The sequence below is a fragment of the Streptomyces sp. Y309 genome, assembly GCF_056712025.1.
In genome coordinates, this window is record NZ_CM160048.1 from 748,592 (window position 1) to 805,408 (window position 56,817).

A 56,817-nucleotide genomic window follows, 5' to 3' on the forward strand; every position below is an offset into this window, starting at 1 on the left:
CATCGCGGACGGCAAGGTGCTGCGGCTCGACGACTTCGCCCGTGCCTCGGTGTACGGGCACAAGCGGTGGGTCAGTTCGCGGCTGCCCAAGGCCCGGGACAAGGGCCAGAACGCCGAGCTGGCCGCGTTCATCAAGGCCGTGCGGACCGGCGGGCCGATGCCGGTCCCGCTGTCGTCCCTTGTCGCCACCACGGCGGCCACCCTCGCCGTGCAGGCAGGCCTGGCCGGCGGCGCGCCGGTGACGTTGGCGAGGGCGCGATGACCATGAGCGCGAGCTGGTACCTGCGGCGGCTTTCCCGGATGAGACCGCGGGAGATCGGCGGCCGGGCGGGCGACGCGGTGCGCAGGCGGCGGTGGCGGTCGGCGCGCCCCGACTGCCCGAGCGTGACCGGCGCCCGCTTCACCGCGGTACTGCCCGCCGGGACGATCGCCACGGTGCCGCCGGACGCCGCGAAGCGTCTCATCGCGGAGGCGGACCGGCTGCTGGCCGGGCACGTCGAGTATTTCGGGGTGGTCCGCGACGACCTGGTCGACCCGGACTGGTGGTGCGACCCGAAGACCGGGCGCCGGGCTCCGTGGGGCTATGCCTTCGACGTGCCGTACCGGAACGAGGACGCGGTCGGGGACATCAAGCAGATCTGGGAGCTGTCCCGGCATCAGTACCTCACCGTGCTCGCCGCCGCCTACGCGATCACCGGGAACGAGCGGTACGCCGAGCGGGTCGCCGAGCACCTGCGGTCGTGGTGGGCGGCCAACGCGCCGCTGCGCGGAGTGCACTGGATCAGCGGCATCGAGCTGGGCATCCGGCTGCTTTCCTGGGTGTGGATCCGCCGGCTGCTCGACGGCTGGCCGGGCGCGGCCGGTCTCTTCGAGAGCAACCCGGTGGCGCTGAACCAGATCTGGCACCACCAGCGCTGGCTGGCCGCCTTCCCCAGCCGAGGATCTTCGGCGAACAACCACGTCATCGCCGAGGCCGCCGGGCAGTTCGCCGCGGCCTGCGCGTTCGGGTGGTTCCCCGCCTCGGCGCGCTGGCGGGACGCCGCGCTGCGGTCGCTGGAGCGGCAGCTGCGCGGCAACACCTTCGACTCCGGCCTCAACCGCGAACTGGCCACCGAGTATCACGGACTTGTCCTCGAGCTCGGCCTGGCCGCGGTGGCCGAGGCGGATGCCGCCGGCGTGCCGGTCCCCGCGTCGATCCGCCTTGTGCTGCTGCGGATGACCGACGCGCTCGCGGCCGTCGTGGACAGCCGGTTACGGCCGCCGCGCCAGGGGGACGCGGACGACGGGCACGGCCTGGTCCTGGACGGCGGCGGCACCGACCGCTGGGCCTCGCTCCTCGCCACCGGGGACGCCCTGTTCGGCCGGCTCGCCTGGTGGCCGACGGTGACCGGCACCGACGTACGCACCCCGCTCCTCGCCGCACTCATCCGGCCGTACGCGGAAGAGGAAACCGCACCGGCCGTGACCCGCCCGGCAAGCCGACCGGCCCACTTCGCGGACGCGGGCATGACCATCCTGCGCGGTCCGGGAGAGAGGGGGGAGATCTGGTGCCGCTGCGACGGTGGCCCGCACGGGTTCCTGTCCATCGCCGCGCATGCCCACGCGGACGCGCTGTCCGTGGAGGTCCGGCACGACGGGGTCGACGTGCTCGCCGACCCGGGGACGTACTGCTACCACGGGCAGCCCGAGTGGCGGCAGTACTTCCGGTCGACCCTCGGCCACAACACCCTGCAGCTGGACGGCGGTGACCAGTCCGTCTCCGGCGGCCCGTTCCTGTGGACCCGGCATGCCAAGAGCCGCGTCCTGGTCACGGACACAGCGGACACAGCGGACCCATCCGGCGCGGGTGTGGCCCGCTGGTGCGCCGAGCACGACGGCTACCGGCGCTCCGTACACCGCCGCAGGGTGGAACTGAGCGGCGCGAGCCAGGAGTTGAGGGTGGTCGACGAGGTCCACGGCCAACACGGCGCGCGCCGGGCCGCGCGCCTGGCGTTCCACCTCGGCCCCGCGATCGCCGCGTACTTGGTGGGGAACCGGGCCGTGCTCACCTGGACCCGGGACGGCGAGGACCGCTCCGCGGTGCTCGACCTGCCCGGGCAGCTGTCCTGGCGGGCGCATCGCGGCGAGACCGACCCGCCGCTGGGCTGGTACTCCCCCGGCTTCGGGCGCAAGGAACCCACCACCATGCTGGTCGGCACCGGCTTCGCCGACGGCGACCAGGGGTTCATCACCGTACTCAGGTTCCGCGGCTAGGGGGGCGCGTGGGGATCAAGAGGGGGCACTGGGCGTGGGCGGTGGCACCGCTGGCGCTGGCGCTGCTGGCGGCGACCGGCTGTGAGAGCAGCACGCCGGGCAACGACCGGGCGGAGCCGACCACCGCCCCGTCCACGCCCGTCGCCCGGGTGTGCGCCAAGCCCGCGGCCGGTCCCGCGAAGGCACCGGCGGGCGCGGTGACGGTCGACCCCGCGGTGACCGGTGACCTGACCGCGAAGACCAAGAGCAGCCCCCCGAACACCACGTTCTGGCTTCGGCCGGGCAAGCACAGGCTCGACCCGGACCGCTACGCCCAGGTCATCCCCAAGAAGGGGAACCGCTACCTCGGCGCGCCGGGCGCGGTGCTCGACGGCCGGAAGACCAACCAGTACGCGTTCGGCGGCACCGCCCGCGACGTCACCATCCGCCACCTGACCGTGCGGCGCTTCGTCGCGCCCCCGGACGAGGGCGTGGTCAACCATGACTCGGCCGACGGGTGGGTGATCGAGCACGCGACGATCAAGGACAACTCCGGTGCCGGGCTGATGGCCGGTGCCCGCCAGCGGGTCCGCGCCAACTGCCTGCGCGGCAACGGCCAGTACGGCATGAACGCGTACAAGGCCTCCGGGCGCCTCACCGGCCTGGTGGTCGAGGGCAACGAGATCGTGGGCAACAACACCGACGACTGGGAGCGGAAGCGGAAGGGCTGCGGCTGCACCGGAGGCATCAAGTTCTGGGCCGTCGACGGCGCCGACGTACGCGGCAATTGGGTGCACGACAACCGCGGAACGGGGTTGTGGGCGGACACCAACAACAACGACTTCCGCATCGAGAACAACGTGCTCGAAGCCAACGACGGCGCCGCGCTGATCTACGAGACCAGCTACAACGCGGTCATCCGGAAGAACACGATCCGGCGGAACAACTGGGTCGAGGGCCGCAAGGCGGCCGACCGCGGCGACAGCTTCCCGTTCGCGACCGTCTACCTGTCCGAGTCCGGCGGCGAACCACGCATCCGAGCCCGCACGGACAAGATCGAGATCTACCGGAACGTCCTTGAGAACAACTGGTCCGGGATCACCCTCTGGGAAAACGCCGACCGGTTCTGCAACAGCCCGGCCAACACCTCCTCCGGCGACTGCACGTTACTGGTGAAGAAGACCGACCGCTGCGCGCGGCCTGCGATCACCAAAGCACCGCTCTACGCCGACTGCCGGTGGAAGACCCAGCGGGTGGACATCCACGACAACCGCTTCGTCCTTGACACGTCCGTCGTCGAGTGCACGACGAAGTGCGACCGCATGGCGGTGCTCGCCAACTACGGCACCTACCCCGACTGGTCGCCCTACCAGGGCGAGCGGGTGGCCGAGGCCATCACCCACAAACAGCACAACCGCTGGCACGACAACGTCTACCTCGGGCCATGGAAGTTCGTGGCCCACGACCCGAGCCGGGTGCTCGACTCCGGGCAGTGGCAGGGCAGCCCGTACGAGCAGGACGCGGGCAGCACCTTCGGCCCACAGGCCGGTGGTTGAGATGGGCGGGGACACACCGAAGACCGTCGGGGTCGTCTGGGGATTGCTGGTCCTCAACACGCTCGGCTCCACCGGAGCGAAGACCATCGTCCCGCTGCCCCGCTCCCTCATCCAGATCGTCACCATGGGCGCGCTGGTCGCCGCGTTCGCGCTGGCGCTCGCGCTCAATCTCCGGCTGCGCATCCGAGCCGGCGCCTTCGTGTTCCTGCTCACCCTGCTGCTTGTGCCGAGCGTGATCTCCAGCCTGCAACTGGAGTCCGGGTTCGGCGCGCTGTTCCGCTGCGCCCGCCTGGCTCTCTTCGTCGGCACGCTGTGGCTGCTCAGCCGCTGGTGGGACGGCGGCGTGACGTTCGTCCGGCACCACATCCGAATGTACTTCGCGGTCCTCGGGTCGGTGGCCGCCGGACTGGTCGTCTCACCGGGCGCGGCCATGCCCGAGCTCTACGGCGGGCGCCTGGTCGGCGCGTTGTGGCCGCTCACCCCGCCGCAGATCGGACAGTACGCCGCGGTGATCATCGGGCTCACCGTGCTGCTCGTACTGGGCCGCCGGACCGACAGTGTCAGCGCGGCGGTCGTCATCGTGCCGTCACTCGTGCTGCTGGTGCTGACCCATACGCGGACGGCCACGCTCGGCCTGCTCATCGGGTTGGTGCTGGCGATCGGCTCGCTCGTCCTGACCAGCGCGGCCGCGCGCCGGTTCTTCGCCTGGGCGGTGCTGTGCGCCGCGGTGGCCGCGGTGGGGTTCGCCTCCGCGCTGCGGGCGTGGTTCCTGCGCGGCCAGAGCCAGGAGTACTTGACCAGCCTCACCGGTCGGGAAAAGGTCTGGGACGCCCTCCTTGCCGCGCCCCGGACGACCATGGAGAAGGTGTTCGGCGTGGGCCTGGGCGACAAGTCGTTCGGCGGCCTTCCGATCGACAACAGCTGGCTGGCCGTCTACCACGAACAGGGCCTGACCGGCGTCGCCATCGTCGCGACGGTCATCATCGTCCTCGCCGGCGTCGCGTTGCTGCGGCCACCGTCGCTGTCGAGGGCCTGCGCGATCTTCCTGATCAGCTACTGCGCGATCGCGTCGTACACCGAAGCCGGTCTTGGCGACGCCTCGCCGTATCTGCTGCATCTGGCCGTGGCCGCCTCGCTCCTCGCGGCACCTGCCGCGGCCACGCCCCTCTCGACGCCCGCAGTCCGTCAACGACATGTCCCGCGCTGGGCCCGGGATCGGGAGGTGACCTGAGCATGCACGGCTTGCACGTTCTCGTGGCGCACAACCGCTACTCCTCGGCGCAGCCGAGCGGGGAGAACATGGTCGTCGACCAAGAGGTGGAGCTGCTGCGCGCGGCCGGCCACCGGGTCGAGGTGTTCGAGCGGCGCAGCGACGACATCGGCGCCCGGTCCCTGCTCGGCAAGGCCGCGGTGCCGCTGCTCGTGCCGTGGAACCGGGCGGTCCGTACGGAGCTCGCCGCCCGGCTTCGCACCTCACGCCCTGACGTGGTGCACGTCCACAACGTCTTCCCGCTCCTGTCGCCGGCGGTCCTTGCCGCCTGCGCCGACGCCGGCGTGCCCGCCGTCGCCACACTGCACAACTACAGCCAGGTCTGCCCGCCCGGCACCCTGCAACGGGACGGTCGGCCGTGCACCGAGTGCGTCGGCTCTGCGGTGCCGCTGCCCGCCGTCCGGCACGGCTGCTACCGGAACTCCCGCCTTGCGACCGTGCCCCTCGCGGTCAGCCTGTCGGTCAACCGGCGGCGGTGGTGGTCCGGCGTGGAACGGTTCTTCTGCATCTCCGCGGCGCAGCGCGACGTCCTGGTGCGGGCCGGTATGCCGGCCGAACGCCTTGCGGTGAAGCACAACTTCGTTCCGGAGCCCGGCACTTGCCGTTCGGGCGCCGGTGAGCAGCTGCTCTATCTCGGCCGGCTCGCGGAGGCCAAGGGCGTACGGCTGCTCATGGCCGCGTGGGACGAGCTCGCGGCGGACGGCGGTGTGGGCGTGCCGCTCGTGGTCGCGGGCGCGGGGCCGCTGGAGCGGGAGGTGACCGCCTGGGCGGCGGGCCGGGACGACGTGCGGTACGTCGGCCTGTACGACCAGGCCCAGTGCCGGGAGGCCGTCGCGCGGTCGGTCGCCGTGGTGACTCCCTCGACGTGGCTGGAGACGTTCGGCCTGGTGGTCGTGGAGGCGATGGCGGCGGGGGTCCCGGCCGTCGCCGCCGGTCACGGAGCCTTCGTCGAACTCGTCGAGGACGGGGTGACCGGGCTGCTTCACCGGCCGGGCGAGGCCGCCTCGCTCGCGTCCTGCCTGCGCCGGATCACGGCCGAGCCGTCCCGCAACCGGGAGATGGGCCAGGCGGCCCGGCGCCGTTACGAGCAGAGATTCAGCCCGGCCGTCGGCCTTGAGCGCCTGGTGGAGGGGTACCGCACCGCGATCGCGGGTCGGACGGAATTATTGGGGGGCAGTAAATGACTGGATGCCGACTCTGCGGCTCGGCGGCGCTGGCAAGCGTCGTCGATCTGGGGGCGACACCACCCTGCGAGAGCTTTCTCGCCGCGGACCAACTGGACGAGCCGGAGCCCGCGTACCCGCTGCACCTGCGGGTCTGCACCGACTGCTGGCTCGCGCAGATTCCTCCGCTGATCACGCCGGAGGAGACGTTCACGCAGTACGCGTACTTCTCCTCGTACTCGACCTCCTGGGTGGAGCACGCGCGCGCCTTCGTGGCCGACGCCGTACAGCGGCTGGATCTCGGCTCCGACGGCGCCGACAGCTCCGACGGCTCCAGCGCCTTCGTGGTCGAGGTCGCGAGCAACGACGGTTATCTGCTGCGGCACGTGGCGGACCGGGGGATCCGCTGCCTCGGCATCGAGCCGTCGGTGAACGTCGGCGCGGCGGCGCGGGACGCGGGTGTGCCCACGCTCACGGAGTTCCTGGACTCGGCCACCGGCTCGGCCGTCCGCGCCGAACACGGCCCGGCGGACCTGGTCGTGGCCAACAACGTGTACGCGCACATCCCCGACGTGGTCGGGTTCACCCGGGGGCTGCGTGCCCTGGTCGCCGACGACGGCTGGGTGTCCATCGAGGTGCAGCACCTGCTGACCCTGATCGAGGAGAACCAGTACGACACGATCTACCACGAGCACTTCCAGTACTACACGGTCGCGTCCGCGAGCCGGGCGCTCGCGAGCGGCGGACTCGCGCTCGTGGACGTCGAGTTGCTGCCCACGCACGGCGGCTCCATCCGGCTGTGGGCCCGGCCGGCCGAGGTGGCGGGCGAGCCGAGCGGCCGGGTGGCCGACGTCCTTGCCCGGGAGAAGGCGGCCGGGCTGCAGGAGCTGTCCGGGTACACCGAGTTCTCCGCCCGGGTGGCGAAGGTGCGCCGGGACCTGCTGCGGTTCCTCGTCGAGGCGGCCGAGCGCGGCGAGACGGTCGTCGGCTACGGCGCCCCGGGCAAGGGCAACACCCTGCTCAACCACTGCGGCATCCGGCCCGACCTGCTCCCGTACACGGTCGACCGCAACCCCTACAAGCACGGCAGGTTCACCCCGGGCACCCGCATCCCGGTCCTGCCGCCCGAGCAGATAGCCGCCGACCGGCCGGACTACGTCCTCGTCCTCCCGTGGAACCTGCGGGCCGAGCTGGTCGAGCAGCTGGCCTTCGTACACGACTGGGGCGGCCGGCTCGTCTTTCCCATCCCGGAATTGAGCATTGTCGAGGTCGCGTCTTGAAAGGGCACAGTATGAAGGTCGTGCTGTTCTGCGGCGGTTACGGGCTGCGCATGCGCAGCGGAACCTCCGACGACATACCGAAGCCGATGGCGATGGTCGGCCCGCGGCCGCTGATCTGGCATGTCATGCGCTACTACGCGCACTTCGGGCACACGGAGTTCATCCTGTGCCTCGGGTACGGGGCCCACCACATCAAGGACTTCTTCCTCAACTACGAGGAGACGGTGTCCAACGACTTCGTGCTGCGGGGCGGGCGGACCGAGCTCCTCTCCACCGACATCGCCGACTGGACGATCACGTTCGCGCAGACCGGCATCGAGTCACCGATCGGGGAGCGGCTGCGCCGGGTGCGGCACCACCTGGACGGCGACGAGATGTTCCTCGCCAACTACGCCGACGTCCTCACCGACGCGCCGCTGCCGGAGATGATCGACCGGTTCGCCGTGCGCGACGCCGGTGCGTCGATGATGGTGGTGCCCCCGCAGTCCTCGTTCCACTGCGTGGACCTGGGCGAGGACGGCCTGGTGGGCGGCATCACCGCGGTGAGCGAACTGCCGCTGTGGGAGAACGGCGGCTATTTCGTGCTCCGCCAGGAGGTCTTCGACCACATCCCGGAGAACGGGGACCTGGTCGCCGACGGATGCGCCCAACTGGCCAAGCGCGGCCGGTTGTTGGCCCACCAGCACCGCGGCTTCTGGAAGCCGACCGACACCGTGAAAGAGCGGGCCGCGCTCGACGCCGCCTACGCGCGGGGCGAGCGTCCGTGGGCCGTGTGGGAACGGGACGGCGCCAAAGCGAGGACCGCGTGATCAAGCTCAAGTCCGGGCGGCTGGACCGGATCGTCGCGGTGGGCGCGCACTGCGACGACATCGCCATCGGTGCAGGCGGCACCCTGCTGACGGTGTGTCACGCGCGGCCCGGCATCGGCGTCGACGCGCTGGTGCTCTCCGGCGGTGGCAGCGAGCGGGAGCAGGAGGAGCAGGCCGCGCTCGCCGCCTTCTGCCCGGGCGCCGAACTGCGGCTCACCGTACTCAAGTTGGCGGACGGCCGACTGCCTGCGCAGTGGGAGGAGGCCAAGGCCGCAATCGAGGAGCTGCGTGCGCGGACAGAGCCGGATCTGGTCCTTGCACCGCGCGCCGAGGACGCGCACCAGGACCACCGCGGCCTGGCGAAGCTGGTCACCACCGCGTTCCGCGACCACCTCGTACTCGGCTACGAGATCGTCAAGTGGGACGGCGATCTCGGCCGTCCAGCGGCGTACCAGCCGCTGTCGCCGGAGATCGCCGAACAGAAGGTGCGGCTGCTGCAGGAGCACTACCCCTCGCAACGGCACCGGCCCTGGTACGACCGCGAGGCCTTCCTCGGCCTCGCCCGGATCCGCGGCATCGAATGCCACGCGCGCTACGCCGAGGCGTTCGCCGCCACCAAACTCACGCTCAATCTGGGGGGATGAACCTTGCGGGTACTACTGACCGGACACCAGGGCTACCTGGGCACCGTGATGGCCCCGGTCCTCGCGGCCGCCGGGCACGAGGTCGTCGGCCTCGACGCCGGCCTGTTCGCCGACTGCGTCCTTGGCCCGCCGCCCGCGGACCCGCCGGGGCAGCAGGTGGACCTGCGCGACGTCACGGCCGACCACGTGGCGGGGGTGGACGCCGTGATCCACCTGGCCGCCCTGTCCAACGACCCGCTGGGATCGCTGGCGCCGAAGCTCACCTACGACATCAACCACCGCGCGTCCGTACGCCTCGCCCGGCTGGCCCGCGACGCCGGAGCACGGCGCTTCCTGTACGCGTCGACCTGCTCGGTGTACGGCGCCGCCGGCGGCGACGACCTTGTCGGCGAGGAAGCCCCGCTGCGCCCGGTGACGCCGTACGCGGAGTCCAAGGTGCGGGTGGAGGACGACCTGCACGCGCTGGCCGACGGCGACTTCACCCCGGTGTTCATGCGCAACGCCACCGCCTTCGGCTACTCGCCCCGGCTGCGCGCCGACATCGTGCTGAACAACCTGGTGGGCCACGCGCTCCTGTCCGGCGAGGTGCTCGTGCTCTCCGACGGCACCCCCTGGCGCCCGCTGGTGCACGCCGCCGACATCGCACGGGCCTTCACGGCCGCGCTCACCGCCCCGCGCGAAGCGGTGCACGACCGGGCGTTCAACATCGGCAGCGAGACCAACAACGTCACGGTCGCCGAGATCGCCGAGCAGGTCGCCGCGGCGGTGTCCGGCTCGAAAGTGGTGATCACCGGGGAGAACGGTGCCGATCCACGGTCGTACCGGGTGGACTTCTCCCGGTTCCGCGCCGCGATATCCGGCTTCGACTGCGAGTGGACGGTGAAGCAGGGCGCGCTCGAACTCGCCGACGCCTACCGGAAGTTCGGGCTGACCCGGGAGGGCTTCGAGCAGCGCTTCACCCGCCTTGCCGTGCTGCGCGCGGCGTCCGACGCGGGCGCCGTCGACGACACCCTGCGGTGGCGCCGATGAGCGAAGTGGGCGACGCGATGTACGCGCTGGTGGAGCGGCTGTACCCGCTGTGCCGAAGCATCACCGGCGACGGCGTGCGCGCCACCCTGGACATCGTCGGCGAGTACGTCCCCCTACAGGTGCACGAGGTGCCGACCGGGACCCAGGTGCTCGACTGGACGGTGCCGCAGGAGTGGAACATCCGGGACGCGTACATCGCCGACACCGCCGGCAACCGGGTCGTCGACTTCGCCGCGTCCAGCCTGCACGTGCTCGGCTACAGCGTGCCGGTGTCGGCGACCATGCCCCTGTCCGAGCTGCGCGGCCACCTGCACACCCTGCCGGACCACCCGAGCTGGGTGCCGTACCGCACGAGCTACTACAAGCCGGAATGGGGCTTCTGCCTGGCCCAGGAGACCCTGGACGCGCTGCCGGACGGCGACTACGAGGTGCACATCGACTCCACGCTCGCCGACGGCCACCTCACCTACGCCGAGCACGTGATCCCCGGGCAGGTCCCCGATGAGGTGATCGTCTCCTGCCACGTCTGCCATCCCTCGCTGGCCAACGACAACCTGGCCGGCATCGCGGTGGCGACGTACCTGGCTCGCGTGCTGGCGGAGCAGGAGCAAACCCCGTACTACACCCACCGGTTCATCTACGCGCCCGGCACCATCGGGGCGATCACCTGGCTGGCCCGTAACGCGGAGCGGGTGGAACAGGTCAAGCACGGGCTTGTGCTGGCCTGCGCCGGTGACCCGGGCTCGCTGACGTACAAGCAGAGCAGGCGCGGCGACGCGGAGATCGACAAGGTGATGCGGCACGTGCTCGCCGCCTCCGAACGCCCGCACCGCGTAACCGAGTTCACTCCGTACGGCTACGACGAGCGGCAGTTCTGCTCACCCGGATTCGACCTCGGCGTGGGCTCGCTCAGCCGGACCCCGTACGCCGGCTACCCCGAGTACCACACCTCGGCGGACAACCTGGACTTCGTCTCCCCGGAGGCGATGGCGGACACCCTCGCCGTCTGCCGTGAGGCATGCGCCGTCCTCGACCGCAACCGGCGGTACGTCAACCTCAGCCCCTACGGCGAACCACAGCTGGGCCGACGCGGGTTGTACGACGCGCTCGGCGGCCGCAGCGACACCAAGCAGGCCCAGATGGCCATGCTCTGGGTGCTCAATCTCTCCGACGGCGAGCACAGTCTGCTGGACGTCGCCGAGCGGTCCGGACTGCCGTTCGGCGCCGTCGCCGCCGCGGCCGACGCCCTGGGCGCCGCCGGGCTGATCAAGGCGTGACGCCGATGCCCACCGAGCGGGAGAAGCCGAGGACAACGGCGGCACCGGCCGGGCACGCCCCGCGGGCCGCCAAGCGGGCCATGGCCGGCCGGCTGTCCTGGGGCCTTGCCGACCAAGCGGTCTGCAGCCTGAACAACTTCGCGGTGGGGATCTTCGTGGCACGCTCGCTGGGCCTTGCCGCGTTCGGCGTGTTCAGCCTGGCCTGGGTGACCTACGGCGTGGTGCTCAGCGTCTCGCGTGGTCTTGCCACCGACCCGCTCGTGGTGCGCTTCAGCGGGGTGCCGGCCGCGTCCTGGCGCGCGGCGGCGGCCCGGGCGTCGGGTACGGCGCTCGGCGTCGGTGTCGTCGGCGGCGCGGTGTGTCTGGTGGTCGGCCTCGCGCTGGGCGGCCGGGTGGGGCCGGCGTTCGCCGCGCTCGGCGTCGTCCTGCCGGCGCTGCTGCTCCAGGACGCCTGGCGGTTCTCGTTCTTCGCCGCCGGTACGGGGCGGAAGGCGTGCGTCAACGACCTCCTGGGGGGCGTCGCGCTCGTCCCGGCCATGGTGGTGGCGGCCCGCGTGGGCAGCGTGGCCGCGTTCGTGCTCGCCTGGGGGGCGGCCGCCGCCGTGGCCGCGGGCTACGGCTGGTTCCAGTCCGGCATCCGGCCCCAGCTGACCGGAGCGCGCGAATGGATTCGCGAGCACCGCGACCTCGGCTACCGGTATCTGATCGAGAACACCTGCGTCAGCGGCGCGGCCCAACTGCGCGCGTACGGGCTCGGCGCGATCGTCGGGGTCAGCGCGGTGGGTGTGATCCGGGGTGCCGAGCTCCTGCTCGGCCCGTTCCTCGCCGTACTGATGGGGCTGTCTCTGGTCACCGTCGCGGAGGCGGCACGGGTGCTGCGGCAGGCCCCGCACCGGCTGCGCATGTTCTGCCTCCTGCTGGGCGGCGGGCAGGCCGCCGCCGCGCTGCTCTGGGGCGGGGCGCTGCTCCTTGTGCCGGGCCGGGCCGGCGAGCTGGTCCTCGGCGACGTCTGGCACTCCGCATCGGAGCTCATCGTGCCGGCCACGCTCGGCGTCGCGGGAGCCGGCCTCGGCGTCGGCGCGGCGGCAGGGCTGCGCGCGCTCGCCGCGGCCCGGCGCAGCCTGCGCAGCCAGCTGTTCGCCTCCGCCTGTTACGTCGGCGGCGGGCTCGGCGGGGCGGCCGTGGCCGGCACGGTCGGCTCGGCCTGGGGCGTCGCCGCCGCGACCGTCTGCGGCTCGGCCGTGTGGTGGCTGCACCTGCGGACCGCCCTGCGCGAGCACCACCAGAACCCCATTCCCGAAGTGAGGACCTCATGACCGCGCACCCCAGGCTGAGCATCGGCCTGCCCGTGTACAACGGCGAGGAGTACCTCGCCGAGGCGCTCGACGCCCTGCTCGGCCAGACCTACGAGGACTTCGAGCTGGTCGTCTCCGACAACGCCTCGACCGACGGGACCCAGGACATCTGCCGCAAGTACGCCGCGCAGGACTCGCGCATCCGGTACCTCCGGCTGCCCCGCAACATCGGCGCCGCGCCGAACCACAACTACGTGTTCACCAAGTGCCGCGGCGAACTGTTCAAGTGGGCCTCGCACGACGACCTGTACGCCCGCGACCTGCTGCGGCGCTGCGTGGAGGCGCTGGACGAGCGCCCTGACGTGATCCTCGCGCACTCCGGCCAGGCGGTCATCGACGGCGGCGGCCAGGTGAAGGTCCCGTACGCGTACACGCTCGCCACCGACTCGCCGCACGCGCCGGAGCGCTTCCGCAGCCTGCTGTTCGAACCCGGTGGCGACGACTTCTACGGGGTGATGCGGGCCGACGTGCTGCGCCGGGTGAAGCCGCACGACAGCTACCACCACGCGGACCGCACGTTCGTCGCCGAGATCACCCTGCACGGGCCCTTCCACCAGGTGCCGGAGCTGCTGTACTTCCGCCGCGACCACCCCACCCGCGCCGAGCGGGCGAACCCGTCCAAGCGCTCCCGGTGCGTCAACCTGGACCCGCGCCGGGCAGGCCCGCTGCACCCGACGCCCCGGCTGCTCGCCGAGTACGTCTGGGGCTTCGTCGCGGCGATCCGGCGGGCGCCGCTGTCCCCGGCCGACCGGCGCGCGTGCTACCGCCACCTGGTCGCGTGGATGACCAGCCGGGTCCGGCCGGGCGCGGGCGAGCGGGTCGAGGACCGCGCCCCGGTCGACCCGGGCGGGCTCGCCGTTTCTGTCGACGCCCTCGTCGCCGGTCGTGAGGGGCGGCGGCAGGCATGACGGCTGCTCCATACCAAACTCCGGTGCGCGTCGGGGTATTCGGCCTGCTCGGCTCCGGCAACCTCGGCAACGACGGGTCGCTGGAGGCCGTGCTCGGGTATCTCCGCGCCGCGCACCCGGAGGCGGTCGTGGACGCGCTGTGCGGCGGACCCGAGGTCGTCACGGCCCGGTACGGGATCCCCGCGGCGCGGCTGCACTGGTACCGCGGGGAGTACCGGACCGCGTCGCGTGCGGGCGCGATCGCGGCGAAGGGCGTGGGCAAACTCGTCGACGCCGTCCGTACCGCGGCCTGGGTGCGCCGGCACGACGTGGTGATCGTGCCGGGCATGGGCGTCCTGGAGGCCACGCTGCCGCTGCGGCCGTGGGGCTTCCCGTACTCGCTGTTCCTGCTCTGCGCGAGTGGCCGGCTGCTTCGCACCCGGGTCGCGCTGGTCGGCGTCGGCGCCGCCGCGATCGGCAACCGGCCGACCCGGGCTCTGGTGCGCTGGTCGGCGCGGCTCGCCACGTACCGGTCGTACCGGGACGCCCAATCCCGGGACGCGATGCGGGAGATGGGCGTGGACACCGCGCGCGACGAGGTGTACCCGGACCTCGCCTTCGCCCTGCCGACGCCATCTGCGGGTACGCCCTCGGGCACGGTCTGCGTCGGCGTCATGGACTTCCACGGCGGCAACGACGACCGCGCCCGGGCCGAGGAGATCCACCGGCGCTACCTCGCCGGGACAACTCGCTTCGTCCGTACGCTGGTTGAGGACGGCAGGCCGGTCCGGCTGCTCACCGGCGACGCGTGCGATGAGCCGGTGGTCGCCGCGATCCTCGACGCGGTGGACTCGCCGCTGGTCACCGCTGCCGAGGCGGCCTCGCTGGCCGACCTGATGAAGGAGATGGCCGCTGCTGACACCGTGGTGGCGACCCGGTACCACAACCTGATCTGCGCGCTGAAGGTCGGCACGCCGACGCTCGCACTCAGCTACGCGGCGAAGAGCGACGCACTCATGGCCCGGATGGGCCTTGGCGCGTACTGCCACCCGGCTCGCGAGGTCGACGCCGACCAGCTCCTCGAACAGTTCCGGTCCCTGGAGAAGCACTCGGCAGAACTACGGCAGACCCTCACCGAGCGAAACCTCGCCGTCGCACAGCAACTCGCCCACCAATTCGCCGACTTGACCACCGCCCTGGGGGAGGCTGCATGAAAGCCACCGAGATCCCGAAGATCACCGGCGCGTACCTGTTCGAGCCGACGCCGTACGCCGACGAACGCGGCTTCTTCTGCCGCACCTTCGACGCCGACGTTGTCCGCTCGGTGGGCCTCGACCCGGACGCCTTCATCCAGGACAGCCTGTCCCGCTCGGTCCGGGGCGTGCTGCGCGGCCTGCACCTGCGCTCCGGCGCCGGCGAGGCCAAGCTCGTGCGGTGCTCGTACGGGAGGATCTTCGACGTCGTCGTGGACCTGCGGCCGGACTCACCGACGTACCGCAACCGGGCCTTCTTCGAGCTGTCCGGCGAGACGCAGGCGACCCTGTACATCCCGGCGGGGTGCGCGCACGGCTTCCAGGCGCTGACCGAAACCGCCGACACCTCGTACCGGATCGACCGCCCGCACGATCCGGCCGAGGACGTGACGATCGCCTTCGACGACCCGGAGCTCGCCATTCCGTGGCCGCTGCCCGTCGCATCGATGTCCCGGCGGGACCGGGAGGCGCCGAGCCTCGCCGAAGTCCTGCTGCATTTCCCGGGGACCGCATTCATGTGCGGCTGCCGCCGCGTGGCCCCCGGACCCCCAGCCGGACAAGCAGGCGAAGTGAGTGAAGGATGAGGAGAGGTGAAGTTCGCGTGGACACCGAAGAGTTCTTCCTCCCTCGGTCGCAGCTGGCGAACGAGCGGCTGCACGCCCTGATCCCCGGCGGCGCGCACACCTACGCCAAGGGCGACGACCAGTACCCCGAGGACCTGGCCCCGGTCATCAGCCACGGCCGCGGCGCCCATGTGTGGGACGTCGACGGCAACCGCTACATCGAGTACGGCTCCGGCCTGCGGTCGGTCAGCCTCGGCCATGCCCACCCGCGCGTACTCGAGGCGGTGCGGCGGGAGATCGACCGCGGCAGCAACTTCGTCCGGCCGTCCATCGTGGAGGTCGAGGCCGCGGAACGCTTCCTGGCCACGGTGCCGACCGCCGAGATGGTGAAGTTCGCGAAGAACGGCTCCGACGCCACCACCGCGGCGGTGCGCCTCGCCCGCGCCGCCACCGGGCGCCCGCGGGTGGCCCTCTGCGGCGATCAGCCGTTCTTCTCCGTCGACGACTGGTTCATCGGTACGACGCCGATGTCCGCCGGTGTTCCGGCGGCGACCAACGAGCTCACCGTGGCGTTCCCCTACGGGGACCTGGCCGCCACGGAGGAGCTGCTCACCCGGCACCAGGACGAGGTCGCCTGCCTGATCCTCGAACCCGCCACCCACACCGAGCCGCCGCCGGGGTACTTGGCCGGCCTGCGCGAACTGGCCGACCGGCACGGCTGCGTACTCGTCTTCGACGAGATGATCACCGGCTTCCGCTGGTCCGAGGCGGGCGCCCAGGGGTTGTACGGCGTCGTCCCCGACCTCTCCACGTTTGGCAAGGCGCTGGGCAACGGGTTCGCCGTCTCCGCGCTGGCCGGGCGCCGCGAGCTGATGGAGCGAGGCGGACTGCGTCACTCCGGCGACCGGGTGTTCCTGCTGTCCACCACGCACGGCGCGGAAACGCACTCCCTGGCAGCCGCGATGGCCGTGCAGACCACCTACGTCGAGGAGGGCATCACCGCGCAACTGCACGCCCTGGGCGAGCGGTTGGCCGCCGGTGTCCGCGACGTCGCGGCCACCATGGGCGTCGGCGACCACCTCGTCGTCCGGGGCCGGGCCAGCAACCTGGTCTTCGCCACCCTCGACGAGAACCGGCAGCCGTCGCAGCAGTACCGCACCCTGTTCCTGCGACAGCTCCTCGCGGGCGGGGTGCTTGCCCCGTCGTTCGTGGTGAGCAGCGCGCTCGACGAGGACGACATCGATCGCACCGTGGAGGTGGTGGCCCAGGCATGTGCGGTGTACCGGAAGGCACTTGATGCCGTCGATCCCACGCCCTGGCTGGGCGGGCGGCCGGTGAAGCCCGTGTTCCGCCGCTTGGCGTGACGCGACGTCAGCGGCGCTGCCACTGCCTCTTGTCGGCGACCCGGTCGACCACCCACGCGGTCGCCGGTGTCACCGCCAGCGCGGTGCACCAGCCGCCGAGGACGTCGGTCGGGTAGTGCGCGCCCAGGGCGACCTGCGCCCAGCCCATGGCGGCGCCGGCGACCAGCGCCGCGGCGAGCACGAGCAATGTGCCGGCCGTCCTGCCGAGGCCGAGCCGGCCGGTCGCGAGCAGCGCCGCCACGAGGGCGAACTCGGTGAGGAAGGCGGTGTGCCCGCTCGGGTAGGCCAGGTTGGCGTCGCCGTGGATGGTGCGTCCCACCAGGTGCTTGAGCAGCGTCGCCGTCCCCACGGTCATGCCGACGCCGGCGACGACGAGCACCGCCGCGCGAGGACGCCGCAGCAGCAGGCAGCCCGTCACGGCGGCCACGACCAGCACCGCCGCTCCGGCGGGCTCCCCCAGGAAGTCCACGGCCAGCGCGACGCGCCGCCACGGCGGCCCCACACTGTCCGCCGTCGGCTCGACGATCCACCTGTCCACCCTGCCGGGCTCGCTGTGGCCCGCGTACAGGACCCCGATCACGACGACCACCAGCGCGCCGAGGGCCGCGATCAGCCCGAGCCACGCGCGCAGCGACGGGGGCAGCACCGCGGGCGGCGCCGACCGGCAGGTCACACGCCCACCGCGTCCGGTCGGCCTGCGGTGGTGACCTTCTTGTCCGCCGTGCACAGCGTCGGGCGGAGGTCCGCTCCGGCCAGCCGTTCCCACGCGAGCCCCCCGTCGTGTCCGACCCACCCTCCAGAACCATAGCCGCCCCGCGGACACCCGCTCCTGGTGAATTGACGGTGGGTCAGCCTCAATGTCCCTTGAGCCCCCATTGAGCACGCCTTCAATAAACCTGCACATCGAATGTGCACCCCCGTCACGCCATTCAGCCCGCACTCCCCCTCGAATTTCCGTGCATGGGCCACAGGAAGTTCTCTTCGACGGGGGGTGTCCGATTTGTTGGAGAGAGTCGGTCCGCGCCCCCGATTTCCCTCTGTGAATGTTGTGAAGGAGCTGCCGCCACGCGGTGAATCCGCCTGCACGCAGCGGTGATGCGATGCCACGACCGCGACTGACCGCCGCTTCGTCGATTGGATGTACGAGCTGCGAACGTGCTTTGATCCTGGCCCACGCGGAATTCGCATCCCAGGTTCCGCGGAGTTGGAAACACCTTTGCAACATTCATGAGAAGGGCAGCTCACACCATGAACAACACCCCCCAGGTCGAGACCCTCGAGATTTCCGACGCCGACCTCGACAACGTCTCCGGCGGCCTCGTCTCCGGCGTCGCGGGCAACGTCACCGGCACCGTCGACTCCATCGCCCCGGTCTCGGGCGTCGTCGGCGGCGTCGTCGGCACGGTCGAGAACGTCACCGGCGTGAACACCAGCGCCGTCACGGGCCTGGCCTCCGGCCTGACCGCCGGTCTCTGAGCCTTCGCTCACCGAGCACCATGATTCGTGAGCCCCGGAACCTTGGGTTCCGGGGCTCACGGACGCCACAGGCACAGTAAGGGAAGCGGTCCGTGCAGTTCCGTCAACAGGCCCTGTCCAAGCTGCAGTCGCCCGAGGAACTCGACCTGCCGGTGCGCTACGCCCGCCCCCAGGGCCTGCTCGTCCTGGCCGTCACCCTCGTCGTCATGGCCGCCGCGAGCGTCTGGGCCGTGACCGGCTCGGTCTCCTCGACACTGCGGGCACCCGGAATCCTCACACACGGCCAGGGCAGTTACGTCCTGCAGAGCCCGGTCACCGGTCAGGTGACCCGCGTCCTGGCCGAGGAGGGCAAGCGTCTCGCCGCGGGCGCCCCCGTGCTGAAAGTCCGTACGGACCAGGGCGACAAGGTCGTCCGCGCGATCGCCGCCGGCCGCGTGACCGCGCTCGTCGCCGGGATCGGCACCGTCGTGACCACCGGCGCCGACGTCGCGACCCTGGAGCGCGTGGCGGGCGCCGACGACCCGCTCCTCGCGATGCTCTACGTACCCGCCGACCGCGCGGCCACCGTACCCGTCGGCGCGGCCGTGGACCTCACCGTCGAGTCCGTGTCCACCCAGAAGTACGGGACGCTGCGCGGCCGCGTGCAGGCGATCGAGCGGGCCGTGCAGAGCCGGCAGAAGATCACCGGTTTCCTCGGAGACAAGGAACTGGCCGGGCAGTTCAGTAAGGACGGGCCGCCCGTGGCCGTCCTCGTACGGCTCGAGAAGTCGTCCGGCACCAAGTCCGGCTACGCGTGGTCGACTTCCGGCGGTCCGCCCTTCGCGCTCGACTCCATGACCCCGGCCACCGGCGCCTTCCACCTCACCGAGCAGCGCCCGATCGATTGGCTGCTTCCGTGACCGCACCGCACCCCTCCCCCGCGCACCAGCAACCACTGCCGCCCCCCGGCGGCCGGCGCAGGCACCGACCCGAGCCCCAGCGGCGCGGCCGACGCCGTGCGGCGCCACGCCCCGCCTCCAAGGGCAGACGACCGCGGACCGTCCGCACGCCCACCGTCCTGCAGATGGAGGCCGTGGAGTGCGGAGCCGCCGCCCTGGCCATGGTCCTCGCCCACCACGGACGCCACATCCCCCTGGAGGAGCTGCGCATCGCGTGCGGCGTCTCCCGCGACGGCTCGCGGGCCAGCAACGTCCTCAAGGCGGCGCGCAGTTACGGTCTCACGGCCAAGGGCATGCAGATGGAACCCGCCGCGCTCGCCGAGGTCGAGGCGCCCGCGATTCTCTTCTGGGAGTTCAACCACTACGTCGTGTACGACGGCACGGGGCGCCGCTTCGGCCGCCGGGGCGTGTACATCAACGACCCGGACAAGGGCCGCCGTTTCGTGCCCGCGGAGGACTTCGACACCAGCTTCACCGGCGTCGTCCTGGTCCTCGAACCGGGGGCGAACTTCCGTCCCGGGGGCCGCAGGCCCGGCGTCATGAAGGCCCTCCCGGCGCGGCTGCGCGGCACCACGGGCACGATGTTCGCCGCGCTGCTGGCCAGTCTGCTGCTCGTCGCGGTCGGTGCCGCGCTGCCCGCGCTCAGCCGCACGTACATCGATCTGTTCCTGATCGGACATCAGACGTCGCTGCTGGGCGCGCTGTTCGCGTCGATGGGCGCGATGGTGGCGCTCACCGTGGTACTGACCTGGTTGCAACAGGCGAACCTGCTGCGCGGCCGCATCATCTCCTCGACCCTCGGCAGCGCCCGTTTCCTGCGCCATCTGCTGCGCCTGCCCGTCACGTTCTACGCCCAGCGCAGTCCCGCCGACCTCGTACAGCGCCTCGCGTCCAACGACGCGGTCGCCGAGACCCTGGCCCGCGACCTCACGGCCGCGGGTGTGGACGGCATCGTCGTACTCCTCTACGCGGCACTGCTGTGGACGTACGATCCGCAGCTCACCCTCGTCGGTGTCGCCATCGCCTTGCTGAACGTCGTGGCGATGCGCGTCGTCATCCGGCTGCGCGCCACCGGCACCCAGAAGCTGCGCGCCGACAGCGCCAAGCTCACCAACACCTCGTACACCGGCCTGCAGTTGATCGAGACCATGAAGGCCACCGGGGGCGAGCACGGCTACTTCCGGCGCTGGGCGGGCCAGCACGCCACCACGCTGGAGGAACAGCAGCGCCTCGGGGTGCCGAGCGCCTGGCTCGGTGTCGTCGCACCGACTCTCGCGACCCTCAACAGCGCGCTGATCCTGTGGATCGGCGGCCTGCGCGCGGTCGAGGGCCATCTGTCGATCGGGCTGCTCGTCGCCTTCCAGGCCCTTGTGACCCGCTTCACCGCGCCGATCACCCGGCTCAACGGCGTCGCGGGCCGCATCCAGGACTTCGCCGCCGACGTCGCCCGCCTCAAGGACGTCGAGAACTTCCCCGTCGATGCGCTCTACTCCCGCCCCGAACCGGCGGCCGACACCCGCCGTCTCAAGGGCCACGTCACCCTGGACGACATCACCTTCGGCTACAGCCCTCTCGACAAGCCGCTCCTGACCGGCTTCTCGCTGGCGGTGGGGCCGGGCGAACAGGTCGCGCTCGTCGGCGGTTCCGGCAGCGGCAAGTCGACCGTCTCCCGGCTGATATCGGGGCTCTACAGCCCGTGGGAGGGCACGATCCGCATCGACGGGCAGCGTCTGGAGGACATCCCGCGCGGCGCGCTGTCGGCCTCCGTCTCCTTCGTCGACCAGGACGTCTTCCTCTTCGAGGGCACGGTCCGTGACAACGTCGCGCTGTGGGACCCCTCGATCCCGGACGACGCCGTCGTCGACGCCCTCAAGGACGCCTGTCTGTACGAGGTCGTGGCCCGCAGGCCCGGCGGCATCCACGGCCGGGTCGAGCAGGACGGGCGGAACTTCTCCGGCGGGCAGCGCCAGCGCCTGGAGATCGCGCGGGCCCTGGTCCGCCGCCCGAGCGTCCTCGTCCTTGACGAGGTGACCAGTGCCCTGGACGCCGAGACCGAACGGGCCGTCATCGACAATCTGCGCCGTCGCGGCTGTGCCTGCGTCGTCATCGCCCACCGCCTGAGCACCGTGCGCGACAGCGACGAGATCGTCGTACTCGACCACGGCCAGGTCGTGGAGCGCGGGCGCCACGAACACCTGGTCGCCGCGGGCGGTCCCTACGCCGACCTGGTCAAGGAGCACTGAGGTGACCTCCGTGCCGGAACAGCACACCTGCCCCGACGACACGGTCGCCGCGGCGTTCGGCGCCCTCGGCACACCGGCCGACTGCACGGGCCTGCGCAGCGTGCACCTGGAGGGCCCGCAGGTGCTGTGGCTCGTCGTGGCCGGTGCCCTCGACCTGTTCGCGGTCGACGCCGTTCAGCAGGGCCACTGGCACTACCTCGGCCGCCTCGAACCGGGCACGCTGCTCCTCGGTCCGGTCGAGGGCCCCCAGCACACCCTCATCGGCCGCCCCCTTCAGGGGTGCGAGCTGCGCCGCATCCCGCTGCGCGAGCTGTACCGGCCGGACTACGGCGACACCTGGTCCTACGAGCAGCGGTACCCCACTCAGTACGACACCCAGGACGCGGCCCTGAGCCTCCTGGAGCACGCCTTCGCGCTCGGCATCGGGCGCGGCCACCGGGTCCTGTTCGAGGCGCCGCTGGACGGCCGCACCATGGGCGACGCCCCCGACGACGTCGTGGCCGACGACGACATCCTCTGGATGCCGGTCGCGCCGGGCAGTGTGCAGTACGGGGCCGCGTACAGCGCGGAGGCCGCCGGTGACCTGCTCGTCGACGCGGCGACGTGGCAGCGGATGGTCAACCAGCAGTACCGGCTGCTCGCGACACTCGACCGCTGGATCGAACGCCTGGAGCGGGCCCACGAGGACCGTACGGCGGCCGGGATCAAGGCGGGCGAGCACGTCCGCGAGCAGGCCGACCGGACACTGATCGCCTCCATCGGCCGCTCGGGCAGGCGCGGTGCGCGGCGTACGGAATCCGGTGGCGGCCACGACGCCACCTACGCGGCCTGCCGGCTTGTCGCCGAGGCGGCGGGCATCTCGCTGGCCGACGCCGCGGCGGGCGGCACGGTGAGCGACCGGATCGACCCGGTGGAGCAGATCGCGGTGGCCTCACGGATCCGTACCCGTGCCGTACGGCTCGACGGCCGCTGGTGGCGCGAGAACGCGGGCCCGCTGGTGGGACACCGGGCCGCGAGCGGCGCGCCCGTCGCGCTGCTGTGGCGGCGCGGTGGCTACGAGTCGGTGCACCCCACGTCCGGGCGGCGCACCCGCGTCGACAAGACCAACGCCGACGAGTTCGAACCGCAGGCCGTCATGTTCTACCGCCCGCTGCCGGAGCGGGCGTTGACGCCCTGGCGGCTGGCCCGCTTCAGCCTGCGGGGCACCCGCGGCGACGTACGCAACCTCGCGCTCGCCACTCTGGTGACGGTCACGGTCGGCGCCCTGGTGCCGATCGCGACGGGGCAGGTGCTCGGTGTCTTCGTGCCGAACGCCGAGAAGAGCCTCATCGTCCAGGTCTCCCTGGCCGTCATGATCACCAGCATTGTCTCCGCGGCGTTCATGCTGCTCCAGAACCTCACCGTGCTGCGGATGGAGGGCCGCATGGAGAGCGCCCTCCAACCGGCGGTCTGGGACCGGCTGTTGAGACTGCCCACGCGCTTCTTCGCCGCCCGCTCCACGGGGGAGCTGGCGAGCGCCGCGATGGGTGTCAGCGCGATACGCCGCGTCCTCTCGGGCATCGGTCCCGTCGCCCTGCAGGCCGGGTCGATCGGCGCGATGAACATCGTTCTGCTCCTGCTCTACAGCGTCCCCCTCGCCCTGGCCGCACTGGCGATGCTGGCCGTCATCGCGGCCGTGTTCCTCCTCCTCGGCCTGTGGGAACTGCGCTGGCAGCGGCGCCTGGTGGAACTCGGCAACAAGCTGAACAACCAGGCGTTCCAGACCCTGCGCGGCCTGCCCAAACTCCGGGTGGCCGGGGCGGAGAGCTTCGCGTACGCGGCGTGGGCCGGGGAGTTCGCACGCAGCCGCGAACTGCAGCGGCGGGCCGGCCGCATCAAGAACATCACCACGGTCCTGAACGCCGTCTATCTGCCGCTGTGCACGCTCGTCATGTTCTTTCTGCTCGCCGGTCCGGCCCGCGGCAGCCTGACCGCGGGTGAGTTCCTCACCTTCAGCACCGCCGTGACGATGCTCCTGACATCCGTCACCCAGCTCACCGGCGCCCTGATCTCGGCGGCCGCCGTGCTCCCGATGTTCGAACAGATCAAGCCGGTGCTCGACGAGGCACCGGAGGTGCGCGCCGGGAGCACGCAGCCGGGCGAGCTCCGGGGCGAGATCGAGACGCGCGCCCTGTCCTTCCGTTACAGCGACGACGGCCCGCTGGTCCTGGACGACGTGACGCTGGCGATCCGGCCGGGTGAGTTCGTGGCCGTAGTCGGCCCGAGCGGCTGCGGCAAGTCGACGCTGCTGCGCCTCCTGATCGGCTTCGACGAACCGGTCTCGGGCAGCGTGCTCTACGACGGCCAGGACCTCTCGGCCCTGGACCAGTCGGCGGTGCGCCGCCAGTGCGGCGTGGTCCTGCAGAACGCCCAGCCGCTCACCGGCTCGATCCTGGACTGCATCTGCGGCGCCGAGTCGTTCACGCAGGAGGAGGCGTGGGAGGCCGCCGCGATGGCGGGCCTCGCCGAGGACATCAAGCGCATGCCGATGGGCCTGCACACCATGATCTCCGGCGGCGGAGCGGTCTCCGGCGGCCAGCGCCAGCGCCTGATGATCGCCCAGGCCCTGATCCGCCGCCCCCGCGTCCTGTTCTTCGACGAGGCGACGAGCGCGCTGGACAACGAGACGCAGCGCACGGTCATGGACAGCACCCGCACCCTGAACGCCACCCGCGTCGTGATAGCCCACCGCCTCTCCACCGTCATGGGCGCCGACCGCGTCGTCGTCATGTCGGAGGGCCGCGTCGTGCAACAGGGCCCGCCCGCACAGCTGTTGGCGGACACGGGTGGACGGTTGCACGAACTGGTGCGGCGCCAGCTGCAGTGACGCGGACGGCACGCGGTCCGGTACGGCTCGTACACCGAGCCGCACACGGCGCACTGCCGAGTCGCGGTCCTGTGTGCCGCGGTCCTGCGTCGATGAGTGTCGAGTGGGCGTACCGCGGTTGTGCCTGCCCCTGGGACGGCGGATTCTGGAGGGGATGAACGGGGCTGGTGTGGCGTCATGACTGCATGGAACGCGGAACAGAGTGCCGATTTTCGTGGTCCCCTCGACGTCACCAGGGCAGCCACGGTGGTCGTCGACGACCAGGACACGGTCATCGGGTGGAGCCCCGCGGCGGAGCGGCTCCTCGGTTACTCCCCGCGGGAGGGCGTCGGGCGCCCCCTGGACATGTTCCTGTCACCCGGCCCGGCACCCTCTGCCGTCCCCCTCCCCACCCGGTTCCGGGGAAACGAGATCCGCGTCGCCCGGCGCCGGGACGGGCGTGAGCTGATCGTCGCCATCGCGGTGTGCCCCCTGTCGGGTGCCGGGACGGCGGCGCGCGTCCTCGTCGCGACGGAGCTGAAGGATCTCCGGCTGTGGGAGTCCCGGCTCGCCCTGTTGCACGGACTGGCCACCCAGTCGCCCGTCGGCCTGGGCATCTACGACACCGATCTGCGCCTGACCTGGTGCAACGCGGCGTACGAACGGGAGATTGGACAACCGTTCGCCGCGTTCCGCGGTATGCGGGCCGATGAGCTGTACTCCGAGGGAAAATTCGTGTCCAAGGGGCATCCGCCCACCCTCGAAACGGTCATGCGTCACGTACTGGATACCGGCGAACCATTTCTGGACCTGCACTTCAAGGGCCGTCCGCCCAGTGATCCGGAAACGGACCACCTGTGGTCCTGCGCCTACTACCGGCTCCAGGACGCCGACGGACACGTCTTCGGAGTGTGCGAGGACGCGTTCGACATCTCCGACCGCTACAAGGCCCAGCGGCGCCTTGCCCTGCTCGTCGAGGCGGGCCGCGGAATCGGCACCGCCCTCGATGTGCGGGTCACTGCCGAGAAGATCACCGAGGTGGCGGTACCGGAGTTCGCCGCCACGGTGACGGTCGACCTCGCGCGGGGGGGTACTGGAAGGCGAGGTGCCGGCCACCGGCGGCTCGGCGGCGATGTCTCTGGTGCGGGTCGCGCACTGCTCGGCAGGGGAAGCCGACGGGGAGACCCCAGGGAAGCCGGAGAAGCCGGAGAAGCCGGGACAGAGACAGGGACAGGGACAGGGACAGCAGCCTTCTCCCCCTGGCCTCGGGAACGACTCGCCCGTGGAGTACCCGCCCGGTTCGCCGCAGTATCGCAGCCTCTCCTCGGGCGGGCTCGTGCTCGACGACACGACCCTGGTCGTGCCGCTGCGGGCCGGGAACAGCACGCTGGGACTCGTCACCTTCATCCGCGGCACCGGTTCGGCCTTCGACAGCGGCGAAGTGGCACTGGCCGACGAGTTGGTCGCCCGTACGGCCGTGTCCATCGACAACGCCCGCCGCTTCACCCGCGAGCGCACCGCCTCCCTGGCCCTCCAGCGCCAGCTGCTGCCGCAACACGTGCCGGAGCAGTCGGCGGTCGACCTGGCCTACCGCTACCTGCCCACGGACGACGTGACAGGGGTCGGCGGTGACTGGTTCGACGTCATCCCGCTGTCCGGAACCCGGGTCGGACTCGTGGTCGGGGACGTGGTCGGCCACGGCCTGCAGGCAGCGGCCACCATGGGACGGCTGCGTACGACCGTACGCGCGTTCGCCCAGATGGACATGGAGCCCGTCGAGCTGCTTTCGCGGCTCGACGATCTGGTGGCGCAGTCGGCGGAGGAGCAGTGGGGCGAGCGGGGCACGCCCGACGGTGCGTACGCCGATGTGACCACCGGGGCGACCTGTCTCTACGCCGTCTACGACCCGGTCTCGCGGCGCTGCGTCATGGCCAGGGCCGGGCACCTGCCGCCTGCGGTCGTCGACCCAGACGGCCGGCTGTCCTTCCCCGACCTGCCGGCCGGCCCGCCCCTGGGCCTCGGCGGCCTGCCGTTCGAGTCGCTGGAGATCGAGCTGCCGGTGGGCAGCCTGCTGGCTCTCTTCACCGACGGCCTGGTCGAGGCCCGCGACCACGACATCGATCACGGACTCGACACCCTGGGACGTGTACTCAGCGACCGGCACGCGTCGCTGGAAGAACTGTGCGACCGGGCCGTGGCGGAACTCCTGCCGGGCGGCTCGACAGCCGACGACACCGCCCTGCTGCTCGTCCGCACCCGCGAACTCGACACCTCGCAGGTCACCGAATGGGAGCTGCCCGCGGAACCGGTCGCCGCGGGCCACGCCCGGGACCTGGCCACCCAGCAGCTGCGCCACTGGGGCCTCGATGAGCTGTCGTTCGCGACCGAGCTCGTCGTCAGCGAGCTCGTGACCAACGCGGTCCGGTACACCGAAGGGCCGATCCAAGTACGCCTCATCCGTGACCGCACCCTGCTGTGCGAGGTCGCGGATACGGGCCACACCTCACCGCACCTGCGCCACAGCGGCGAGGACGACGAAGGCGGGCGCGGCCTGTTCATCGTCGCTCAACTGGTCCAGAGGTGGGGAACGCGCTACACCCGCTCCGGCAAAACGATCTGGACGGAACAAGCCTTTCCGACGGCTCCGACGGCTCCGACGGCTCCGACGGCTCCGACGGCTCCGACGGCTCCGACGACGAGATGAGACGGTCCGCTCCTACGACGGGATGAGACGGTCCGCCCGAGACAGACCGCCTACACCCGGGTCACCGCCCGGCGACGGTGACCGTCACGCCCTTTTCCTCAGCGGATGTTGACGTCGATGCACGCGTAGAAGGCGTTGGCCGTGTCGCCGATGTTCCACACCGCGAGGACCTTGTGCCTGCCGGTGAAGCTGCCGAGGTTGACCTGGTGGGAGACGGTCGCAGGCGGCTGCTGGTTGCCGCCGTCGATGGTGGCGACCTTTGTGCCGTCGACGAAGTACTCGTAGTTCAAGGTGCGGTGCCGAGCGGTGAACGTCCAGGTGAAGGTCTGCGTCCTGCTGACGTCGCTGACCCGCCAGCCCTTGCTGTCGTCGTTGAGCTCCGCGAACCTTGCGTTGCCGCCGTGGCAACTGCGCAGGCCCTTGGGGCCTTCGACGCTCTGCGGTTCGTACTTGATCTCGCCGCACGCCACCGTGCCCGCGGCGCACTGCGCCTGACGGCTCGCCGGCGCGTTGACGTATCCGTGCGCGCCGGCCGAACCGGTCGGCAGCGTGAGGGCGAGGACCGGTGCCAGACCAGCACCGATCGCGGCGGCTATCTTCCGCTTCTTGTCCATGCGTACTCCTTCACGGCATTGCTCATGGGGGGCACGTGAAGTGCTCGTGGGGGTGCAGGTACGGGTGCGCGTGGAGCGTTGTGGGGGGTGGGGCCGAGCGGTGGGGCCAGATGGTCACGGCTGCCGATTAGTCTGGACCATAGACTTTGACAGACCACGGTCAAGGGCGATTTCGGGCCACGTCTTGGGGGTGCACCTGCGGAGGTCCGCGACGCTATCCGGAGCCGGCCCGCTACCTGATGGCGGTGGCCCTTCAAACGGAGTAGCTGAGGTCCTTCGCGACCAGCGAGTCGGGGCGCACCCGCAGCCAGACAGTTCCTCGCTCGGCCGGATCGTCGAGCAGATAGTGCCGGAAGCGGTCGTCCCACTCGGCGTCGTCCGGACCGAGATAGCGGCTGAGCTTCCGTCGGCCGCGCGGTACGTCGAACGGCAGGATCTCTGCCTGCCCGCGGGCGATCACCTGCCTCACCACACCCGTACCGACATCACACACATCGACGACGAGGGCGATCGCGGGGTCGGTTCGGACATGGCTCAGCAGCCTCGCCCATGGGCCGGTCAGGATCCAGAAGGCTCCGTCCTCCCAGAGAAACCACGTCGGCCGCACGGTCGGCCCGTTGGTTGCCACCCGCGCGGTGAGCGGCTGGGAGAGGAAGGCGTCTACATCGAACTCTCGCTGTGTCATGCCTTGATCATGCCGTCGCACGACGACGGGCCGCTCTCGTACGACGACGGGCCGCTTGGTTGGAGGTGGCAACGTCTCGATCAGCTGGTCCATGAACGGCACCCCGTCCTCGGGGCTCACCAACATCACCTTCCCCATCACGGTGAACCCCGCGACGGCCCACCAGGCCGGGATCTACTTCGCCCAGCAGTACAGCTTCGCCAACGGCATGGGCTACACCGGCCCGCAGCCGAGGGAGAACAGCGGCGGCAGCGAGCGGCTCTCCGCCCGCTTCTCGACCTTCACCGCGGGCGCGACGACCTCCGACCCGAACTGCCACGAGGGAGCCGACGGCGGACCCGGCGTGACCTGCGCGGTGGGCACCTACACACTGCCGTCCGGAAGCGGCAACCTGCAGGGGTCCCAGGGAGGCTTCGTGGAGTACTACGCCGGGATCCCGAGCTGCGCCCGAATGCCCAGGTCCGACGTCGTCTTCGGCGGGCCCACGTCCACCGACGCGGGCGGCCTCAGCGGCACGTCCAGAGCGAATTACGAGTACAGCGACTGCGTCGGCGAGTCCAACTACCGCGCCGAGGACGACGGGGCTGGAACGCACGTCACCCGGGGCTTCGTTTCGTGACCGGGGGTCCGGGTCGGACCGGCCGCTAGAGCGACGCGTACTCCAGCCAGTAGTCGAGCAGGGCGCTCTCGCCCCGCACCACGACCCGCGCGGGCGGCAGTCGGCGGGTGAGCACCAGCAGCACGTCCTGCGCCGTACCGATCACGTCGACGTCCGCCGACTCGCCGCGGCTGCAGCGACCGCCGGTGCCGGTGCCGGGCTGCCACCTGACGCCGTCCGGCGTGCGTGTCACCAGCCAGTCCCGCCCGCCGGCGTCGGTCGTACCGATCCGCAGCGTCTCGCCCCGGCCGCGCAGCTTCGTGACGGCCGGGCGCAGCGCCTCGGCGACCGGCAGCGCGAGGAACTCGAGGAGTTCGGTGATCGCGTCGGCGGCGAGGTCGGGTGACAGTGTGTACGGCACCCCGGCGAGCAGGGCGGCGTCGACGCGGTGCACGGTCGTGTCGTGTGTCGCGCGGCGCAGCCAGAACACCGCCGGCCGCGCTTCGCCGAACGTCGTCACCGGCGTGGCTGCGCCGGTGTCCCGCACGGCTGCCACGAGCTCGTCGGCGCCGTCGCGCAGCCATCGCTCCCAGTCGGCGGGCGGCGTGGCGTCGTACGGGTCGGGGATGGCGGCGGCCTGGCGGTTCCGGACGATGTCGGCCATCCAGCGGTGTTCCTGTCCGATGTGTGCGACGAGCACGCGCAGCGGCCACTCCGGGCAGGTCGGCAGGTGCGCGTCCCAGTCGGCGCCCGCGGCGGCCCGGGCGAACGCCTCGGTCTGCTCGACGAGGGCGGTGGCGAGTCGGTCGGTGTCCGGCTGCTCCATGGTGTGATCCATGCGCCGTACCGTAGGAGTTCCACCCGGGTGGAGGTTCAAGGTGAGGAACAGCACGTTGAGCATCGGCGAGCTCGCGCGGCGTGCCGGGGTGCCGGTGCGTACGGTCCGCTTCTACTGCGACGAGGGCCTGCTCGCGTCGGTGCGCAGCACGGGCGGGCACCGGCGGTTCGACCCGTCGGCGGTGGAACGGCTCACCCTGGTACGGCGGTTGCGGGCGCTCGGCCTCGGCCTGCGGGCGATCGTCGCGGTGCTCGACGGCGAACGGTCCCTCGCCGAGGCCGCTGCCGCCGAACGCGCCGCGCTCGACGTGTCCTTGGCGGCCCTGGCCTGGCGGCGGGCGTCGCTCCGCGCCATCGAGGCCGCGTCGGTCGAGGAACGCGCCGCGCGGCTCGAACTGCTCGCCGCGGTCAGCGACGGACGCGCGGCGCGCGCCGCGCTGGAGGCGTTCTGGAGCCGCGCGTTCGCGTCGGCAGTGCCCGCGGACGCCCTCGCGATGTTCCTGACGGTCGGCGTGCCCGCGCCACCACCCGACCCGACTCCGGAACAGGTCGTGGCGTACGCGGGCATGGTCGGCGTCGTCTCCGAACCCACGTTGCGCCAAAGGGCGTTCGCGCGCCCGCGTGCCGACGGTGTGGCCACCTACCAGAACACGTTGCTGCGCGGCGAGATCGGCGTACTCTGCGAAGCCGTCCGCGCGGGTGCGCGGCCCGGCGACCTGCTCGACGCGTACGTCGCCGTGCACGCCCGCGCGCAGCGCGCGGCCGACACCCCGTCGTTCCGGCGCACCCTGGCCCGGACAGCGGCACTCGACCGAAGCGCGAGCATGCACCGCTACTGGCGTCATGTCAGGGACGTCACCGGTGAACGGATCACCGTCGGGGAGGCACACTTCTCGCTCCTCGACGCCCTGGACGGGTGGGCCCTGGGCTCAGGCCCACCGGCGGCCCGCGTCTGACCTGGTCCTCTGCGCGGCATAACGCCTCAAGTTGCGCCGCGGGCGTCTCCGATTCACCGGTCCACGGGCGCCGACCCGCGCAGAACGGGGCGCTACGGCGCCATCTCGTACGCCCCCGCCAGCGCCTCCACACGTTCCCAGACGTGCGCCGAGCGGGCGTCGTCGACGACCGGGCGCCGGACCGCGCCGAGGGCCCAGCTCTGCTGTGCCTCGGTGGCGGAGTCCTTGCCGTGCAGGTCGACGGCGTGCGCGGAGAAGTCGCGTACGAGGACGGCGAAGAGCTCGTCGAGTACGTCCTCGTCCAGGCCGGTCAGGCGGGCCTGTTCCAGGATGAGCTGGCCGTGCACGACCAGGGCGAACAGCTGGCCGACGGCGAGGAGCAGGTCGAGGTCGCGGCTCTGCTGCTCGTCGGGGGCGGCTGTGGTGACGAACTGGCAGAGGGCGTCGGCCTGTTCGCGGAAGCGGGCGACGTTGGGCACCTCGGCGTACGTGTCGTAGGCGGCGCGCCAGTCGTGGAAGCGGATGGCGCCGAGGCCCCGGGCCGGTCCCTGGCGGAAGAGGAAGGCGTCGTCGGCCGCGTCCAGGCGGGTGGGCACCGGCGCGTACTCGGCCGGGTTCAGGAGGTGGTTGCCCATGAACTTGAGGATCAGCGCAAGGTTGACGTGGACCGTGCCCTCCAGCTTGGGCAGGCCACGGATCTCGGTGGCGGCCTGGGCGAAGTAGGTGTCCTTCTCGAAGCCCTTGGCCGCGATGACGTCCCACATCAGGTCGATGACCTTCTCGCCCTCCGTGGTCACCTTCATCTTCGTCATGGGGTTGAAGAGGAGGTAGCGGCGGTCGTCGGGTCCCGCGGAGCGGAAGTAGTCGACGGCGCGGTCGCTGAACAGCTTCATCCCGACGAGGCGTACGTACGCGTCGGTCAACTCGCGGCGCACGTGCGGGAACGCGGTGACGGGGCGGCCGTAGAGGATGCGGTTCTGGGCGTGGGTGACGGCCTCGTACATCGCGTGCTCGCAGATGCCGATCGAGGCGGTGCAGAGGTTGAACTTGCCGACGTTGACGGTGTTGAGGGCGGCGTCGAAGGCGGCACGGCCGGTGTGCAGGATGTCGTCGGCCGCGACGGGGTAGTTCCCCAGGCGGAACTCACTGACGTACTTCGAGGAGTCGACCACGTTCTTCACCAGGTGGTACGCCTCGTGGCGGCTGTCGGTGGCGAAGAAGACGTAGCCGTCGGGGCCCTCGACGTCGGTGCGGCGGCCGAAGACGGAGACGAGCCCGGCGGCGTTGCCGTTGCCGATGTAGTACTTGGAGCCCGTGGCGCGGAAGCCGCCGTTGCCGTCGGGCTCCAGGAGCATGTCGGTGGAGTAGATGTCGGCGCCGTGGGTCTTCTCGGACAGGCCGAAGGCGAACACCTCGCCCTGGGCGAGGAGTTCGGCCGCGCGGGCGCGGGCGACGGCGTTGTCGCTCTGCCAGACCGGGCCGAGGCCGAGGATGGTGACCTGCCAGGCGTACCAGTAGTCGAGGCCGTAGAAGCCGAAGATCTCGTTGAGGGCGGCGATGCGGGCGGTGTCCCACCGCTTGTCCTCGACGCCGTCAGCCGCGGCGGCCGGGGTGAGGAAGGTTGCGAACAGACCTTCCTTCGCGGAGAAGGCGAGGAAGTCCGCGAGCCAGGCGCGGGAGCGGTAGTCCTCGATGAGCTTGCGCTTGCCGCGGGCCTCGAACCAGTCGACGGTCGCGCGCAGCAGCCTGCGGGTCTCGGGGTCGAAGTGCGCCGGGTCGTAGGTGCGCGGGTTGAACAGCAGCGGGTCGGCCATGGCCATTCGCCTTTCCGGCTCGGGAGTTGGGGAGGGGTGGGCGGGAGAGGGGAACGTCAGCGGCCGAGCCGTTCGAGGGTGGCGATCACGTCGTCGAGCCAGGCGATCGTCATCCGTTCGTACGCGATGCCGCCGCGCAGCACGACGTGCTGGAGCTCCTGCCCGGTGTCGAGGGTTTCGGGGGTCTCGGGCCCGGTGAAGTCGCGGCGCTCCCCCGCGAGATAGCGCGCGAGCCGGTCGGCGTGCGCCTGGCGGTGCCGCTTCACCTCGTCGGTCAGCGCGGCCGGGTCGTCGAAGGCCGCGCCGCGGATCTTCACGGCGAGCTCGTGCCGGACGCTCTCGGGCTCGATCGGCTCGTGCAGCCACGCGGAGAGCGCGGTCCGGCCGGGGGCGGCGACGGAGTACTCCCGCTTGTCCGGCCGGTCCTGCTGTGCCACCTCGCGCGCGTCGATCCAGCCGTCGTGCTCCATGCGCTTGAGGACGCGGTAGATCTGCTGGTGCGTGGCGGCCCAGAAGTAGCCGATGGACCGGTCGAAGCGCCGGGCCAGCTCATAGCCGGAGCCCGGCTGCTCCAGCAGGGAGACGAGAATCGCGTGCTCGAGCGCCATGCCCAGATCCTGCTATGCAACTCGTTGCATAGACAAGCGCCGCCGTGGAGGTGAGACGCGGCTCACCCGGAGCGATCAGTCCTGTCGGCCGGGGTCCGCGAGGGTCTTGAGCCAGTCCTCGACGGTGAGGACGTCCGCCCACTGCGGGAACAGTCTCTCGACGAGGAAGCGGTGCACGTCGGGCTCGAGATCGAGGCAGCCGTCCGCAAGGACGGTGAGCCCGAAGTCCAGATCGTTGGCCTGGGCCAGCGTGTACAGCACGACGGCGCTGGTGGCGATGCCGGCGAGAACGAGGCTGTCGATGCCGCGCGTCCTGAGCACCAGGTCGAGGTCGCTGCCCGAGAAGGCACTCGCCCGCCGCTTGGTGACCACGATGTCGCCCGGCTGCGGTGCGATGTCCGGGTGGATGCCGGTGCCGGGGGCGCCCTCGGTGAACAGCCCGGCCCGCACGGCGGCGGTGACCGCCTTGTTGTGCGTGCTGACTTCCGGGTTACCCGGGCGCAGGCTGATGACGACGTAGATCACGGGGATGCCGGCCGCACGGGCACCGTCGATCGCCTTGGCGATGCGTGGCAGATATCCGGAGCCGTCGTCGGCCATGTCCACGATGTCCCGTTGGACATCCATCACGAGGAGGGCGCTGTTCGTCACGGCCGACCGTCCTTTCCGCACCGGGGAACCAGGGGCGTCCGACGCCAAGACAAGCTGGGGTCCAACGCGACGACAAGCTTAGGGAGGCGTGATCCTTCCTCACGGCCGGGGTGCCGCGACCGTGCCCGCCTCCGGCACCGCAGGATCGGGCGCGGGCCCGCCCTCGCTGAGCCCGAAGCGCCCGTGCACCTTCCGCAGGAAGCCGGGCGCGTACCAGGCAGAGCGGCCGAGCAGGCGCATCGCAGCCGGGACGAGGATGCCGCGTACGGCGATGGCGTCGATGAGGATGGCGAGGCCGCTGCCCAGGCCGAACAGCTGCATGAAGCTGATCTCGGCCGTCCCGAAGGCGAAGAAGCTCACGGCGATCAGGGCGGCCGCCGCGCTGACGATGCGTCCGGTGTGTCCGAGGCCGTTGACCACGGCGGACTCGTTGTCCTCGCCCAGCTCGTGGAGTTCCTTGATCCGGCTGGTGACGAACACCTCGTAGTCCATCGAGAGGCCGAAGGCGACGCAGAACATCAGCACGGTCATCGACGTCTCCATCGGCTGCGCGGTGAAGCCGAGCACGCCGGAGAGATGGCCGTCCTGGAAGATCCAGGTCATGACGCCGACGGTCGCGCCGAGGCTGATCACGTTGAGGACCAGCGCGCGCAGCGGCTGCACGACGCTGCCGGTGAATAGGAAGAGCAGCAGGAAGGTGGTGACGACGACCAGGCCGATGGCGAGCGGGAGCCTGCTGCCGATGGAGTCGTTGGAGTCGACCAGTTCGGCGTCGGATCCGCCCACCAGCGGGTGTGTCCCGGAGGGCGGGGCGGCCTTCCTGACCTCCTCGACCAGGTTCTTGGCCGCGTCCGACTTCGGCGTCAGGGTGCTTACGACGTTGAGCTGCTGCGCGTTGGGGCGGCCGAGCGCCGCGTTGCCGGGGCCTGTCGCCTTGGACTGCCCGTCGGCGTAGACCCCCGTGCCGGTCTCGACGCGGGCGACGCCCTCGAGCCCGGACAGTTCGGCCGCGTACGACTCCAGCGCGGCCTTGTCCACGGGCGCGTCGACGACGACGTGCAGGGCCGCGGCGTCGTTGCCGTTGAAGTTCTCCCGCAGTGACGCCGCGACCTGGCGGCTCTTGGCGTCCTCGGGCAGCACGCGTTCGTCCGGCGTGCCGAAGGTGATGCCGAGGAGCGGGCTCGCCGCCACCAGCAGAACCGCGAGCACGGGCAGCGCGGTGAGCGCGGGCCGCCGCATGACGGTGCGGGCAAGGCGTCCCCATACGGAGGCCCCGGACCCGGGGCGCCCCGGCTTCGCCCACGGCATCCGCCCCTTGTTGACCCGGTGCCCCAGCACGTTGAGCAGGGCCGGCATCACGAACAGGGTGCCGAGGGCCGCGATGACGACGACACCGACGCCGGAATAGCCGAACGAGCGGAGGAAGTACTGCGGGAACACCATGAGCGCCGCGAGCGCGGCCGCCACCGTGGCGGCGGAGAACGCGACCGTACGGCCCGCGGTGCTCATCGTCTTCCGTACGGCGTCCTCCACGCTCGCCCCCGACGCGAGCTGCTCCCGGAACCGGCTGATCATCAACAGGGCATAGTCGACGCCGAGGCCGAGCCCGAGGGCGGTGGTCAGGTTGATCGCGAAGATGGAGACGTCGGTGACACTGCCGACGAGATACAGCTCCGCGAACACACCCACGATGGCGATGAGCGCGATGGCCAGCGGCAGCAGCGCGGAGACCACGGTGCCGAAGACGACCAGGAGCAGCAGGAGGATCAGCGGCACGGCGATGGTCTCGGCCAGGACGAGATCTTCCTCGGTCTGTGGCCCCATCTCGTAGCTCACGCCGGCGCTGCCTCCGGCCTTGACGGTGAGCGTGTCCTCGTACGTCCCGGCGTAGTCGTCGATGACGACCTTGGCGTTCTCCTGCTGCTCCGTGTCCTGGCCCTTCACATGGGCGAGCACGACGGCCTCGCGGCCGTCCTTGGAGCGGAGGTCGGGGCTGTTCGTGTCCCAGTACGAGACCACGTTGCCCAGGTCCTGCTCCTTCTTGAGCTCGGACACCAGGGCCTGGCCGCTGCGCTTGGCGTCCGGGGCGTCGATGCGGCCGTCGGCGGCACGGACAAGGAGGACCAGGTTCGTCTCTCCGCCGAACTTCTCGTCGATGACGTCCCTGGCCCGGGAGGACTGGGAGGCCGGGTCGTCGAAACCGCCCCCCAGCAACTTCCCGAACGCACCGGCGCCCAGGGCGCCCATGAGAACCACGGCAACGGCAGCGACGACGAGTACCAGCCGGGACCGGCGTATCGCCAGCTCGGCTATGCGTTCAAACACGCACTCTCTCCTTTGCGTTCCTGCGGTCGCTCTCTTCGTCGCCGCAGGACGACGTTATGGAGACGGAGGAAGATTTGGCAGTGTTAGATTTTCTTCACAGTCCGCAGATTCCTGGTACGCCGTGAGGGCAGCCGTCGTACGGTCACGGCATGAGCGCAACCGACGAACTCGCACCGGCCCGGCCCTCCTTGCGCCAGCGGCGTCGGGCCGCGGCCACCCGAGAGATCCTGGACGCCGCCGAGTCGCAGATCGCCGAACACGGCCCCGCGGCCCTGTCCCTGCGAGCGGTCGCCCGGGACCTCGGCATGACCGTGCAGGCGCTCTACCACTACTTCCCGAGCCGGGACGCCCTGGTCACGGCGCTCGTCACCAAGGCGTACGACGACTTGGCCGACGCCGTGCGCACCGCCGTCGACACCAACGCGGAGGGCACCGCCGCGGACGACACCGCCGCGGACGACTCGGCCACCGAGGACTCGGCCACGCCGGGCCTGGTGGTCGCGGCCGAGGGCTACCGGCGATGGGCCATCGCCCATCCCGAGCGGTTCCAGCTGCTCTATGGCACGCCCCTGCGGTACTACGCGGCGCCCGTCGACGGCCCGACGACCCAGGCGGTGCGCCGGATGAGCGCGATCTTCCAGCGCGAGTTGTTCACCGGATTCACGACCGAGCAGCTGGCCGCGGCCGACACCCCCGCGCTCTCGCCGTCGTTGCACGCGTTTCTGGAAGCCCTGCCGTCGGACGGTCTGGGCGATCTGCCGCCGCCCGCGACCTCACTCCTGCTGAGCGCGTGGGGGCACATGCACGGCCAGGTCGTCCTGGAGGTGTTCGGGCACACCGCGTTCCTCGGTGACCATCAGGCCGAGGTCTTCCGCCTGTCGATGCTGAACCTGCTCAGGAACGTCCACAGCCGGATACCTGCTGCCGGACCGGCCGCTCCGCCGGAAACCGGTTCGCCATCGGACGGCTGAAGCCCCACGATGGGGCGTCCGAACAGATCGGCACAGGGGGTGGACGGTGTCAGGTGCGCATGGATTCGCGTACGAGGAACGCAGCGACGGATCCGTGGTGGTGTGGCATCACGGACGGCAGGCGGCGCAGCTGCGCGAGGGCCGGGCCAAGCGGTTCCTGCAGGAAGTGGCGTCCGGCGACGCCCAGTTGGTGATGGCCCGGTGGACGGGCAACTACCGGCGGGGCAACGAACGGTCGGCGCGGGAGCATCCGCGGAACGCGGGAGGGGGAGGGCGGCGGTAGGTCGCGGCGGCGCGGAACGCCGGGCAGCACACCGGGATGCGGAACGCTGGGCTCCACATCACTATGCGGCACGCCTGGCAGCACACCGGCAAGCCGCCGCGTCTCAGGTGCGGGTCGGCGGCGAAGCCCCCGCCCGGGCCTCACTCGAGCGCCTTCACCCGAGCCCCTCACCCGAGCGCCGTTCCCGCCACAGCCGCCCCACCCGCCACCAGGCACCCCACCGCCCACCGCATCCAGCGGTACTTGATCGTCAGGATGGTGCCAAGGGCGCAGGACTGTTCCAGGAGCCAGCGTCCGGGATCCCGCCCCGCGGCCAGCACCGCTGCCGCCACGTCGTCCGTCCCGGCCCCGCGGTGAAGCGCGGCCACCGACGGGCCGGGCTCGGCGGCGGCCGCCCGGCGCCCGCCGGCCCCGCCGTCCCGGATGTTCCCGATGTTCCCGCCGTCCGACCTCGTACGCGGTCTCGTACGCGGTCTCGTACGCGGCAGCACCACCATGGCCAGCATCACGATCCCCGCCAGCCACAGCACGGCACCGGTCACGCCCACCGGGCCGGAGCCGAGGCGTTCGTGGGCGGCCGAGGCGGCCAGCGCGGGCAGGGCCACGCTGCCCGACAGCAGGATCGACGCCTTGGTGTCGGCCCGCGTGATCTCCTCCCGTACCGCCGTGAGCAGCCGCTCCGACACGAACCGGCAGCCCGGCTCGGACAGGGGCGACACCGCGGTGCCGGGCACGGCGGTCCTGCGGTGCGGTGGATCTCCCGTGACCGTCATCCGTCGCCCGCCTCGGAGGGGCCGGTGGCGTCGGTGGTGTCCAGGAGCCCGCCCTCGATCAGCCGGGACATCAACTCCATGCCGTCCTGGCGCTCTTCCCGCTGCTCCTTGCGGAACATCTCCCGGATCTCGGCCAGATCCTTGGGGTTGCGCGCCATCATCTGCGCCATCAGGGCGTGGTTGCCGCTCCTCAAGGCCCGTTGGAAGTCGTCGGCCCAGTGGCTGATGAGTTCTCGCTTGTTGTCGTCCCTGAGCTGGCGCAGCTCGTGGTTGAGGCGCTCCAGGTCCGTCTGGTGCAGCACCCGGCCCAGGCTCGTGCCATGGTCCTGGATCAGCTTGTCCCAGGAGATCGTCACGAAGACGTCGAGTTCCAGGCCGAACTGGCTGCCGAGGCGCTGGTCCTTCAGTGCCGCGTGCACCGCGTCGCGGACCTCCTCCGCGCGGTTGATGGAGTAGCCGCGTGACACGTCGCGCAGCCGCTGCTCCAGTTCCGGGACGAGCAGCGCGGCGACATCGGTGACCTGGCTCCGCGCGACCAGGCAGGGGTCGCCCACCTGCCAGCGCACGCGTACGTCGGTGGGGAAGGACCTGCCGTTCTCCGCGGCGGGGAGTTCCATCCTGAACGACACGGTGTGCCAGCCGAGTTGGAGCTCGAACGCGGTGTAGGGGCGGGCGAGCCAGCGCAGCAGGAACCCCTCCTCGCCCTCGGGGCCCACTGCTTTGGGCGGTCGGCTGCGGTAGTGGAGCACCGCCGCGACCTGGGCGCTGCGGTGCCGGTACGGCCAGTCCGGGCGGTATTCGCGCAGGAAGGGACCGGCCAGTTCCTGCGCGGCCACCGGACGTTCGCCCGGAGTCTTCGCTGTGCTCGCGGCGGGCGTCCAGGCCGCCCGCGCGGGCGGATTCCCGGTACGGGGCGACGTGGTGGGCTGTGCCGCGGGGGCGGGCGGGAGGGCGCGCGGCGGGTTTTGGGTGTTCATCTCGCTCCGTCCGTCTGCTGGGTCCGGTGGGCCGGTGTCTCCGGCCGGACGACTACGGTCCGATGTCCGGCGATCGCGTCGTGCAGCCTCTGTGCGGAGGCGGGCGCCAGGGATTCGTCGGGGTCGCGTTCCAGGCGGCGCACCAGGTTCCGCAGCCGGTCGGCGTCGCCCGCACCGCTCACGAGGTGGGGAAGGAAGTCGCACAGGACGTCCAGGAGTTCCGGGTCGTGCTCTCCCCTGCGGATCCAGTCGCCGAGCGAGTCCTGCACGTCCTCCCGCCACCTGCCGGTGTCCAGGCCGCACCACACGAGGTCCGCCAGCATCCCGGTGTACCGGGGAGTGCCCGCGAGGAGGGCGGCGGCGACGGGCCAGTTCATATGGTCCTTGAGGGCGGGCGTCTCCTCCAGGCTCCACAGGTGCGTGGGGCGCTGCCGGATCAGCCGGTTCACGGTGAGCAGCGCCAGGTCGCGGGGCCGGGTGCGCCGGTCGCCCATCCAGGCGCCCACCCGCCGCAGCGCGGTCTCCGGCTCGGCCCCGGCGATCAGCCGTGCCGCGCTGAAGGAGGCGTACACCAACAGGTCCCAGTCCTCCTCCCGCCACTCCTCCCGCCCTTTCCGCTCCTTCCGGCCTGCCATGCGGCCCAGTTCGTCGAGGGAGGCGGACACGGACCGCTCCACGGTGCCGAAGCCGTGCACGAAGGCCGCCGTGCCGATCTGCGCGTCGTCGCCGTGGCGTGCCCAGTCCCGGACCGTGTCCCGCACGATCGGGCGCACCGGCTCGCTGAGCGCCGCCGCCTGGGCGAGCACGGTCGCGGCGGCCAGGCGCTGCTGGCACAGCGGGCCCCGCGCGTTGTGGTGGTCCTCCCAGACGCGGGTGAGGACGGCCCGGGCGAGCGCGCTGCCCTGTAAGCGCACCTTGCGGGTCTCGAGGCGCCGGCTGTCGAACGTGACGTCGCCGGTGAACAGTTCGGCCCGCGCGGCCGCGAGCCGGGCTGGGCGGTGGTCGCTGAACAGCAGCCGCCCCGGCTCCCGTCCGGGGTCCGTGGACTGCGCGAATTCCCAGGCCAGTTGCTCCGCGGCCTCGACGGCCACGCTGTAGGGCGAGCCGTTGTAGACGGCGACCGCCGTGCGGAAGGCCGCCTGCCGCAGCGCGGCCGCGCGCGTCCCGGTTGCGCGGCGCGGCCCGGCCGGTGGTGGCGAACCATCTGCCGGCCTGCGCGTGGGCGAAGGTGCGCAGTTCGGCGAGGAGTTCGTCCTCGGAGTTCTCCTCCTCGAGGTGTCCGACGAGGAGGCGGGCCAACGACTCCACTTCGTGGGGCCGCAGCGGGTCGAGCCCCATCGCCCGGGTCACGTCCGGCCGTCGCGCCAGCGCCAGCGCCTGATCCAGCCGGTCGCGTTCGGTGTGGCCCAGGAGCGCCACGAGGTGCTTGCGCAAGGTGCCGTCGGCCGAGGGCATGCTGAAGAGCTGCCCATAGCGGCCGCGCAGGAGTTCGTCGGCGAAGCCGCCGACGCCGACCACGAGGATCGCGTACGCGCCGCGTCGGTCGAGGAGCGTGCCGAGCCGGTCCAGGTGCAGCTCGGCGGGGCGCTCGGCGGCCCACCTCCGGTCCCACTCCTCGCGGTCCTCCCGGTCCTCCCGGTCCTCCCGGTCCCGCGCGCCGTGCCTCGGGCGCGGCCCCCTGGTGAGCATCTCCTCGCCGGTGATCTTCACCAGGTAGCCGTGGCCCTCCTCCAGGTCCGACTCGTCGATCCGGTCCAGTTCGGTACGCGGGTCCATGCGCTCGACCTGTCCGTGCGTGACCTCGTCGAGCAGGGAAAGCGCCGCGTAGCCGCGCCCGGTGCCCGGGGCGCCGCACAGCGCGATCAGCCGCTGCCGCTTCAGGAGGTCGCGCAGTTCCGCGTAGCCGGGCGGCTCCTCGAAGACCAGCCGCAGCCGCTTGAGTTCGTCGCGGGGCACGCTGCCGGACACCAGGCGGGGCACGCCCGCGCGGGCTCCGTGGTAGTGGTGGTGGTCGCCCAGGTTCACATCGCCCCGGGTGCCGTCGAGGATCGCGTTGCGCCCGTGTACGTCGATGAAGTTGGCGCGCGCCTGTTGCGCCGCGTCGTGTCCGCCGGCCGCCGACTGGCCGTCGAGCGGGCCGGTGTGTGAGGTGTCGTGCCTGTGGCCGTCGTCGGACGCCGCGCCCGGGCCGGTGCCCGCGCCGCCCCCGCGGCCCGGTCCGCCGCCGCTCCCCGCCTTGCCGCCTCCTCCGCCGCCGCCCTGCGGGCCCTTGGCCCCGCCGCCCGGGGCCTTGCCCCCGCTGTCGTCGCTCACCGCGGCCCCGCTCCTTCCGCGCTGTCGTCGTCGGGCGTGCCGCGGACGCCGACGATGTCGCCGTGCACTTCCGCGCCGTCCACAATCTGGTTGATGCCGTTGACGTTGACGGAGTACTTCGTCGTCCACTGACCGCGGGCTTCCCCGCGGGCCTCTCCGTCCGGGTGCTCCGGCTCGCCCACCCCCGTAGGGCGTGCCGGAGGTCCGGGCGGTGCCGGGGGCGGCGGCTGGGTGCGGCGGGGCACGTGGAACGACGCGACCTCGTCGGTCTCCTTGGCCCGTACCGGCATTGCCCTATAGTGCTCCGGCTCCACGAATCTGCCGCCCTCGACGACCACCGAGCGGTAGAGGACGTCGGAGACCACGAAGACCACGTCGATGCCGTCGTCCGCCGCGAGGATCGCCTTCGCCGGTTCGCTGTCGCACAGCCGGCAGGCCAGGTCGACCGCCCGGCCCACCAGGCCCCTGCCGTCGTGGCTGACGGGGCCGCCGTGCATGGCGATCCGCAACCGCAGCCGCTCGCTCAGTCCCGCGTTGTACGCGCGCACTCCCTGGTAGACCTCTTCGAGCCACAGCCCCACCAGGGCCGACGGCGGCACTTCCGGAGCCAGCGCGGCAAGGCGCCGTCGCCCCGGTCCTCCAGGTGCACCTGGTCGCCGCCCGCCGCCACCGCGTCGAAGGCCGACTCGAAGACCTCGTACATTCCGCGGCGCGACCGGAGCTTGGCCTGGTGCCCGAGGCGCCCCGACCCCTTGACGTCCGCGCTCACCACCAGCCGGTGGACGGCCTCGTGACTGCTCACTCCAACCCCCTGAACGACGTTGCGGCACACCCAGGATGGCCGCGCGCGGCCTCAGCGTATGTAGCCGTTTACACAACCGGCCGCGCGGGCGCGGGCCCGTCTCCCGCGAGGAGGCGCAGCGGCTCCGCGTCGGTGACGACGAGGCGTTTGGTGGCGGTGCGCACGATGCCCTGCTCGCGCAGCAGTCGCAGGGCCTTGGCGACGGCCTCGCGGGTCGATCCGACGGAGGCGGCGAGGTCGTGCTGGGGCAGCGGCCGCTCGATGGTGACGCTGCCGTCGGGGTGCGGGCGGCCGGTGCGGTCGGCCAGTTCCACGAGTCGTGCCGCAAGGCGCTGCAGTACGTTCTCCGACGCCAGCGAGCGGCGTTCGCCGTCGGAGCTGCGCAGTCGGGAGCTGAGCTGCCTGAGCACCATCGCGCCGGCCGCGGGACTGGAGCCGAGGAACCCGCGGAACCGGTCACCGGGGATCACCACGGTGTGCACGGGCCCGAGCGCGGTCACCGTGGCGCTGCGCGGCCGCCGGTCCACGGCCGCGAGTTCGCCGACCAGCTCTCCGGCGCCGCGCAGGGCGAGGATGAGGCGCTGGCCGCGCTCGGTGTCCACGGAGACCACCGCCCAGCCGCGGAGGATCGCGACGACGTACGAGGTGGTGGCGCGTTCGGGCAGGAGCACGTCGCCGCCGTCGTAGTCACGCGGGACGCCCAGCGCAAGGAGGGCCGCAGTCGCCGATCCGCCCTCGCCCCTGGGGGGGCGCGTCCAGTCCTCGCCCCGGGCGGCGCGACGAAGTCCGCTGCGGTACGAAGCGCGCCCTGAAGGGGCGCGGGGAACTGCGCGCCCAGCCCCCACCGGGCCCGCAGAATTAACCACGCACATCCAGCGAAGCGCCTAGCGCAGAGTGCTGCCGAACAGCGCCGAAGCGTACGGCGCCGCGAGATCCTTCGGGCCGAAGGCCACGGAGCCCGTGGCGGTCAGGCCACGGGAGCTGCCGCGCAGGGACCACAGCGCACCCGCGTCGGCGTTCTCGTGGACCGAGGAGACGCCGAGGTCGCGGCGACCGTCGCCGGTGACGTCGAGCAGCGCCGCGGCGGCCCCGAACGCGTCGCCCTTCTCGGCGACTCCGGGCACGCCCGCCGTGTTCTGGTGGAAGACCTGCGCGCCGGTGCCGGTCACGCCGGAGGCGCTGCCGCGGACGAGGGTGACGGAGCCCGCGTCGGTGACGTTCTTGACGTCCTCGCCGGGGGCGCCGACCGCGACGTCAGCGAAACCGTCTCGGTCCACGTCGCCCACGGCCACGGAGGCGCCGAAGCTGTCGCCGTCCTCCTCGGCGCCGGGCACGCCGGGCAGGTCCTGGTTGAACTTCTGGACGTCGCCCTCGCCCAGCTTCAGGCCGTCCTTCGAGCCGTAGGAGACCATGACCTTGGACTCGTAGTCGCTGTCGCCGACGACGAGGTCGTCGTAGTGGTCGCCGTTGACGTCGCCGACGGCCAGGGAGCCGTCGGCGCCCGGGGCGTCGCCGCGCTTGAAGCCGGTGGGCGAGCCGTACAGGACCCTGTTGCCCCACTCGCCGTCGCCGTAGTAGTCGTTCATGGCGATGTCGGCGCGGCCGTCGCCGTTGATGTCGCCGACGGCCTGCGGCACGACCGGGCCCTTCACGGAGCGCGGGCCGTCGATGCAACTGTCGGCGCGGCCCGGCAACGGCGAGCAGTCGAGGTCGGGGCGGTCGTCGCTGCTATAGCTCCACCACTGTGACTTCTCCATGAAGTCGAGGGTGGCGGCCGGCTTGCCGGTGCGGGAGATGGGGCCCTTCCACAGGCGTGCCTGCTGGTCGACGGGGTCGTCGCCGTGGGAGCGCACCTTGGCGAACAGGGCGAGGTCGGTGGTGCCGTCGCCGTCGAAGTCCCCGGCCTGCGGCGCGAAGCCGAAGGTGGAGATCTTGGTGCCGCCGGTGAGGCCGTCCTTGGAGCCCCACAGGATCACCGAGCCGCCGGGCTCGACCACACCGTCGGAGCCGATGACGAGGTCGGTGTAGCCGTCCTTGTCCAGATCGCCCTTGGTGAACCAGCGGCCGAACTCCTGCTTGGTGGTGGCCGCGCCGGGCACGCCGCTCGTGGAACGGCTGATGAGCTTCTTCTTGGCGGGGTCGAGGCCGTTCTTGGATCCGTACGTCACCGCCACGTACCCGGCCTTCTTCTTGCCGGAGATCGTGCCGCCGGGGGCGCCGGTGACCAGGTCGGCGTAGCCGTCGCCGTTGAAGTCGTCGGTCGCCTTCGCGGCGGCCTTCTTCGCGGCTGGGGTGGCGGCCTCGGCCTGGCCGTGTCCGAGGGACCAGGCGGTGAACCCGCCCGTCAGCAGGAACGTGGCGATCAGAGGTGCGGTGAGACGGACTCGACGACTTGCGCGCGACATAGGGGTTCCGTGGTTCCTTCGCTCGGAGGGGGGCGGCGGGTGAATGTCCCAGCGGGCGAACGCCCCACAGGACGCCCCGCAGGACGTCCCAAGGGAGGTCCCACAGGACGTCCCACAGGAATTCACCACCGTTTCACGTCACTTGACCCCCAGCGATGCCCAAAGGTTGTACGGCGAACCCAGATTGCGCCACCGCCGTTCCTCTCCCGATTCCTCCTCTCCCCTACGCTGTTCCGCCAGGCGTGTTCGTCCTGTCCTGCCGTGCCCCGCCCCGTTTCCCTCGAACTCCGTCGACCTGCATCGACTTCCCTCGACTCAAGGAGACCAGGCATGACATCTCGGCCGATCGTGCTCGACCCCAGCGGTGTCCGGCGCCATGCCGAGGACCGGCAGTTGCGCGCCCACGGATCGGCGGTGCTGGTGGACATACTCGGTGTGACCGCGTGGGCCGTCACCGATCCCGTCGTGCTCAAGCAGTTGCTCGGCAGTCCCGACGTGTCCAAGGACGCCAGAGCGCACTGGCCCGAGTACGACAAGGTCGTGCCGGTCTGGCCGCTCGCGCTGTGGGTCGCGGTGGAGAACATGTTCACCGCGTACGGCGCCGAGCACCGGCGGCTGCGGCGCATGGTCGCCCCGGCCTTCAGCGCCCGCCGGGTGAACGCCATGACGCCGGTCGTCGAAGACATCGTCACCGGCTTCATGGACGATCTGGCGACCGTGCCCGACGGCGCGGTAGTCGATCTGCGCGAACGCCTGGCCTACCCGCTGCCGATCGCGGTCATCGGCCACCTCATGGGCGTCCCCGCACCCCGGCGGGCCGGCTTCCGCGCCCTGGTCGACGGCGTCTTCGACACCACCCTCACCGGCGAGGAGGCCAACGCGAACACGGCCAGGCTCCATGAGGCGCTGGCCGAGCTCATCGCGGAGAAGCGGGCGGAGCCCGGCGACGACATGACCTCGCTGCTGATCGCCGCCCGCGACGAGGAGGGCGACGGCAGCCGCCTGTCCGCCACCGAACTCCGCGACACCCTGCTGCTGATGCTCGGCGCGGGCTACGAGACCACGGTCAACGTCATCGACCAGGCCGTCACCGCCCTGCTCACCCAGCCCGGCCAGCTCGACCACCTCCGCGCGGGTCGCGCCGACTGGACCGACCTCGTTGAAGAAACGCTTCGGCACGAACCGGCGGTCGCGCATCTCCCCCTGCGCTATGCCCTCACCGACCTCACGCTGCCTGGCGGCATCACCATCGCGGCCGGGGAAGCGATCCTCGCCTCCTACGCCGCCGCCAACCGCCACCCCGACTGGCACGGCCCGACCGCGGACACCTTCGACGTCACCCGCACGCTCAAGGACCACCTGGCCTTCGGCCACGGCGCGCATTTCTGCCTGGGCTCCGCCCTGGCCCGCCTCGAAGTCGCCACGGCCGTCCGCGCCCTCTTCACCCGCTTCCCCGCACTCGAACTCGCCGTCCCCGCCGACGAGCTCCGGCCACTGGCGTCCTTCATCTCCAACGGCCACGTCGAACTGCCGGTGCGCCTGCGCCCGGTGCCGTCCTGAGAACACGGGACGGCACCGGGCGCAGGAAGGCACCGGGCCCGCCGCCGGTACGGCGGCAGCGTCACAGCAGTGGCCGGGCCTCCCCCACCCGCACCGGCTCCCCCGCCGTCACCCCCTGCAGGACATGCGCCAACACCTCCGCGCCCCGGACGACCCGCGGCCCCGGCCGGTTGAAGTACGCCGGGCCGTCCAGGACCCAGACGCGCCCCGCGCGGACGGCGGGCAGGTCCGCCCACTCGGGCAGCGCCTCCAGGAGGTCCCGCTCGCGCAGCGTGCGGTCGGGGGTGAAACCGCACGGGAGCAGCAGGACGACGTCGGGGCGGGCGTCCCTCACGGCCTGCCAGTCCATCGGCTCGGTGTGCTCGCCCGGGGCCGCGAGGAGCGGTTCGCCGCCGGCGCAGGTGATCTGCTCGGGGACCCAGTGGCCCGCGGGCCACAGCGGGTCGAGCCATTCGATGGCGACGGTGCGCGGCCGCGGCCGCGCTTCCGTCAGACGTCGTACGGCGGCGAGCCGCTGCCGCAGCGTCTCCCGCCGTTCCCGCGCGAGCGGGCCGACGCCCAACAGGTCGCCCACGCGCACCAGGCAGTCCAGTACGTCGTCCAGGCGTCGCGGCTCCAGGCTGAGCACCCGCGGCCCGTCGCCGTCCAGCACACGCACGGCCTGCGTCACGCTGTCGTACGACACCGCGCACACCTCGCACAGGTCCTGGGTGAGCAGCACGTCGGGGGCGAGGCGGGACAGCGCCGGGATGTCGAGGGTGTAGAGCGAGGACCCCTTGTGCGTGCCGCCGCCGACGGCCGCGGAGATCTCCCGGCTGCTGAGCGCGTCCGAGGTGAAGCCGGCCGAGGTGACCACGGGTACGGCGGCCACCTCGGCCCGCGGCCAGTCGCACTCGTGGGTGCGGCCCACCAGGTCCGCCGTCAGGCCGAGTTCGGCCACGATGTCGGTGGCCGCGGGGAGCAGGGAGACGATGCGCATGCCTCGACCGTACGTTCCGCCGGCTCCGCGCCCCACTCCGTCCAGCGCGCGATCTACGTCGTGCGCCGCAGCTCCGCCCGGAGGTGGTGCTGCAGCGGCCGGCCGACGGCCGCGAGGTCGTGGACGTACGTGAGGGTGTCGTCGGCCAGGGTGTAGCGGCGGCGGGTGGCGTCGACCTCCTTGGCCGTGGGGGTGCGGGCCACCTCGTGGGTGGAGAGGTCGGCGGTGTCGCCGTCCGCGTGGCCCACCAGGATCTCCGCGATGCCCGTCGGCTGGGTGATCAGTGCCTCCACCCGGCCGTCGGGCTGCAGCCGCCACCACCCGCTCTCCCGTGCCGACGGCCGCAGCGGCGCGTCGTCGGCCCCGATCAGCCAGGCCCGCGCCTCGTAGCGCAGGAAGGGGCGGCCGTCGTGGCTGAAGGTGACCTCCTGCGCGTACGTGAAGTCCTCGGCCAGCGTCGGGTATTCACCGTGCCCCCGGCCCCGCCAGGTACCCAGGAGCCCGAGCACGGGCGTGAGCAGGGCGTGCGGAACGGGTGCCTCATCGGCTCGTCGGCCGTCGGGGTACGGGTTCTCGGGTACGGCGTCGAACACGGGGTGCGCTCCTGAGGTCGGGGGCGGGGCGGATGCCGGAGGGAAGCCTAGGCCCGACCCGCGCTGTGTACGCGCCTGCCACCCAACCGCTTACCCGTGCTCCGCCCGCCCGGCGCCCACCCTGCCGCTGTCGGCCAGGAAGTCACGTATCGAGGTGATGAAGGCGCCGCGTTCCTCGTAGAAGCCGGTGCGCGGACGCAGCCAGTGGTCCTCGGCGGACAGGAGGTTCCAGGACACCGGGGTGCGGGCGACGGCGAGGAGGCGGTGGAGGTCGTCCTCGGTGAGCGCGTCGCTGTCCGTGGGCGCCGCGTTCCGCGTCAGGACGCCGCTCTCCCGGATCAGGTACTCCAGGAAGTCCAGGTCGTCCGGCCGGTCGTCCTCGTCGCGGTCTCCCCAGCCTTCGAGCATCTCGTACGCCAGCCAGGCGCAGATGTGGGCGTCGTCCTCGCAGTGCTCCGCGTTCCCGGGGCACCACCGTCTCATCAGGGCGAGCAGCGCGGAGCGGACCACGGCCCGCCGGACGGCGTAGCGCTCCATGCGCGAGCAGCGCTCGCGCACCGCCTCCGCGTGCTGGACGACCCCGTCGGGGCCCAGCACCCGCAGCCCCGAGCACGCCTCCGTCAGCGCCTCGCTCCTGGCGCGCAGCGCCTCCGCGCGGGACTGCGGTTCCACCTCCCCGAGCCGCCACACCACGTCGGCGAACGCGTCCGACGCGCGCAGGAACGCCGTCCACGCCTCGCACCGCTGCGCCTCGAGCCGCAACTCCCGTTCCACGGCCGCCTGCGAGCGCACCGACTCCAGCGCGACGGCGCGGCCGAACGTGGTCTGCCAGCGCGCCACCATGACCGCGGCGAGTGCCGCCACCCCTGAGAACACCGCACCCAGCGCCGTGAAGGCGGTATGCACATCCTGTACGCCCACCCGGGCAGGATGCCGCCCGGCGGGACCCCCCGCCCGGCATATGGCAACAACAACCCGCACCTTGTCGCTGTCACGGCAGGAACGGCACCACCAGTGTCCACACTTGATCGAAGCCCGGCCCCGCGGGGGCAGGAGTGCCGCGGCCACCGTCGGCGCCGACTTCGCCGAGGCGGGGCCAGGGCCGGGCGCCGTCCCGTCGCGAGGGTGACGTAGCGTATCGGCATGTCCACGCCGCCGCCGTCGCCCCCGGGCGGGTTCGGCGCTGCCCCGGCGCAGCACCGGCAAGATCCTCGGCATCGTCGGCGCTGTCGTGGGCGCCGGTGTCCTCGTCATCGCCGGGCTCGCCGTGCTCGGCGCCGGCACGGACAGCGGGTTTCCGGAGGCGAAGTACCGGATGACCGTGCCGGAGAAGCTGGTCGACGGGGCGTACAAGCTGACCCAGGACCTCTCCGACACCACCGGCAAGGAAGTCGTCGAGGAGAACAAGAGCCGGGCCAATGTCCGTGACCCCAAGGCGGTCGTGGCCCAGTACGCGGGGATGGGCGAGGACGCGTCGAGCGCGCTGGTCGTGTCCGGCATGTACGGGCGCTTCAAGGACCCCGCCGAGGCGCGGGCCGACCTGATGGACGGCGCCGCCGAAGGCCAGGGCGCCTCCGTCGCCGTCCCCGCGCGGGACATCGCCCCGGCGGGTTCGGACCTCACCCTGCGCTGCCAGGTCCTGACGTCCAGTCAGGGCGGCACCACGAGCAACGTCCCGCTGTGCGCCTGGGCCGACGACAACACCGGCGCGGCCGTGGCCGTGGTCACTGCCGAGACCGCGACGCAGGACCCGAAGGACGTCGACCTGGAGCAGGTGGCGCGGACGACGGTCAAGGTGCGCGAGGAGATGCGCGAGCCCATCGGGTGACGTCGCGTACGCCGCCCGGCGGACGGCCCACGACCGGCCGCGCAACCTCTTCGCAACGTCGCGGGGTCTTCACTGGACGGCGCAGGCACGACTCGCGTACGGACGGGAGATTCGACGACTCATGGCCGACACGCCACGCGTGGAGCTGACGCCCGCCGCCGCCGAGCTGCTGCGGCACCTGGGGCAGGCCCACGGTCCGCTGATGTTCCATCAGTCCGGCGGCTGCTGCGACGGCAGCGCGCCGATGTGCTACCCCGACGGGGAGTTCCGCACGGGTGACTCCGACGTGCTGCTCGCGTCGCTGGACGTGGAGGGGGTGGCAGAGCCAGTACGGTTCTGGATGTCCAAGAGCCAGTACGAGGTGTGGAGCCACACCCGGCTCATCGTCGACGTGGTGGAGGGCCGCGGCAGTGGCTTCTCCCTGGAGGCACCCGAAGGGGTGCGTTTCCTCATCCGTTCCCGGCTCGTCGGGACCTAGGGCGTGTCCGATGGGTCCCGTCGGCGTCGCGGCGCCTGGCACGCGCGTCTGCCGCGTTGTCGTCGGTTGCCGACGCTCCGCGTCGACGCCCTCCTCCGCCTTGCAGCCACACGCACCAGACACCGCTCGGCCCCACAAACACGCACCCGGAACACAGCCGACCGGACCCATCGGACACGCCCTAGCCACCGCCGTCTGGTCAACTCCTCGTGGTCTTGGGACAGTTGGACTGCCCGGCGCCGACCCCGAGGGGGACCTGTGACGCGACGTACGCAGCGCGACGGACGGTGCGGTGGACGGCTCAGAGCCGGGAGCCGACGCGGCGCGGGCCGAAGAGCCGCGCTGGCCGTCCTGACCGTACTGACCACGCTGGCCGGTGCCGCCCTCACGGGAGCGGCACCGGCCAGCGGCACGTCGGGCGCCCCCGGTCCGGGCACCCGCATCGCCCCCGGCGTGACGTACCGGGACTACGACGTCCCGGCCGCCAACGGCACCGCCCACGCGCACGTCCTGAGCGTGAACCTGCGCGACCCGCGCGTCCGCGTCGGGCTGCTCCACCCGGGCGCGGTCGGCGCCCGGCAGACCGTGTCCGCGATGGCCGACCAGGCCGGCGCGGTCGCGGGAATCAACGGCGACTTCTTCAACATCACGGAGACCCAGCACCCGGGCGTCGAGGCGACCGGCGCGCCCGTCGGCCCCGCCGTCGCCGCGGGCCGCACCCTCAAGGCCGCCGTTCCCAACGGCCAGCGCTTCGGGCCCGCCCTGCCGCCCGGCACGACCACCGAGGACGTCCTGGGTGTGGGCATCGACCGCAGGGCCCGCCTCGACCGCATGACCCTGGACGGCCAGGTACGCACCCGCGAGGGCCGGCTGCCGCTGCGCGGCCTCAACCAGTACGCGCTCGCCGAGGGATCGATCGGCGCGTTCACCAGCACCTGGGGCACCACGTCACGGGTCCGCGCCACCTGCGGCACCGACACCGACCGCGGCGCGCCGTGCAGCACCGACACCTACGAGGTGACGGTCCGTCACGGCCGGGTCGTCGACCGGGTCGACACGCCGGGCCGCGGCACCATCGCGGAGGGCACCACCGTCCTCGTCGGCCGCGAGGCGGGCGCGCAGGCGCTGCGCAAGCTGTCGGACGGCGATCCGGTGCGCGTCCGGCACCGGCTGGTCGCGTCCTCGTCCGGCACCCCGTACCTCTTCGCGCTCGGCGGCTATCCGGTGCTGCGCGGCGGCGCGCCGCTGCCCGGCCTCGACGACCGGGTCGCCGCGGTGCGCACCGCCGCGGGCGTCTCCGCCGACGGCCGGCGCCTGTTCCTCCTCGCCCTGGACGGCGCCCCCGAGTACCGCACCGGCCTGACGATCGCCGAGGTCGCCGCCGCCCTGCGCGCGCTCGGCGCCGACGACGGCTTCAGCCTCGACGGCGGCGGCTCCAGCACGCTGGCCGCGCGGGAGCCGGGCACGTCCGCGGTCTCGGTGCGCAACCACCCGAGCGGCGGCGCGGAACGCCCGGTTCCCAACGGCATCGCGGTGTTCTCGCGTACGTAGCGCCAGGCGGAAGGAACCGACCGTACGTCAGGGACGGATGCCGCTGACGATGTCCGCCGTCGCCGTCATGCCGTTCTGAATGGTGGGCGCCACGCTCGTGCTCGCGAGGTAGAAGCCGAGCAGGCCGCACACCACGGCGTGCGACACCTTCATGCCGCCGTTGCGCAGAAGGACCACTGCCACGATCAGGAGCAGCAGCCCCACGGAAATCGAAACGGCCATCACGGACCTCCTCCGCCACGCCGGACTCACGGCTTTCGGCGGCAAGTGTGACGTAGCGGAGGGTTTGTCCGAGTGCGAAGCATGTCCGCCGGACGAGTGGTTCTCCGGGGGACTCGGGGGGAAGCGGGGGTACGGGCCGTTACCTTCCGCGGGCGTCGAGGAACGCCTGGAGCCCCGCGAGGTCGTCGGTGTTGAGGTGGTCGACGCCGGCGGCGAGCAGCTCGCCCCAGACCGCGTCGCGGTCCGGCCCGGGCAGGTCGGGCGTGGCCCAGAAGCGCACGCGCTGCCCGCGCTTGTGCGCGGCGGAGACGATGCCGCGCAGCTTCTCGCGCTCGGCGGGCGGGATCGGGCCGGTGCCCCGCCAGCTGAAGTTCAGCGACCAGTTGTCGCTGATGAGCGGGATGAAGGAGGCGGGGGCCGCGGTGCCGAGGTCGGCGAGGCGGCCGTCGTAGAAGGCGCGGCGCACCCGCTGGGCCTCCATCGGCGTGCGGGCTGCGCGGTCGCCGGAGATCACGGCGGTCACGGCGGAGCGGTGGACCTTGCCGTGGGCGTACGTCGTGAACAGGTGCCGGTAGCGGCGCAGATGCAGGTCCAGTTCGCGGTACGTCGAGGCGCCCTCGGTCTTGATGTCGATCAGGAGCTGGAACTGCCCGCGCCAACGCCGGTACACCGAGCCGTGGTTCGCGCGGACGCGGGCCGCGAGCGGGTCGAGGTAGAGCGATTCGAGGGTGCGGGCCGGGTCGAGGTCCTCCGGGTCGTGGGCGACCAGGAGCTTGCCGTCGACGAGGAAGATGTCGGCCTCGACGCTGGTGAAGCGGTGGTCGAGGGCGTCGAGGAGGGGGCGGGGGTGTTCGTAGTCGTTGTGCGCGTGGGCCTGGGCGAGGGGGCGGAGGCGCGGGTGGCGGGCCGCGCCGCGGGGCCGGCCGGCGGCCAGGGGCTGCCCGGCCGGGGACGGGTCGGCGGCGTGCGCGAGGCCGGGCGCGGCGACGGCGGTCGCGAAGGCCGCGCCGAGGGTGCTCAGGGCTCTGCGACGGGTGAACGGGGCCATGGGGTACCTCCCAGGAGGGCTGAAGGGGACGGGGTGTGCCGAGGGGGACGGGGGCGACGACGGCCGGAGCCTCAGTGAGTATGAGGCTCCGGTTGCGCCACGAAACCCCTCTGTCCTGGGAGTTGGGACTATCGACGCCGCGAGTTCACCGCGTGCGCGGCCCCGGGCGAGCGGCGGGCGACGGGCGACGGGCGACGGGCGACGGGCTCGGCGATCTTGCCCGGGGGCCGGGCGGAGATCAGGATGGGGATTCCGCACGGCCGAGGCGAAAGGGCGGCGACATGACCGACCAGTGGGTGAAGCTCGAACTCGACGTGGCCTCGTTCGACGCGGGCGCCTTCGAGGGATACGTGACGCGGTGCCGGTCCGCCGGCATCCGTCTGACCACGCTCGCCGACCTCGGGGACACACCGGAGCACCGCCGCGCGCTGTACGAGCTGAACAAGGAGTGTTCCGCCGACATCCCCGAGCGCGGGGAGTTCTTCACGTACGAGGAGTTCGTCGAGCGGCGTTTCGACGTCGCCTCGTACGACCCGCGGGGCGTCGTGATCGCCCTGGACGGCGACACCTGGGTCGGCCTCGCGGCGACGTCGCGGCGCGACGGCTTCCTGTTCAACGAGATGACCGGGGTGCGGGCGACCCATCGGGGGCGCGGCATCTCGATCGCCATGAAGGCCTATGGGATGCGCTTCGTCAGGGAGTGCGGGGCGACGCTGGTCCGTACGTTCCACCACCCCGCCAACGCGAGCGCCATCTCCATGAACCGGCGGCTGGGGTACGTGGACGCGCGGGACTGACCCGAGCGCGCGTCCGACGCCCCTCCCCGGCTCAGCGGTCCGCCGTCACGCGCGCACCTGCGGGTTCGCACAGTGCGCCAGAGGCTCGCCCCGCACGTAGCGGCCGACTTCCACCGCGACGATGCGGGCCGCCTTGTGGGCGACTTCCTGGCTGGCGCCCGCGATGTGCGGGGTCATGACGATGCCGGGGGTGGTCAGGAGGCGGGAGCCGGCCGGGACCGGTTCGTGCGGGTAGACGTCGAGGCCCGCGCCCGAGAGCTGCCCGCTGTCCAGGGCGTCGCACAGCGCGTCGTAGTCGAGGAGCGCGCCGCGGGCGCAGTTCACCAGGACCGAGCCGCGCGGCATCCGCGCGAGCTGCTCGGCGCCGATCATGCCCTTGGTCTCGTCGGTCACGCGGGCGTGCAGCGACACGACGCGCGAGCGGGACAACAGCTCGTCCAGCGCGACCTGTTCGCCGATTCCGGCGAGCGCCTCCGGGGACACGTACGGGTCGTGGACGAGGACCTCGGCGCCCATGGCCACCAGGATCCGCGCGACCCGGCTGCCGATGGCGCCGTACCCGATCAGGCCGACCGTCGCGCCCTCGATCTCGACGCCGCAGTTGTCGTAGTCGTAGTAGTCGCCGCGCCAGACGCCCTTGCGCAGGTCGGTGTGCGTGTCGCCGACGCCGCGGGCCGCGGCGAGGAGCAGCGTAAGGGTGTGTTCGGCGGTGGCGACGGCGTTGCGGCCGGGCGCGTAGCAGACGGCGACGCCGTGCCGGGTCGCCGCCTCCAGGTTGGCGTTGACCGGGCCGCCGCGGCTGACGCACACCAGCTTCAGGTCGGGGCAGGCGGCAAGGACGCGTTCGGTCAGCGGCGCCATCTGTGTCACGCACACCTCGGCGCCCCGCAGCGCCTCGATCAGCTCGTCCTCGCTGCCGGACGCCTCGATGACCTCACCGACGGGGCCGAACGGAGTGTGCGGCCAGGGCAGGGTGAGCTCGCGGACGTCCACGGCGCCGCCGGTCGCCTTGCGGACCTCTTCGCCGAGCAGGCGCGGCAGGACGAAGTGGTCGCCGGCGGCCAGGACCGTGGTGGTGGTGCCGGTAGTGCCGGTGGTGCTCATGAAGCGCTTCTTTCTGTACGTGAGGGAGGGGGAGCGTCCGGGGTCAGTGCGTGGGATGCGCGGGCGCGTTGAAGCGCAGCAGCGACGACTGCCCGTCGCGCAGGCGCAGTTCGGTGAGGGTGCCGTTGTCCATGTGCGGGAACACCCTGCGGTACTCGCTCAGCGGAATGCCGAGCTGGTCGCAGAGCGTCAGGCGCAGCAGTGTCGAGTGCGCGACGACGAGCACGCGGCCGTCGGGGAACTCGGCCGCGATGTCCGCGAGGCAGGCGCTCGCGCGCGTGGCCGCCTTGCGCGGGTCCTCTCCCTCCGGCAGATGGTGCGCGACCGGGTCGTCGAGGAACGCGTCGAGCTCGCCGGGGAAGCGGTCGCGCATCTCCTCCCGGGTGAGGCCTTCGCCGCGGCCGAAGTCGACCTCGCTGAGGCGCTCGTCGACGCGCGGCGTCAGGCCGAGCGCCTCCCCCGCCGGCGCCGCCGTGAGCCGCGCCCGCGACAGCGGCGAGCTGAACACCGCGTCGATGTGCTGCCCGGCGGCCCAGGCGGCGAGTTCGGCGGCCTGCAGGCGTCCGCGCGGGGTGAGCGCGACGTCGGTGCGGCCCGCGTAGCGGTTGCCGTCGTGCCAAATGGTCTCGCCGTGGCGTACGAGAATTACGTGGGTCACTGCGCTGTCCTCATTGCTGGTCGGTGCTCTGTCCCCGTTGCTGGTCGGTGCTCATCCCCGTTGGCGGTCGGTGCTCGGTACCCCTTGCCGGTCGGTGCTCTGTGCCCGCTGCTGATCGGTGCTCTGTCCTCATCGCTGATCGGCTTGCCCTCGTGGGCGCGTAGGCGCATGCGCTCGCGTGCGCGCATGCGCGGCGATCTCCGGAGCGAGCCAGCCGCGCTCGGCGAGCGCGTCGACGAACCGGAGGTAGACGGGCGTCCAGCGGGCCGTGCGCGCCGGATCCGGGCGGATCTCCGCGAGGTCGCGCACCATCGCGTCCGCGGCCTCCCGCACGGACGCGCCGCTCGACGTCGCCGCGAGGACCGCCATCCCGACGGCCCCCTCGGCCTGTTCGGGCAGCCGCACCGGCCGGCCCAGGACGTCGGCCCGCAACCGGTTCCAGTACGGATTCCGCGCACCGCCCCCGGTGAAGGTCAGCGCCCCGTCGACGGGCGCGCCGATGTGGTCCAGATAGGCGAAGCACAGCCGCTCCATGCAGGCCACCCCCAGCAGGTACGCGTGGAAGCGCCCGGCCTCGCCGCGCGGCTCCCCGAGGACGAACGGCTCGGCGTCCGCCGCCCGGAACGGGAAGCGTTCACCGCCCCGCGACACCAGCGGGTACGCGACCGCGTCACTGTCCAGGGCGGCGCCGTCCGCCGTGAGCCGCGCGAGGTCCGCGCCCGGGAACTCCCGCGCGAGCACGCCCGCCCCGCTGCTGGACGCGCCGCCCGGCAGCCAGGTGCCGTCGGGGCCGCGGTGGCAGTAGACGACGCCGCCCGGATCGCGCACGAGGTGCGGGCTCACGCCCTTGAGGACGAGCGTCGTGCCGAGGACCGAGTTCCACTGGCCGGGGGTGAGCGCGCCCGCGCCGATCTGCGCGGCGCAGCCGTCCGTCATCCCGGCGACGATCGCGGTCCCTTCGGGGATGCCGGTGACCGCAGCCGCCTCGGCGCACACGGCGCCGAGGACGGTGCCGGGCCGCACCACCTCGGGCAACAGCCGGGCAGGCACGTCGAGTTCGTCGAGCTCCTTGGCGGGCCAGCGCTCCTCGACGAGGTGGTAGCCGGTCTTCAGGGCGTGGCTGGCGTCGCTCGCGACCTGGTGTCCTGCCAGGCGCCAGGTGACGAGGTCGGGCTGGTGCAGCAGCCGCGCGTCCGGGCGCGCCGCCGCTTCCGTGCGCTCCAGGAGCCACAGCAGCTTGGGCAGCGCCCACGACGGCTGCATGGAGCGGTAGCCGAGCTCGCTCCAGACGCCCGCGCCCGCCGCGTTGACGCGTACGGCCTGGTCGGCGGCGCGCCCGTCGTCGTACATCAGGCCCGGTGTGAGCGGGGTGCCGGTGGCGTCGGCGAGCAGGATGGTGCCGGAGGTGGCGTCCAGGGCGAGGCCCCGGACGCGGGACGGGTCGTCGAGCGCGGCGCTGGCCTCGCGGCAGGCGGCGGTGAGCGCGGTCCACCACTGCT

Annotated in this window: 52 protein-coding genes and 1 pseudogene (2 of these 53 only partly in view); 30 read left to right on the forward strand and 23 right to left on the reverse strand. The window is 72.0% G+C overall.

Annotation, left to right across the window (positions count from 1 at the left end; genetic code table 11):
- The 15 genes in view from AC0KTA_RS02535 to AC0KTA_RS02605 are tightly spaced (at most 17 nt apart) and all read left to right on the forward strand, a layout consistent with a single transcriptional unit that may run on beyond the window.
- On the forward strand, nt 1-262 hold the 3' end of the coding sequence (locus AC0KTA_RS02535) for a bi-domain-containing oxidoreductase (RefSeq protein ID WP_481053418.1). Its footprint begins 1,910 nt before the window's first position; only the last 262 of its 2,172 coding nucleotides appear in the window; the start codon falls outside the window, past its left edge; the stop codon is at nt 260-262.
- The gene (locus AC0KTA_RS02540; RefSeq protein ID WP_481053419.1) at nt 259-2,253 is read left to right on the forward strand and encodes an alginate lyase family protein; all 1,995 of its coding nucleotides are present in this window, start codon (nt 259-261) and stop codon (nt 2,251-2,253) included. Before AC0KTA_RS02535 ends, AC0KTA_RS02540 begins: the two co-directional genes overlap by 4 nt.
- Nucleotides 2,254-2,261: 8 nt before the next feature.
- Nucleotides 2,262-3,788, forward strand: coding sequence for a right-handed parallel beta-helix repeat-containing protein (locus AC0KTA_RS02545; RefSeq protein ID WP_481053420.1), 1,527 nt, complete (start codon nt 2,262-2,264; stop codon nt 3,786-3,788).
- A 1-nt stretch (nt 3,789) separates the two neighbouring features.
- Entirely contained in the window at nt 3,790-5,019 is a 1,230-nt protein-coding gene (locus AC0KTA_RS02550) for an O-antigen ligase domain-containing protein (protein WP_481053421.1), read from the forward strand.
- 11 nt (nt 5,020-5,030) lie between these two features.
- Nucleotides 5,031-6,242 carry a glycosyltransferase gene (locus AC0KTA_RS02555; RefSeq protein WP_481056287.1) on the forward strand — a complete coding sequence of 404 codons (1,212 nt, stop codon included), beginning with the start codon at nt 5,031-5,033 and terminating at the stop codon, nt 6,240-6,242.
- Nucleotides 6,239-7,501 carry a class I SAM-dependent methyltransferase gene (locus AC0KTA_RS02560; protein WP_481053422.1) on the forward strand — a complete coding sequence of 421 codons (1,263 nt, stop codon included), beginning with the start codon at nt 6,239-6,241 and terminating at the stop codon, nt 7,499-7,501. Before AC0KTA_RS02555 ends, AC0KTA_RS02560 begins: the two co-directional genes overlap by 4 nt.
- A gap of 11 nt (nt 7,502-7,512) precedes the next feature.
- On the forward strand, nt 7,513-8,310 hold the full coding sequence (locus AC0KTA_RS02565; RefSeq protein WP_481056288.1) for a glycosyltransferase family protein: 798 nt from the start codon (nt 7,513-7,515) through the stop codon (nt 8,308-8,310).
- Nucleotides 8,307-8,954, forward strand: coding sequence for a PIG-L deacetylase family protein (locus AC0KTA_RS02570; protein WP_481053423.1), 648 nt, complete (start codon nt 8,307-8,309; stop codon nt 8,952-8,954). Before AC0KTA_RS02565 ends, AC0KTA_RS02570 begins: the two co-directional genes overlap by 4 nt.
- Nucleotides 8,955-8,957: 3 nt before the next feature.
- Nucleotides 8,958-9,983, forward strand: a complete 1,026-nt coding sequence (locus tag AC0KTA_RS02575; RefSeq protein WP_481053424.1) for an NAD-dependent epimerase/dehydratase family protein — start codon at nt 8,958-8,960, stop codon at nt 9,981-9,983.
- The gene (locus tag AC0KTA_RS02580; protein WP_481053425.1) at nt 9,980-11,260 is read left to right on the forward strand and encodes a DUF4910 domain-containing protein; all 1,281 of its coding nucleotides are present in this window, start codon (nt 9,980-9,982) and stop codon (nt 11,258-11,260) included. Before AC0KTA_RS02575 ends, AC0KTA_RS02580 begins: the two co-directional genes overlap by 4 nt.
- Before the next feature lie 5 nt (nt 11,261-11,265).
- On the forward strand, nt 11,266-12,576 hold the full coding sequence (locus AC0KTA_RS02585) for a hypothetical protein (protein ID WP_481053426.1): 1,311 nt from the start codon (nt 11,266-11,268) through the stop codon (nt 12,574-12,576).
- The gene (locus AC0KTA_RS02590) at nt 12,573-13,523 is read left to right on the forward strand and encodes a glycosyltransferase family 2 protein (protein WP_481053427.1); all 951 of its coding nucleotides are present in this window, start codon (nt 12,573-12,575) and stop codon (nt 13,521-13,523) included. The genes AC0KTA_RS02585 and AC0KTA_RS02590 overlap by 4 nt, the downstream gene beginning before the upstream one ends.
- Entirely contained in the window at nt 13,520-14,716 is a 1,197-nt protein-coding gene (locus AC0KTA_RS02595; protein WP_481053428.1) for a polysaccharide pyruvyl transferase family protein, read from the forward strand. Before AC0KTA_RS02590 ends, AC0KTA_RS02595 begins: the two co-directional genes overlap by 4 nt.
- Nucleotides 14,713-15,339, forward strand: a complete 627-nt coding sequence (locus AC0KTA_RS02600; RefSeq protein ID WP_481053429.1) for a dTDP-4-dehydrorhamnose 3,5-epimerase family protein — start codon at nt 14,713-14,715, stop codon at nt 15,337-15,339. Before AC0KTA_RS02595 ends, AC0KTA_RS02600 begins: the two co-directional genes overlap by 4 nt.
- A gap of 17 nt (nt 15,340-15,356) precedes the next feature.
- Complete coding sequence (locus AC0KTA_RS02605) at nt 15,357-16,682, forward strand: glutamate-1-semialdehyde 2,1-aminomutase (RefSeq protein WP_481053430.1); 1,326 nt, start codon at nt 15,357-15,359, stop codon at nt 16,680-16,682.
- 7 nt (nt 16,683-16,689) lie between these two features.
- On the opposite strand, the gene AC0KTA_RS02610 is transcribed toward AC0KTA_RS02605, so the two are convergent.
- On the reverse strand, nt 16,690-17,355 hold the full coding sequence (locus tag AC0KTA_RS02610; RefSeq protein ID WP_481053431.1) for a phosphatase PAP2 family protein: 666 nt from the start codon (nt 17,353-17,355) through the stop codon (nt 16,690-16,692).
- 575 nt (nt 17,356-17,930) lie between these two features.
- Between AC0KTA_RS02610 and AC0KTA_RS02615 the strand changes: the two genes are divergently transcribed.
- The 5 genes and pseudogenes from AC0KTA_RS02615 (at nt 17,931) to AC0KTA_RS02635 (ending at nt 26,888) form a co-directional block, all read left to right on the forward strand.
- Nucleotides 17,931-18,158, forward strand: a complete 228-nt coding sequence (locus tag AC0KTA_RS02615; protein WP_481053432.1) for a type A2 lantipeptide — start codon at nt 17,931-17,933, stop codon at nt 18,156-18,158.
- Nucleotides 18,159-18,250: 92 nt separating this feature from the next.
- Nucleotides 18,251-19,057 (forward strand): hypothetical protein, encoded by an 807-nt coding sequence (locus AC0KTA_RS02620; RefSeq protein WP_481053433.1) that lies wholly within the window; start codon nt 18,251-18,253, stop codon nt 19,055-19,057.
- On the forward strand, nt 19,054-21,339 hold the full coding sequence (locus AC0KTA_RS02625; protein WP_481053434.1) for an NHLP family bacteriocin export ABC transporter peptidase/permease/ATPase subunit: 2,286 nt from the start codon (nt 19,054-19,056) through the stop codon (nt 21,337-21,339). The genes AC0KTA_RS02620 and AC0KTA_RS02625 overlap by 4 nt, the downstream gene beginning before the upstream one ends.
- A gap of 1 nt (nt 21,340) precedes the next feature.
- The gene (locus tag AC0KTA_RS02630) at nt 21,341-24,205 is read left to right on the forward strand and encodes an NHLP bacteriocin export ABC transporter permease/ATPase subunit (RefSeq protein WP_481053435.1); all 2,865 of its coding nucleotides are present in this window, start codon (nt 21,341-21,343) and stop codon (nt 24,203-24,205) included.
- Between the two features lie 177 nt (nt 24,206-24,382).
- Nucleotides 24,383-26,888: pseudogene (locus AC0KTA_RS02635) on the forward strand (SpoIIE family protein phosphatase).
- 98 nt (nt 26,889-26,986) lie between these two features.
- On the opposite strand, the gene AC0KTA_RS02640 reads toward AC0KTA_RS02635, so the two are convergent.
- Nucleotides 26,987-27,502, reverse strand: a complete 516-nt coding sequence (locus AC0KTA_RS02640; RefSeq protein ID WP_481053436.1) for a lytic polysaccharide monooxygenase auxiliary activity family 9 protein — start codon at nt 27,500-27,502, stop codon at nt 26,987-26,989.
- 253 nt (nt 27,503-27,755) lie between these two features.
- Nucleotides 27,756-28,187 carry a pyridoxamine 5'-phosphate oxidase family protein gene (locus AC0KTA_RS02645; protein ID WP_481053437.1) on the reverse strand — a complete coding sequence of 144 codons (432 nt, stop codon included), beginning with the start codon at nt 28,185-28,187 and terminating at the stop codon, nt 27,756-27,758.
- Between the two features lie 91 nt (nt 28,188-28,278).
- On the opposite strand from AC0KTA_RS02645, the gene AC0KTA_RS02650 reads away from it, so the two are divergent.
- On the forward strand, nt 28,279-28,806 hold the full coding sequence (locus AC0KTA_RS02650; RefSeq protein ID WP_481053438.1) for a hypothetical protein: 528 nt from the start codon (nt 28,279-28,281) through the stop codon (nt 28,804-28,806).
- Nucleotides 28,807-28,831: 25 nt separating this feature from the next.
- Here AC0KTA_RS02650 and AC0KTA_RS02655 read toward each other — a convergent pair whose 3' ends face one another.
- Nucleotides 28,832-29,623 (reverse strand): maleylpyruvate isomerase family mycothiol-dependent enzyme, encoded by a 792-nt coding sequence (locus AC0KTA_RS02655; RefSeq protein WP_481053439.1) that lies wholly within the window; start codon nt 29,621-29,623, stop codon nt 28,832-28,834.
- Between the two features lie 55 nt (nt 29,624-29,678).
- On the opposite strand from AC0KTA_RS02655, the gene AC0KTA_RS02660 reads away from it, so the two are divergent.
- The gene (locus tag AC0KTA_RS02660; protein WP_481053440.1) at nt 29,679-30,578 is read left to right on the forward strand and encodes a MerR family transcriptional regulator; all 900 of its coding nucleotides are present in this window, start codon (nt 29,679-29,681) and stop codon (nt 30,576-30,578) included.
- Nucleotides 30,579-30,670: 92 nt separating this feature from the next.
- Here the strand turns inward: AC0KTA_RS02660 and AC0KTA_RS02665 are convergent, their stop codons facing one another.
- The 4 genes from AC0KTA_RS02665 to AC0KTA_RS02680 all read right to left on the reverse strand — a co-directional run bounded on the left by AC0KTA_RS02665 (nt 30,671) and on the right by AC0KTA_RS02680 (nt 35,976).
- Nucleotides 30,671-32,392, reverse strand: a complete 1,722-nt coding sequence (locus AC0KTA_RS02665) for an acyl-CoA dehydrogenase family protein (protein WP_481053441.1) — start codon at nt 32,390-32,392, stop codon at nt 30,671-30,673.
- A gap of 56 nt (nt 32,393-32,448) precedes the next feature.
- Nucleotides 32,449-33,000, reverse strand: coding sequence for a PadR family transcriptional regulator (locus AC0KTA_RS02670; RefSeq protein WP_481053442.1), 552 nt, complete (start codon nt 32,998-33,000; stop codon nt 32,449-32,451).
- Between the two features lie 75 nt (nt 33,001-33,075).
- A complete protein-coding gene (locus tag AC0KTA_RS02675; RefSeq protein ID WP_481053443.1) occupies nt 33,076-33,651 on the reverse strand; it encodes a cysteine hydrolase family protein in 576 nt (191 codons plus the stop codon).
- Nucleotides 33,652-33,750: 99 nt separating this feature from the next.
- Nucleotides 33,751-35,976, reverse strand: a complete 2,226-nt coding sequence (locus tag AC0KTA_RS02680) for an MMPL family transporter (RefSeq protein WP_481053444.1) — start codon at nt 35,974-35,976, stop codon at nt 33,751-33,753.
- A gap of 149 nt (nt 35,977-36,125) precedes the next feature.
- On the opposite strand from AC0KTA_RS02680, the gene AC0KTA_RS02685 reads away from it, so the two are divergent.
- A complete protein-coding gene (locus AC0KTA_RS02685) occupies nt 36,126-36,947 on the forward strand; it encodes a TetR/AcrR family transcriptional regulator (RefSeq protein WP_481053445.1) in 822 nt (273 codons plus the stop codon).
- Nucleotides 36,948-36,993: 46 nt separating this feature from the next.
- The gene (locus AC0KTA_RS02690) at nt 36,994-37,230 is read left to right on the forward strand and encodes a hypothetical protein (protein WP_481053446.1); all 237 of its coding nucleotides are present in this window, start codon (nt 36,994-36,996) and stop codon (nt 37,228-37,230) included.
- Nucleotides 37,231-37,397: 167 nt separating this feature from the next.
- On the opposite strand, the gene AC0KTA_RS02695 is transcribed toward AC0KTA_RS02690, so the two are convergent.
- The 3 genes from AC0KTA_RS02695 to AC0KTA_RS02705 are packed head-to-tail and all read right to left on the reverse strand — an operon-like array spanning nt 37,398 to nt 40,071.
- Nucleotides 37,398-38,003, reverse strand: a complete 606-nt coding sequence (locus AC0KTA_RS02695) for a Pycsar system effector family protein (protein WP_481053447.1) — start codon at nt 38,001-38,003, stop codon at nt 37,398-37,400.
- The gene (locus AC0KTA_RS02700) at nt 38,000-38,980 is read right to left on the reverse strand and encodes a hypothetical protein (RefSeq protein WP_481053448.1); all 981 of its coding nucleotides are present in this window, start codon (nt 38,978-38,980) and stop codon (nt 38,000-38,002) included. Before AC0KTA_RS02700 ends, AC0KTA_RS02695 begins: the two co-directional genes overlap by 4 nt.
- The gene (locus tag AC0KTA_RS02705; protein ID WP_481053449.1) at nt 38,977-40,071 is read right to left on the reverse strand and encodes a hypothetical protein; all 1,095 of its coding nucleotides are present in this window, start codon (nt 40,069-40,071) and stop codon (nt 38,977-38,979) included. The genes AC0KTA_RS02700 and AC0KTA_RS02705 overlap by 4 nt, the downstream gene beginning before the upstream one ends.
- Nucleotides 40,072-40,105: 34 nt before the next feature.
- Here AC0KTA_RS02705 and AC0KTA_RS02710 point away from each other — a divergent pair, with 34 nt between their 5' ends.
- Nucleotides 40,106-41,128 carry a hypothetical protein gene (locus tag AC0KTA_RS02710; RefSeq protein ID WP_481053450.1) on the forward strand — a complete coding sequence of 341 codons (1,023 nt, stop codon included), beginning with the start codon at nt 40,106-40,108 and terminating at the stop codon, nt 41,126-41,128.
- 161 nt (nt 41,129-41,289) lie between these two features.
- Here the strand turns inward: AC0KTA_RS02710 and AC0KTA_RS02715 are convergent, their stop codons facing one another.
- The 4 genes from AC0KTA_RS02715 to AC0KTA_RS02730 form a co-directional block, all read right to left on the reverse strand.
- A complete protein-coding gene (locus AC0KTA_RS02715; RefSeq protein ID WP_481053451.1) occupies nt 41,290-41,892 on the reverse strand; it encodes a hypothetical protein in 603 nt (200 codons plus the stop codon).
- Nucleotides 41,817-42,095: a hypothetical protein gene (locus tag AC0KTA_RS02720; protein WP_481053452.1), complete on the reverse strand. Its 279-nt coding sequence runs from the start codon at nt 42,093-42,095 to the stop codon at nt 41,817-41,819. Before AC0KTA_RS02720 ends, AC0KTA_RS02715 begins: the two co-directional genes overlap by 76 nt.
- A 68-nt stretch (nt 42,096-42,163) precedes the next feature.
- Complete coding sequence (locus AC0KTA_RS02725) at nt 42,164-42,799, reverse strand: Crp/Fnr family transcriptional regulator (protein ID WP_481056289.1); 636 nt, start codon at nt 42,797-42,799, stop codon at nt 42,164-42,166.
- A 180-nt stretch (nt 42,800-42,979) separates the two neighbouring features.
- Nucleotides 42,980-44,500, reverse strand: coding sequence for an FG-GAP-like repeat-containing protein (locus AC0KTA_RS02730; protein WP_481053453.1), 1,521 nt, complete (start codon nt 44,498-44,500; stop codon nt 42,980-42,982).
- Between the two features lie 330 nt (nt 44,501-44,830).
- Here AC0KTA_RS02730 and AC0KTA_RS02735 point away from each other — a divergent pair, with 330 nt between their 5' ends.
- Nucleotides 44,831-46,060: a cytochrome P450 family protein gene (locus tag AC0KTA_RS02735; protein WP_481053454.1), complete on the forward strand. Its 1,230-nt coding sequence runs from the start codon at nt 44,831-44,833 to the stop codon at nt 46,058-46,060.
- Between the two features lie 61 nt (nt 46,061-46,121).
- On the opposite strand, the gene AC0KTA_RS02740 is transcribed toward AC0KTA_RS02735, so the two are convergent.
- The 3 genes from AC0KTA_RS02740 to AC0KTA_RS02750 form a co-directional block, all read right to left on the reverse strand.
- Nucleotides 46,122-47,039 carry a cobalamin-binding protein gene (locus AC0KTA_RS02740; RefSeq protein WP_481053455.1) on the reverse strand — a complete coding sequence of 306 codons (918 nt, stop codon included), beginning with the start codon at nt 47,037-47,039 and terminating at the stop codon, nt 46,122-46,124.
- 53 nt (nt 47,040-47,092) lie between these two features.
- Nucleotides 47,093-47,632 (reverse strand): heme-binding beta-barrel domain-containing protein, encoded by a 540-nt coding sequence (locus tag AC0KTA_RS02745; protein ID WP_481053456.1) that lies wholly within the window; start codon nt 47,630-47,632, stop codon nt 47,093-47,095.
- Nucleotides 47,633-47,722: 90 nt separating this feature from the next.
- Nucleotides 47,723-48,553 (reverse strand): hypothetical protein, encoded by an 831-nt coding sequence (locus AC0KTA_RS02750; RefSeq protein WP_481053457.1) that lies wholly within the window; start codon nt 48,551-48,553, stop codon nt 47,723-47,725.
- Between the two features lie 310 nt (nt 48,554-48,863).
- On the opposite strand from AC0KTA_RS02750, the gene AC0KTA_RS02755 reads away from it, so the two are divergent.
- The 3 genes from AC0KTA_RS02755 to AC0KTA_RS02765 all read left to right on the forward strand — a co-directional run bounded on the left by AC0KTA_RS02755 (nt 48,864) and on the right by AC0KTA_RS02765 (nt 51,489).
- Nucleotides 48,864-49,460, forward strand: coding sequence for a hypothetical protein (locus AC0KTA_RS02755; protein WP_481053458.1), 597 nt, complete (start codon nt 48,864-48,866; stop codon nt 49,458-49,460).
- 121 nt (nt 49,461-49,581) lie between these two features.
- Entirely contained in the window at nt 49,582-49,938 is a 357-nt protein-coding gene (locus tag AC0KTA_RS02760) for a DUF779 domain-containing protein (RefSeq protein WP_481053459.1), read from the forward strand.
- A 258-nt stretch (nt 49,939-50,196) separates the two neighbouring features.
- Complete coding sequence (locus AC0KTA_RS02765) at nt 50,197-51,489, forward strand: phosphodiester glycosidase family protein (RefSeq protein ID WP_481053460.1); 1,293 nt, start codon at nt 50,197-50,199, stop codon at nt 51,487-51,489.
- 27 nt (nt 51,490-51,516) lie between these two features.
- On the opposite strand, the gene AC0KTA_RS02770 is transcribed toward AC0KTA_RS02765, so the two are convergent.
- A complete protein-coding gene (locus AC0KTA_RS02770; RefSeq protein ID WP_481053461.1) occupies nt 51,517-51,711 on the reverse strand; it encodes a hypothetical protein in 195 nt (64 codons plus the stop codon).
- Between the two features lie 139 nt (nt 51,712-51,850).
- On the reverse strand, nt 51,851-52,759 hold the full coding sequence (locus AC0KTA_RS02775) for a phosphatidylinositol-specific phospholipase C/glycerophosphodiester phosphodiesterase family protein (RefSeq protein WP_481053462.1): 909 nt from the start codon (nt 52,757-52,759) through the stop codon (nt 51,851-51,853).
- A 281-nt stretch (nt 52,760-53,040) separates the two neighbouring features.
- On the opposite strand from AC0KTA_RS02775, the gene AC0KTA_RS02780 reads away from it, so the two are divergent.
- On the forward strand, nt 53,041-53,556 hold the full coding sequence (locus AC0KTA_RS02780; RefSeq protein ID WP_481053463.1) for a GNAT family N-acetyltransferase: 516 nt from the start codon (nt 53,041-53,043) through the stop codon (nt 53,554-53,556).
- 45 nt (nt 53,557-53,601) lie between these two features.
- On the opposite strand, the gene AC0KTA_RS02785 is transcribed toward AC0KTA_RS02780, so the two are convergent.
- The 3 genes from AC0KTA_RS02785 to AC0KTA_RS02795 form a co-directional block, all read right to left on the reverse strand.
- Complete coding sequence (locus AC0KTA_RS02785) at nt 53,602-54,660, reverse strand: 2-hydroxyacid dehydrogenase (protein WP_481053464.1); 1,059 nt, start codon at nt 54,658-54,660, stop codon at nt 53,602-53,604.
- Between the two features lie 43 nt (nt 54,661-54,703).
- Nucleotides 54,704-55,318: a histidine phosphatase family protein gene (locus AC0KTA_RS02790; protein ID WP_481053465.1), complete on the reverse strand. Its 615-nt coding sequence runs from the start codon at nt 55,316-55,318 to the stop codon at nt 54,704-54,706.
- Between the two features lie 129 nt (nt 55,319-55,447).
- Nucleotides 55,448-56,817, reverse strand: partial view of an FGGY-family carbohydrate kinase gene (locus AC0KTA_RS02795; RefSeq protein WP_481053466.1) — the 3' portion only. 190 nt of this gene lie beyond the right edge of the window; 1,370 of the gene's 1,560 nt are visible here — the last part of the coding sequence; its start codon lies beyond the right edge, outside the window; the stop codon is at nt 55,448-55,450.

Coding starts and splice junctions, on each gene's coding strand:
- AC0KTA_RS02665 (WP_481053441.1), bottom strand. CDS start 32,392: ATGGCCGACCCGCTGCTGTTCAACCCGCGCACCTACGACCCGGCGCAC.
- AC0KTA_RS02615 (WP_481053432.1), top strand. CDS start 17,931: ATGAACAACACCCCCCAGGTCGAGACCCTCGAGATTTCCGACGCCGAC.
- AC0KTA_RS02600 (WP_481053429.1), top strand. CDS start 14,713: ATGAAAGCCACCGAGATCCCGAAGATCACCGGCGCGTACCTGTTCGAG.
- AC0KTA_RS02775 (WP_481053462.1), bottom strand. CDS start 52,759: ATGGCCCCGTTCACCCGTCGCAGAGCCCTGAGCACCCTCGGCGCGGCC.
- AC0KTA_RS02560 (WP_481053422.1), top strand. CDS start 6,239: ATGACTGGATGCCGACTCTGCGGCTCGGCGGCGCTGGCAAGCGTCGTC.
- AC0KTA_RS02700 (WP_481053448.1), bottom strand. CDS start 38,980: ATGAACACCCAAAACCCGCCGCGCGCCCTCCCGCCCGCCCCCGCGGCA.
- AC0KTA_RS02670 (WP_481053442.1), bottom strand. CDS start 33,000: ATGGCGCTCGAGCACGCGATTCTCGTCTCCCTGCTGGAGCAGCCGGGC.
- AC0KTA_RS02565 (WP_481056288.1), top strand. CDS start 7,513: ATGAAGGTCGTGCTGTTCTGCGGCGGTTACGGGCTGCGCATGCGCAGC.
- AC0KTA_RS02695 (WP_481053447.1), bottom strand. CDS start 38,003: ATGACGGTCACGGGAGATCCACCGCACCGCAGGACCGCCGTGCCCGGC.
- AC0KTA_RS02595 (WP_481053428.1), top strand. CDS start 13,520: ATGACGGCTGCTCCATACCAAACTCCGGTGCGCGTCGGGGTATTCGGC.
- AC0KTA_RS02760 (WP_481053459.1), top strand. CDS start 49,582: ATGGCCGACACGCCACGCGTGGAGCTGACGCCCGCCGCCGCCGAGCTG.
- AC0KTA_RS02685 (WP_481053445.1), top strand. CDS start 36,126: ATGAGCGCAACCGACGAACTCGCACCGGCCCGGCCCTCCTTGCGCCAG.
- AC0KTA_RS02785 (WP_481053464.1), bottom strand. CDS start 54,660: ATGAGCACCACCGGCACTACCGGCACCACCACCACGGTCCTGGCCGCC.
- AC0KTA_RS02590 (WP_481053427.1), top strand. CDS start 12,573: ATGACCGCGCACCCCAGGCTGAGCATCGGCCTGCCCGTGTACAACGGC.
- AC0KTA_RS02735 (WP_481053454.1), top strand. CDS start 44,831: ATGACATCTCGGCCGATCGTGCTCGACCCCAGCGGTGTCCGGCGCCAT.
- AC0KTA_RS02540 (WP_481053419.1), top strand. CDS start 259: ATGACCATGAGCGCGAGCTGGTACCTGCGGCGGCTTTCCCGGATGAGA.
- AC0KTA_RS02770 (WP_481053461.1), bottom strand. CDS start 51,711: ATGGCCGTTTCGATTTCCGTGGGGCTGCTGCTCCTGATCGTGGCAGTG.
- AC0KTA_RS02780 (WP_481053463.1), top strand. CDS start 53,041: ATGACCGACCAGTGGGTGAAGCTCGAACTCGACGTGGCCTCGTTCGAC.
- AC0KTA_RS02640 (WP_481053436.1), bottom strand. CDS start 27,502: ATGGACAAGAAGCGGAAGATAGCCGCCGCGATCGGTGCTGGTCTGGCA.
- AC0KTA_RS02550 (WP_481053421.1), top strand. CDS start 3,790: ATGGGCGGGGACACACCGAAGACCGTCGGGGTCGTCTGGGGATTGCTG.
- AC0KTA_RS02580 (WP_481053425.1), top strand. CDS start 9,980: ATGAGCGAAGTGGGCGACGCGATGTACGCGCTGGTGGAGCGGCTGTAC.
- AC0KTA_RS02645 (WP_481053437.1), bottom strand. CDS start 28,187: ATGACACAGCGAGAGTTCGATGTAGACGCCTTCCTCTCCCAGCCGCTC.
- AC0KTA_RS02740 (WP_481053455.1), bottom strand. CDS start 47,039: ATGCGCATCGTCTCCCTGCTCCCCGCGGCCACCGACATCGTGGCCGAA.
- AC0KTA_RS02585 (WP_481053426.1), top strand. CDS start 11,266: ATGCCCACCGAGCGGGAGAAGCCGAGGACAACGGCGGCACCGGCCGGG.
- AC0KTA_RS02655 (WP_481053439.1), bottom strand. CDS start 29,623: ATGGATCACACCATGGAGCAGCCGGACACCGACCGACTCGCCACCGCC.
- AC0KTA_RS02650 (WP_481053438.1), top strand. CDS start 28,279: ATGAACGGCACCCCGTCCTCGGGGCTCACCAACATCACCTTCCCCATC.
- AC0KTA_RS02730 (WP_481053453.1), bottom strand. CDS start 44,500: ATGTCGCGCGCAAGTCGTCGAGTCCGTCTCACCGCACCTCTGATCGCC.